Annotated in this window: 59 protein-coding genes (1 of these 59 only partly in view); 14 read left to right on the top strand and 45 right to left on the bottom strand. The window is 69.9% G+C overall.

Annotated features, from left to right (window positions below; genetic code table 11):
- From pheS to infC, 9 genes are all read right to left on the bottom strand, one after another.
- Positions 1–632, bottom strand: the 5' portion of a protein-coding gene (gene pheS, locus AB0P18_RS09070) for a phenylalanine--tRNA ligase subunit alpha (RefSeq protein WP_344052961.1). It extends 409 nt beyond the left edge of the window; only the first 632 of its 1,041 coding nucleotides appear in the window; it begins with the start codon at positions 630–632; the stop codon falls past the left edge of the window.
- A gap of 52 nt (positions 633–684) precedes the next feature.
- Positions 685–1,569 (bottom strand): amino acid ABC transporter permease, encoded by an 885-nt coding sequence (locus tag AB0P18_RS09065; protein ID WP_363359753.1) that lies wholly within the window; start codon positions 1,567–1,569, stop codon positions 685–687.
- Positions 1,566–2,213, bottom strand: coding sequence for an amino acid ABC transporter permease (locus AB0P18_RS09060; protein ID WP_344052958.1), 648 nt, complete (start codon positions 2,211–2,213; stop codon positions 1,566–1,568). The genes AB0P18_RS09065 and AB0P18_RS09060 overlap by 4 nt, the downstream gene beginning before the upstream one ends.
- 77 nt (positions 2,214–2,290) lie before the next feature.
- Positions 2,291–3,187: a glutamate ABC transporter substrate-binding protein gene (locus AB0P18_RS09055; RefSeq protein ID WP_363359752.1), complete on the bottom strand. Its 897-nt coding sequence runs from the start codon at positions 3,185–3,187 to the stop codon at positions 2,291–2,293.
- 93 nt (positions 3,188–3,280) lie between these two features.
- Entirely contained in the window at positions 3,281–4,072 is a 792-nt protein-coding gene (locus AB0P18_RS09050) for an amino acid ABC transporter ATP-binding protein (RefSeq protein WP_363359751.1), read from the bottom strand.
- An 87-nt stretch (positions 4,073–4,159) separates the two neighbouring features.
- Positions 4,160–4,960 (bottom strand): RNA methyltransferase, encoded by an 801-nt coding sequence (locus AB0P18_RS09045; RefSeq protein WP_344052952.1) that lies wholly within the window; start codon positions 4,958–4,960, stop codon positions 4,160–4,162.
- A gap of 88 nt (positions 4,961–5,048) precedes the next feature.
- Positions 5,049–5,432, bottom strand: coding sequence for a 50S ribosomal protein L20 (gene rplT, locus AB0P18_RS09040; protein ID WP_344052950.1), 384 nt, complete (start codon positions 5,430–5,432; stop codon positions 5,049–5,051).
- A 31-nt stretch (positions 5,433–5,463) separates the two neighbouring features.
- Positions 5,464–5,658: a 50S ribosomal protein L35 gene (gene rpmI, locus AB0P18_RS09035; protein ID WP_179431930.1), complete on the bottom strand. Its 195-nt coding sequence runs from the start codon at positions 5,656–5,658 to the stop codon at positions 5,464–5,466.
- Positions 5,659–5,727: 69 nt separating this feature from the next.
- The gene (gene infC, locus AB0P18_RS09030) at positions 5,728–6,366 is read right to left on the bottom strand and encodes a translation initiation factor IF-3 (protein ID WP_363359879.1); all 639 of its coding nucleotides are present in this window, start codon (positions 6,364–6,366) and stop codon (positions 5,728–5,730) included.
- A 254-nt stretch (positions 6,367–6,620) separates the two neighbouring features.
- On the opposite strand from infC, the gene AB0P18_RS09025 reads away from it, so the two are divergent.
- Entirely contained in the window at positions 6,621–7,040 is a 420-nt protein-coding gene (locus AB0P18_RS09025; protein ID WP_363359749.1) for a DUF1844 domain-containing protein, read from the top strand.
- Positions 7,041–7,052: 12 nt separating this feature from the next.
- On the opposite strand, the gene AB0P18_RS09020 is transcribed toward AB0P18_RS09025, so the two are convergent.
- The 7 genes from AB0P18_RS09020 to AB0P18_RS08990 form a co-directional block, all read right to left on the bottom strand.
- Positions 7,053–8,465 carry an aminotransferase class V-fold PLP-dependent enzyme gene (locus AB0P18_RS09020; protein WP_363359748.1) on the bottom strand — a complete coding sequence of 471 codons (1,413 nt, stop codon included), beginning with the start codon at positions 8,463–8,465 and terminating at the stop codon, positions 7,053–7,055.
- Positions 8,466–8,800: 335 nt separating this feature from the next.
- Complete coding sequence (locus AB0P18_RS09015; RefSeq protein WP_363359747.1) at positions 8,801–9,595, bottom strand: SseB family protein; 795 nt, start codon at positions 9,593–9,595, stop codon at positions 8,801–8,803.
- Entirely contained in the window at positions 9,579–10,325 is a 747-nt protein-coding gene (priA, locus tag AB0P18_RS09010) for a bifunctional 1-(5-phosphoribosyl)-5-((5-phosphoribosylamino)methylideneamino)imidazole-4-carboxamide isomerase/phosphoribosylanthranilate isomerase PriA (protein WP_344052939.1), read from the bottom strand. The genes AB0P18_RS09015 and priA overlap by 17 nt, the downstream gene beginning before the upstream one ends.
- Before the next feature lie 54 nt (positions 10,326–10,379).
- Complete coding sequence (gene hisH / locus AB0P18_RS09005; protein WP_363359746.1) at positions 10,380–11,057, bottom strand: imidazole glycerol phosphate synthase subunit HisH; 678 nt, start codon at positions 11,055–11,057, stop codon at positions 10,380–10,382.
- Positions 11,054–11,668 (bottom strand): imidazoleglycerol-phosphate dehydratase HisB, encoded by a 615-nt coding sequence (gene hisB / locus AB0P18_RS09000; RefSeq protein ID WP_363359745.1) that lies wholly within the window; start codon positions 11,666–11,668, stop codon positions 11,054–11,056. The genes hisH and hisB overlap by 4 nt, the downstream gene beginning before the upstream one ends.
- Positions 11,665–12,759 (bottom strand): histidinol-phosphate transaminase, encoded by a 1,095-nt coding sequence (locus tag AB0P18_RS08995; RefSeq protein ID WP_344052934.1) that lies wholly within the window; start codon positions 12,757–12,759, stop codon positions 11,665–11,667. The genes hisB and AB0P18_RS08995 overlap by 4 nt, the downstream gene beginning before the upstream one ends.
- 50 nt (positions 12,760–12,809) lie before the next feature.
- Complete coding sequence (locus AB0P18_RS08990) at positions 12,810–13,187, bottom strand: LysM peptidoglycan-binding domain-containing protein (RefSeq protein ID WP_344052933.1); 378 nt, start codon at positions 13,185–13,187, stop codon at positions 12,810–12,812.
- 260 nt (positions 13,188–13,447) lie between these two features.
- Here AB0P18_RS08990 and lexA point away from each other — a divergent pair, with 260 nt between their 5' ends.
- Both lexA and AB0P18_RS08980 read left to right on the top strand, forming a co-directional pair.
- Positions 13,448–14,128, top strand: a complete 681-nt coding sequence (lexA, locus tag AB0P18_RS08985) for a transcriptional repressor LexA (protein WP_344052931.1) — start codon at positions 13,448–13,450, stop codon at positions 14,126–14,128.
- An 87-nt stretch (positions 14,129–14,215) separates the two neighbouring features.
- The gene (locus tag AB0P18_RS08980; RefSeq protein ID WP_344052929.1) at positions 14,216–15,625 is read left to right on the top strand and encodes a hypothetical protein; all 1,410 of its coding nucleotides are present in this window, start codon (positions 14,216–14,218) and stop codon (positions 15,623–15,625) included.
- A 59-nt stretch (positions 15,626–15,684) separates the two neighbouring features.
- Here the strand turns inward: AB0P18_RS08980 and AB0P18_RS08975 are convergent, their stop codons facing one another.
- A complete protein-coding gene (locus AB0P18_RS08975) occupies positions 15,685–16,677 on the bottom strand; it encodes a methylenetetrahydrofolate reductase (protein ID WP_363359744.1) in 993 nt (330 codons plus the stop codon).
- A 241-nt stretch (positions 16,678–16,918) separates the two neighbouring features.
- Here AB0P18_RS08975 and AB0P18_RS08970 point away from each other — a divergent pair, with 241 nt between their 5' ends.
- Positions 16,919–18,826 (top strand): prolyl oligopeptidase family serine peptidase, encoded by a 1,908-nt coding sequence (locus tag AB0P18_RS08970; RefSeq protein WP_363359743.1) that lies wholly within the window; start codon positions 16,919–16,921, stop codon positions 18,824–18,826.
- Between the two features lie 4 nt (positions 18,827–18,830).
- Here AB0P18_RS08970 and hflX read toward each other — a convergent pair whose 3' ends face one another.
- Entirely contained in the window at positions 18,831–20,351 is a 1,521-nt protein-coding gene (hflX, locus tag AB0P18_RS08965) for a GTPase HflX (RefSeq protein WP_344052924.1), read from the bottom strand.
- Between the two features lie 72 nt (positions 20,352–20,423).
- Between hflX and AB0P18_RS08960 the strand changes: the two genes are divergently transcribed.
- Entirely contained in the window at positions 20,424–21,065 is a 642-nt protein-coding gene (locus AB0P18_RS08960) for a methyltransferase (RefSeq protein WP_363359742.1), read from the top strand.
- Between the two features lie 7 nt (positions 21,066–21,072).
- On the opposite strand, the gene dapF is transcribed toward AB0P18_RS08960, so the two are convergent.
- The 19 genes from dapF to AB0P18_RS08865 form a co-directional block, all read right to left on the bottom strand.
- Entirely contained in the window at positions 21,073–21,972 is a 900-nt protein-coding gene (dapF, locus tag AB0P18_RS08955; RefSeq protein ID WP_363359741.1) for a diaminopimelate epimerase, read from the bottom strand.
- A gap of 31 nt (positions 21,973–22,003) precedes the next feature.
- The gene (locus tag AB0P18_RS08950) at positions 22,004–22,423 is read right to left on the bottom strand and encodes a GNAT family acetyltransferase (RefSeq protein ID WP_363359740.1); all 420 of its coding nucleotides are present in this window, start codon (positions 22,421–22,423) and stop codon (positions 22,004–22,006) included.
- The gene (gene miaA, locus AB0P18_RS08945) at positions 22,420–23,370 is read right to left on the bottom strand and encodes a tRNA (adenosine(37)-N6)-dimethylallyltransferase MiaA (RefSeq protein WP_363359739.1); all 951 of its coding nucleotides are present in this window, start codon (positions 23,368–23,370) and stop codon (positions 22,420–22,422) included. The genes AB0P18_RS08950 and miaA overlap by 4 nt, the downstream gene beginning before the upstream one ends.
- Before the next feature lie 19 nt (positions 23,371–23,389).
- On the bottom strand, positions 23,390–24,934 hold the full coding sequence (gene miaB, locus AB0P18_RS08940) for a tRNA (N6-isopentenyl adenosine(37)-C2)-methylthiotransferase MiaB (RefSeq protein ID WP_344052914.1): 1,545 nt from the start codon (positions 24,932–24,934) through the stop codon (positions 23,390–23,392).
- A 54-nt stretch (positions 24,935–24,988) separates the two neighbouring features.
- A complete protein-coding gene (locus AB0P18_RS08935; protein WP_344052911.1) occupies positions 24,989–25,867 on the bottom strand; it encodes an ABC transporter permease in 879 nt (292 codons plus the stop codon).
- On the bottom strand, positions 25,864–26,784 hold the full coding sequence (locus tag AB0P18_RS08930; RefSeq protein WP_344052909.1) for an ABC transporter ATP-binding protein: 921 nt from the start codon (positions 26,782–26,784) through the stop codon (positions 25,864–25,866). Before AB0P18_RS08930 ends, AB0P18_RS08935 begins: the two co-directional genes overlap by 4 nt.
- A 50-nt stretch (positions 26,785–26,834) precedes the next feature.
- Positions 26,835–27,548, bottom strand: a complete 714-nt coding sequence (locus AB0P18_RS08925; RefSeq protein WP_363359738.1) for a regulatory protein RecX — start codon at positions 27,546–27,548, stop codon at positions 26,835–26,837.
- On the bottom strand, positions 27,548–28,606 hold the full coding sequence (gene recA, locus AB0P18_RS08920; protein WP_344052907.1) for a recombinase RecA: 1,059 nt from the start codon (positions 28,604–28,606) through the stop codon (positions 27,548–27,550). The genes AB0P18_RS08925 and recA overlap by 1 nt, the downstream gene beginning before the upstream one ends.
- 262 nt (positions 28,607–28,868) lie before the next feature.
- Positions 28,869–29,093, bottom strand: a complete 225-nt coding sequence (locus AB0P18_RS08915; protein ID WP_344052905.1) for a DUF3046 domain-containing protein — start codon at positions 29,091–29,093, stop codon at positions 28,869–28,871.
- A gap of 15 nt (positions 29,094–29,108) precedes the next feature.
- On the bottom strand, positions 29,109–29,417 hold the full coding sequence (locus tag AB0P18_RS08910; RefSeq protein ID WP_308869790.1) for a helix-turn-helix transcriptional regulator: 309 nt from the start codon (positions 29,415–29,417) through the stop codon (positions 29,109–29,111).
- A gap of 157 nt (positions 29,418–29,574) precedes the next feature.
- Positions 29,575–30,072 (bottom strand): CinA family protein, encoded by a 498-nt coding sequence (locus AB0P18_RS08905; RefSeq protein WP_363359737.1) that lies wholly within the window; start codon positions 30,070–30,072, stop codon positions 29,575–29,577.
- Entirely contained in the window at positions 30,069–30,641 is a 573-nt protein-coding gene (gene pgsA / locus AB0P18_RS08900) for a CDP-diacylglycerol--glycerol-3-phosphate 3-phosphatidyltransferase (protein ID WP_344055810.1), read from the bottom strand. Before pgsA ends, AB0P18_RS08905 begins: the two co-directional genes overlap by 4 nt.
- Position 30,642: 1 nt before the next feature.
- Entirely contained in the window at positions 30,643–33,300 is a 2,658-nt protein-coding gene (locus AB0P18_RS08895) for a DNA translocase FtsK 4TM domain-containing protein (protein ID WP_363359736.1), read from the bottom strand.
- Between the two features lie 56 nt (positions 33,301–33,356).
- A complete protein-coding gene (locus tag AB0P18_RS08890) occupies positions 33,357–33,848 on the bottom strand; it encodes a GNAT family N-acetyltransferase (protein WP_344052897.1) in 492 nt (163 codons plus the stop codon).
- 23 nt (positions 33,849–33,871) lie between these two features.
- Positions 33,872–35,548 (bottom strand): ribonuclease J, encoded by a 1,677-nt coding sequence (locus AB0P18_RS08885; RefSeq protein WP_344052895.1) that lies wholly within the window; start codon positions 35,546–35,548, stop codon positions 33,872–33,874.
- 71 nt (positions 35,549–35,619) lie between these two features.
- The gene (dapA, locus tag AB0P18_RS08880) at positions 35,620–36,597 is read right to left on the bottom strand and encodes a 4-hydroxy-tetrahydrodipicolinate synthase (RefSeq protein ID WP_363359734.1); all 978 of its coding nucleotides are present in this window, start codon (positions 36,595–36,597) and stop codon (positions 35,620–35,622) included.
- Between the two features lie 148 nt (positions 36,598–36,745).
- Positions 36,746–37,510 carry an SDR family oxidoreductase gene (locus AB0P18_RS08875; RefSeq protein ID WP_344052891.1) on the bottom strand — a complete coding sequence of 255 codons (765 nt, stop codon included), beginning with the start codon at positions 37,508–37,510 and terminating at the stop codon, positions 36,746–36,748.
- 10 nt (positions 37,511–37,520) lie between these two features.
- Complete coding sequence (locus AB0P18_RS08870) at positions 37,521–38,048, bottom strand: dihydrofolate reductase (protein ID WP_363359733.1); 528 nt, start codon at positions 38,046–38,048, stop codon at positions 37,521–37,523.
- Positions 38,045–38,854 carry a thymidylate synthase gene (locus tag AB0P18_RS08865; protein WP_363359732.1) on the bottom strand — a complete coding sequence of 270 codons (810 nt, stop codon included), beginning with the start codon at positions 38,852–38,854 and terminating at the stop codon, positions 38,045–38,047. The genes AB0P18_RS08870 and AB0P18_RS08865 overlap by 4 nt, the downstream gene beginning before the upstream one ends.
- 134 nt (positions 38,855–38,988) lie before the next feature.
- On the opposite strand from AB0P18_RS08865, the gene AB0P18_RS08860 reads away from it, so the two are divergent.
- The 4 genes from AB0P18_RS08860 to AB0P18_RS08845 all read left to right on the top strand — a co-directional run bounded on the left by AB0P18_RS08860 (position 38,989) and on the right by AB0P18_RS08845 (position 41,341).
- A complete protein-coding gene (locus AB0P18_RS08860; protein WP_344052885.1) occupies positions 38,989–39,426 on the top strand; it encodes a thioredoxin family protein in 438 nt (145 codons plus the stop codon).
- On the top strand, positions 39,419–39,931 hold the full coding sequence (locus AB0P18_RS08855; RefSeq protein ID WP_344052883.1) for a DUF4395 domain-containing protein: 513 nt from the start codon (positions 39,419–39,421) through the stop codon (positions 39,929–39,931). Before AB0P18_RS08860 ends, AB0P18_RS08855 begins: the two co-directional genes overlap by 8 nt.
- Before the next feature lie 77 nt (positions 39,932–40,008).
- Entirely contained in the window at positions 40,009–40,434 is a 426-nt protein-coding gene (locus tag AB0P18_RS08850; protein ID WP_344052881.1) for an OsmC family protein, read from the top strand.
- Positions 40,427–41,341, top strand: coding sequence for a TIGR01777 family oxidoreductase (locus AB0P18_RS08845; RefSeq protein WP_363359731.1), 915 nt, complete (start codon positions 40,427–40,429; stop codon positions 41,339–41,341). The genes AB0P18_RS08850 and AB0P18_RS08845 overlap by 8 nt, the downstream gene beginning before the upstream one ends.
- On the opposite strand, the gene AB0P18_RS08840 is transcribed toward AB0P18_RS08845, so the two are convergent.
- Entirely contained in the window at positions 41,338–41,787 is a 450-nt protein-coding gene (locus tag AB0P18_RS08840; protein WP_344052877.1) for a hypothetical protein, read from the bottom strand. The genes AB0P18_RS08845 and AB0P18_RS08840 overlap by 4 nt on opposite strands.
- A complete protein-coding gene (gene dapB / locus AB0P18_RS08835; RefSeq protein ID WP_344052875.1) occupies positions 41,784–42,596 on the bottom strand; it encodes a 4-hydroxy-tetrahydrodipicolinate reductase in 813 nt (270 codons plus the stop codon). The genes AB0P18_RS08840 and dapB overlap by 4 nt, the downstream gene beginning before the upstream one ends.
- Positions 42,597–42,659: 63 nt before the next feature.
- On the opposite strand from dapB, the gene AB0P18_RS08830 reads away from it, so the two are divergent.
- Positions 42,660–43,151, top strand: a complete 492-nt coding sequence (locus AB0P18_RS08830; RefSeq protein ID WP_363359730.1) for a GNAT family N-acetyltransferase — start codon at positions 42,660–42,662, stop codon at positions 43,149–43,151.
- On the opposite strand, the gene AB0P18_RS08825 is transcribed toward AB0P18_RS08830, so the two are convergent.
- The 3 genes from AB0P18_RS08825 to AB0P18_RS08815 form a co-directional block, all read right to left on the bottom strand.
- The gene (locus tag AB0P18_RS08825) at positions 43,148–43,750 is read right to left on the bottom strand and encodes a histidine phosphatase family protein (RefSeq protein ID WP_344052871.1); all 603 of its coding nucleotides are present in this window, start codon (positions 43,748–43,750) and stop codon (positions 43,148–43,150) included. The genes AB0P18_RS08830 and AB0P18_RS08825 overlap by 4 nt on opposite strands.
- Before the next feature lie 77 nt (positions 43,751–43,827).
- Positions 43,828–44,865, bottom strand: coding sequence for an aldo/keto reductase (locus AB0P18_RS08820; protein ID WP_344052869.1), 1,038 nt, complete (start codon positions 44,863–44,865; stop codon positions 43,828–43,830).
- Positions 44,866–45,112: 247 nt separating this feature from the next.
- Complete coding sequence (locus AB0P18_RS08815) at positions 45,113–47,404, bottom strand: polyribonucleotide nucleotidyltransferase (RefSeq protein WP_344052867.1); 2,292 nt, start codon at positions 47,402–47,404, stop codon at positions 45,113–45,115.
- Between the two features lie 312 nt (positions 47,405–47,716).
- Between AB0P18_RS08815 and AB0P18_RS08810 the strand changes: the two genes are divergently transcribed.
- Positions 47,717–47,899, top strand: coding sequence for a DUF5302 domain-containing protein (locus AB0P18_RS08810; protein ID WP_344052865.1), 183 nt, complete (start codon positions 47,717–47,719; stop codon positions 47,897–47,899).
- A gap of 71 nt (positions 47,900–47,970) precedes the next feature.
- Here AB0P18_RS08810 and AB0P18_RS08805 read toward each other — a convergent pair whose 3' ends face one another.
- Positions 47,971–49,428, bottom strand: a complete 1,458-nt coding sequence (locus AB0P18_RS08805) for a cation:dicarboxylase symporter family transporter (protein ID WP_344052863.1) — start codon at positions 49,426–49,428, stop codon at positions 47,971–47,973.
- Between the two features lie 140 nt (positions 49,429–49,568).
- On the opposite strand from AB0P18_RS08805, the gene AB0P18_RS08800 reads away from it, so the two are divergent.
- Positions 49,569–50,840: an ATP-binding protein gene (locus tag AB0P18_RS08800; protein WP_363359728.1), complete on the top strand. Its 1,272-nt coding sequence runs from the start codon at positions 49,569–49,571 to the stop codon at positions 50,838–50,840.
- Positions 50,837–51,520, top strand: coding sequence for a response regulator (locus tag AB0P18_RS08795; protein WP_363359727.1), 684 nt, complete (start codon positions 50,837–50,839; stop codon positions 51,518–51,520). The genes AB0P18_RS08800 and AB0P18_RS08795 overlap by 4 nt, the downstream gene beginning before the upstream one ends.
- A gap of 4 nt (positions 51,521–51,524) precedes the next feature.
- On the opposite strand, the gene AB0P18_RS08790 is transcribed toward AB0P18_RS08795, so the two are convergent.
- Positions 51,525–53,504 (bottom strand): GDSL-type esterase/lipase family protein, encoded by a 1,980-nt coding sequence (locus AB0P18_RS08790; protein ID WP_363359726.1) that lies wholly within the window; start codon positions 53,502–53,504, stop codon positions 51,525–51,527.
- 147 nt (positions 53,505–53,651) lie between these two features.
- Here AB0P18_RS08790 and AB0P18_RS08785 point away from each other — a divergent pair, with 147 nt between their 5' ends.
- Positions 53,652–55,073, top strand: a complete 1,422-nt coding sequence (locus AB0P18_RS08785) for a DNA/RNA non-specific endonuclease (protein WP_363359725.1) — start codon at positions 53,652–53,654, stop codon at positions 55,071–55,073.
- Positions 55,074–55,086: 13 nt separating this feature from the next.
- Here the strand turns inward: AB0P18_RS08785 and AB0P18_RS08780 are convergent.
- The coding region (locus AB0P18_RS08780) for an integrase core domain-containing protein (RefSeq protein WP_363359878.1) at positions 55,087–55,248 on the bottom strand (162 nt) is incomplete at its 5' end.

Raw genomic sequence — 55,248 nt, 5'->3', positions numbered from 1 at the left:
TCGAACTCGTCGGTGCGGTACACGCGCCCGGGCGAGATGACGTAGATCGGCAGGTCGCGGGTCAGCATCGACCGCATCTGGACGGGGCTCGTCTGCGTCCGCAGGACCAGGTGGCGGGCGACCGGGTCCACATAGAACGTGTCCTGCATCTGGCGGGCCGGGTGGTCCTCGTCGAGGTTGAGCGCGTCGAAGTTGTACCACTCGTGCTCGAGCTCGGGGCCTTCGGCGATCTCCCATCCCATTCCGATGAAGATGTCGCCGATCTGCTCCTGCAGAAGGGTGAGCGGATGCCGCGCACCGGTGCGCGCGCGCTGCGGGAGCGCGGTCATGTCGATCCGCTCGCTCTCGAGCTTCGCGGCGGTCTCGGCCTCGGCGATCACGCTCTCGCGCGCGGCGAGAGCCTGATTCACGCGGGCACGGGCCTGGCCGACGAGCTTGCCGAACTCCGCCTTGCGCTCCGGGGCCACCTGCCGTAGGCGCGCGTTCAACGCGGCCAGCGGCGAGCCCTCGCCGGCGTGCGCAGCACGGGCGGCCTTCAGCGCCGGCGTATCGGACGCTGCGCCGATCGCCTCCAGGGCCGCCTGGACAGCGGCATCCACCGCGTCGGGGGTGATTTCGGGTTCGTCAGACACGAAAGACGAGTCTACCGACGACGGATGCCGCTCCCCCGCCGCCGGATCCCGCTCACCCCTCGTCGCGCTGGGCGACGATCAGCTCGGTGTCGGTCGTCGGAGCCTCACCGGCGCCGACGACGACCGAGGACCGGGGAGAGGAGCGCAGTCGCTTCTCGGCGATGCTCGCCACCCAGGACAGCAGGAGGCACAGCGAGATGTAGATGGCGCCCGCGACGATCGCGGCCTGGATGAGCGGCGAGTCCAGCGTCGCCGAGGAACCGAGGTCCTTCGCGTATTTGAGCAGCTCCGGGTACGTGATGATGAAGCCGAGCGCGGTGTCCTTGAGCGTGACGACCAGCTGCGCGATGATCACCGGCAGCATCGCGCGGATCGCCTGGGGAAGCAGGATGAGACGCATCACGCCGTTCTTGCGCAGGCCGATCGCGTAGCCGGCCTCGCCCTGGCCGCGCGGGAGCGACTCGACGCCGGCGCGGATGACCTCGGCGAGCACCGACCCGTTGTAGACGATGAGGGCGATGACGACCGCGAGGTACGTGTCCATCTTGATGCCGATGACCGGCAGCCCGTAGTACAGCAGCAGCATGAGGATCAGGACGGGGATCGCGCGGAAGACCTCGATCACGGCGGTCACCGGGATGCGCACCCACGCGTGGTCCGACAGGCGGCCGAGCGCGAGGACGAAGCCGAGGACGAGCGCACCGATCGCCGCGGAGACGAACGCCGCCAGCGTGCGCAGCGTCGCAAGACCGAACTGCTCCCACACACGCGTGTAGGTGAAGGCCGACCACTTCGAGGCCGAGAACTGGCCGGTGACGGCGAAGCGCCAGACGATGAAGCCGAGGATAGCCAGGACCACCACGACGGTGACCGCGCCGAGGACGCGGTTGCGGGCGATCGCGCGCGGGCCGGGGACGTCGTACAGGACCGAAGTCATCGCGCGACCCTCCACTTCTTCTCGAGGGCTCTCTGCAGGGCCGCCAGCAGGAGCACCATCACGACGAAGACGACCATGACCCACAGCAGCACGACGAGCTGGTTCTCGCCGTTCTCACTCATCTCGGCACGGATGTTGCCGAGGTTCACGACCGAGAAGCCCGCGGCGACCGTGGTGTTCTTCAGCAGGGCGATGAAGACGCTCATCATGGGCGGGATGACCGAGCGGGCGGCCTGCGGCAGCACGACGCTGCCCATCACCTGGCCGAACGTGAGGCCGAGGGCGCGGGCGGCCTCGGCCTGACCGACCGGCACGGTGTTGATGCCGGAGCGGATCGTCTCGGCGACGTAGGTCGCGGTGTAGATGCCGAGCGCCCAGATCGCCAGCACGAGGAAGTTCACCCGGAAGTCGACCAGGAGCGGGATCCCGAAGGCGAAGAAGAAGAAGATCAGGGTCAGCGGGGTGTTGCGGATCGTGTTGACGTACACCGTGCCGACCGTCCGTGCGATCGGAATGGGCGAGACGCGCATCGCGCCGATCAGGAGACCCAGGACGATGGCGATGAGCCCACCGCCGAAGAACAGCACGACCGTGCCGATGAGGGCCTGGACCCACAGATCGGGGTAGTCGGTGATCACATTCACGACCGGGTGCTCCTTGATCGTCGCGGGGGAAGAGAGTGAGGTGGCGGCATCCGCTGCGGGATGCCGCCACCACAGGGTCAGTCGACGGCGGGCTGCTCGACCTCGATGCCGGAGGCACCCAGGTTCTTCTCGAAGATGGCCGTCCAGATGTCGCCGCCGTCGGTGAACAGGGTGTTCACGTAGTCGACGAACACGGTGTCACCCTTCTGGATGCCGACGCCGTAGCGCTCCTCGCTGAAGACGTCACCGACGACCTTGAGGTTGTCGGGATCCTGCGCGGCGTAGCCGATCAGGATGGCCTGGTCGGTCGTGATCGCGTCCACCTGGCCGGACTTCAGCTGCTCGACGCACTGGGAGTACGTGTCGAACTCGACGGTCGACGCCTCGGGGTGCTCGTCCTTGATTCGCTGGATCGAGGTCGATCCGGTCGCAGAGCAGACCGTGGCACCGTCGAGGGTGTCGACCCCGGTGATGTCCTCGTTGTCGGCGGCGACGAGCAGACCCTGGCCCGTGATGAAGTACGGGCCGGCGAAATCGATCTGCTCCTTGCGCTTGTCGGTGATCGAATACGTGCCGACGTAGTAGTCGATGTCACCGTTGACGAGCGCCTGCTCGCGGTTCGCCGAGGGGATCGCGGTGAATTCGATCTTGTCCTCGTCGTATCCGAGCGATGCCGCGATCCAGCGGGCGATGTCGACGTCGAAGCCGGTGCGCTCACCGGTCGCCTGGTCGAGGTAGCCGAGACCGGGCTGGTCCTCCTTCACGCCGACACGGACCTTGCCGTTCTCGGTGATCGTGTCGAACGTCGGGCTGCCCTCGAGCGAGACGTCGGTGGCCACTTCGAACCACGTGCCCTCCTCTTCGCCGGCCGCTTCGCTCGGGTCGGCTCCGGGGGTGCCGCTGTTGCAGCCCGTGAGGGCGAGCAGTGCGGCTGCGGCGATGCCGATTCCTGCGAGCATTCGTGAGTTACGCATGTGATTCTCCTTGTGTCGCGTATCCATTGGTGCGTTTCGTATCCGACGTTCGGGTCGTGCGGGTGCGGGTCGTGCGGGTGCTGGTCGGGGGCGTCAGTGCGTGATGAGCTTGGAGAGGAAGTCCTTCGCACGGTCGGTGCGCGGACGCTCGAAGAAGTCGTCGGGCTTCTGGTCCTCGAGGATCTGACCGTCGGCCATGAAGACCACGCGGTCGGCGGCCTTCCGCGCAAAGCCCATCTCGTGGGTGACGACGATCATCGTCATGCCCTCCTGGGCGAGACCGACCATGACATCGAGGACCTCGTTGATCATCTCGGGGTCCAAGGCCGAGGTGGGCTCGTCGAACAGCATGACCTTCGGGTTCATCGCGAGCGCGCGGGCGATCGCGACGCGCTGCTGCTGCCCGCCGCTGAGCTGCGCGGGGAGCTTGCTCGCCTGATGACCGACCCCGACGCGGTCCAGGAGCACCTTGGCCTCGCGCTCGGCGTCGGCCTTCTTCATCTTGCGGACCTTGATGGGCCCGAGCGTCACGTTCTCGAGGATCGTGAGGTGGGCGAACAGGTTGAACGACTGGAACACCATGCCGACGTCCGCGCGCAGGGCGGCGAGCCCCTTGCCCTCTTTCGGGAGTTCCTTCCCGTCGATCGTGATGGTTCCGGAGGTGATCGTCTCGAGGCGGTTGATCGTGCGGCAGAGCGTGGACTTGCCCGAGCCGGAGGGCCCGATCACGACGACGACTTCGCCGCGGTGCACGGTCAGATCGATGTCGCGCAGCGCCTGGAAGTCGCCGTAGTGCTTCTGCACGTCGGTGATCACCACGAGCGGTTCGCCGCGGCGCACGTCGATGATGGACGTCTTCGGTGCCGAGGGGTCGGGGGTCGTCATCCCGTCACCCTATGCGCGGGCTGTGGACCGATCGAGTGATTGACAGCGGCCTTTACCGGACTGTAATCAGATCGGAACCGCCGTGCGTCAGCTCCCCGAACGCTGCGCGAAAGCCGTTTCGTACAGGCACACGCTCGCGGCGGTGGCGAGATTGAGCGACTCCGCGCTGCCGTAGATCGGCAGGCGAAGAGCCAGATCGGCGAGCGCGAGAGCATCGTCCTCGAGGCCGCGCGCCTCATTGCCGAACAGCCATGCGGTGGGCTCCGCGAGGATCTGCCGCGACGCCAGGAAATCCTCGCCGCCCACGTCGGCGGCGATCACCCGAACCCCGGCCGCGTGTGCGCGGTCGATCGCGGAGGCGAGGTCGACACCCACCGCGATCGGCAGGTGGAACAGCGACCCGGTGGTCGCCCGCACGACTTTGGGGTTGTACGGATCCACCGTCCGGCCGGTCAGGATGACGGCATCCGCGCCCGCGGCGTCGGCGGCGCGGATGATCGTCCCGAGGTTGCCGGGGTCGCGCACCTCGTCGCAGATCGCGACCAGGCGCGGAGATGCGGCGAACACCTCGCGCACCGAGCTCGGGGTCTGGCGGGCGACGGCGACGATGCCCTGCGGCGTGACCGTGTCGGCCATCGCGTCGAGCACGTCCTCGGTCGTGAAGACCACCTCGAGGCCGGCCGCGAGCGCGGCATCCCGCACATCTGTGTGCCGCTCGAGCGCTGAAGGCGTCGCGAACAGCTCCAGGACGGTGTCCGGCCGATACGCGAGCGCCTCGCGGGCTGCTTGCGGACCTTCGAGCAGGAACAGACCGGTCTCCTGCCGTGCACTGCGCTTGGTCAGCTTCGCGACGGCGCGGACGCGGGGCGAGCGCGGGTTCTCGAGCACAGTTCAGTGTAGAGCGGCGGCGGCGCGCGCACGCGAAGGGGCGCCCTCCGAAACGGGAGGACGCCCCTTCGACAGGCGGATGCCGGCGTTACGCGCTCTTGGGCGCGTTCACGTTCTCGGGCAGCGCGGCCTTGGCCGTGGCGACCAGCGACGCGAACGTCGCGGGCTCGTTGACCGCGAGTTCGGCGAGCATGCGGCGGTCGACCTGGACGCCGGCCAGGCCGAGACCCTGGATCAGACGGTTGTACGTCAGGCCGTTCTGGCGGCTCGCGGCGTTGATGCGCTGGATCCACAGACGGCGGAAGTCGCCCTTGCGCTTGCGACGGTCGCGGTACGCGTAGACGAGCGAGTGGGTGACCTGCTCCTTCGCCTTGCGGTACAGGCGCGAACGCTGACCCCGGTAACCGGAGGCGCGCTCGAGGATGACGCGACGCTTCTTGTGGGCGTTGACGGCCCGCTTGACTCTAGCCATTTCTGAATTTTCCTATCGTGATTCGGCGCGCTCAGCGGCCGAGAAGCTTCTTGGCCTGCTTGGCGTCGGCCGGGGAAAGCACCTGGTCCTGGTTGAGGCGCCGGGTCCGCTTGCTGGCCTTGCCCTCGAGGTTGTGGCGCATACCGGCCTGCTGCTTCATCAGCTTTCCGCTGCCGGTGATCTTGAACCGCTTCTTGGCACCCGAGTGGGTCTTCTGCTTCGGCATCTCATGTTCCTTCGTGTGTCGCCCTCGCGGGCTTCGTGGGTGTTCCCGCGAGGCGGGGGTCTGTGGGGCTTACTCGGCCGCGGCCGGAGCCTGGTCCGCGGCGGGACCGCCGTGGGCGGCCGAGCGGGCCGCCTCCTTGTTCGCAGCGCGCTGGGCGTTCTGCTCGGTCTTCACTTCGGACTTGTTCTTGTGGGGAGCCACGACCATGACCATGTTGCGACCGTCGATCGTGGGGCTCGACTCGACGGTTCCGAACTCCGCGACGTCCTCTGCGAACTTGCGCAGGAGACGCACGCCCTGCTCGGGACGGGACTGCTCACGCCCGCGAAACAGGATCATCGCCTTGACCTTGTCGCCCGCCTTGAGGAAGCCCTCGGCGCGCTTGAGCTTGGTCGTGTAGTCGTGGGCCTCGATCTTCAGACGGAAACGCACCTCCTTGAGGATGGTGTTCGCCTGGTTGCGTCGGGCCTCTTTGGCCTTCTGCGCTGCTTCGTACTTGAACTTCCCGTAATCCATGATCTTGACCACGGGCGGCTTCGAGTTGGGTGCCACCTCGACGAGGTCGAGGTCGGCATCCTGCGCCAGACGCAGGGCCACCTCGATGCGTACGACGCCGACCTGCTCTCCGTTCGGGCCGACGAGGCGGACCTCGGGCACGCGGATGCGGTCATTGGTGCGGGGATCGCTGATGCGGAGCTCCTCTTTCATGCGGGTGTCGGCCACCGCGAAGCGGGATGCATCGCGGGCGGAAGAGCGACTCGATTCCACCCGCACAGCGCTGGAGCGCCGGCTTGCGCACCCGACCCCCACCGCGATTCCGGTGGAGCGACCCCGTCCGCGAGCGGACGGGGCGGAGTGCATGACCCGGTAGCCTGGAGCGGCAAGCGCGGGTGGGATCTGATCCTCTTTCGTTCCGGAGCACAACGCTCCGAAGCCCGCGCAAGTCTAGCAGAGAGTGACACGTGGACACGATTCGGGACGGCGACGACGATCTTCAGGCCGGGCGGCTCGCTCAGGATGCCGAGCGGCGGGCGCGGTGGGAGGCTCAGGAGCGCGCGGCATCGGCCGCGACCCGCGACATCGCGGACGTCCCTGCGGTCGAGGTCATCACGACCGCCGCGGTGCACCTCATGAGTGCCGCCGCGGTGAAGGTCGGTCTCGCCGACGACCCCGGTGCGCAGAAGGACCTGGACGAAGCGCGGAAGCTCATCAACGCGCTGGCCGGACTCATCACGGCGGGGGCTCCCGAGATCAGTGACATGCACGCGCGGTCGCTGCGCGACGGACTGCGTTCGCTGCAGTTGGCCTTCCGTGAGGCATCCGTCATCCCCGACCCCATCGGCAAAGGCCCCGGCGAGAAGTGGACCGGCCCGGTCACCTGACCGGGCGCGCGCTCACTGCTTTCCGATCCGCTCTGCGGCGCGGCGCAGCGCCGCGAGGGACTCGGCGACCGCTTCGTCGTCCGTGCCGGCGTTGCTGACAGAGAACCGCAGCACGGCGCGGCCGTGCCATTCCGACGAGGATGCGAACGCGACCCCGTCGGCGCGGAGCACCTCGCCGAGCGCTCTGGTCGCCTCGTCCGTGCTCGCGGCGACGCAGACCTGGGTGAAGACGACGTCGTTGAGCACCTGCAGCCCCGGAACAGCGGTGACCCCGTCGGCGAGGAGCTGAGCGGACCGCGTGAGCCGGTCGATCAGGGCCGCGACCCCCGACGTGCCGAGCGATCGCAGCGCCGCCCACACCGGGACGCCCCGCGCCCGGCGGGACATCTCCGGCACACGCTCGTGCGGATCCGCATCGGCGGTCGTGGTTGCGGTCAGGTAGCTCGCGTGGGTGCCCATCGCCTGGCGCAGACTCACCCGGTCGCGGACGATCGCGACGCCGCAGTCGTACGGGACGTTCAGCGTCTTGTGGGCGTCGGTCGCCCACGAATCGGCATCCTCCGCGCCGCGCATCAGGTGACGCGATCGTGGACTCGCGCCCGCCCAGAGTCCGAATGCGCCGTCGACGTGCACCCAGGCACCGGCGTCGTGCGCGACAGCCACGCACTCCGCGAACGGATCGAACGCGCCGGAGTGGACGTTTCCCGCCTGCAGCGCGAGGATCGTGGGGCCCGACCTGCCCGCCAGCGCCTCTGCCAGCAGATCGGGCCGGATGCGACCCTGATCGTCGGCGTCGATGAGCTCCGCGGCGCCGAGGCCGAGAAGCCGCGCGGCGAGGTCGACCGAGCCGTGCCTCTCCGCACCCGCGAGGAACCTGATCGGCGGACCCCCGGCGAGCCCGCGCTCATCGGCATCCCACCCCGCGTCGCGGAGCACGCGCGTGCGGGCGGCCGCGAGACCGGTGAGGTTCGCCATCGTGGCCCCCGTCGTGAAGCCGACGTCGCACGCCGGGTCGAGGCCGAGCAGCTCGCACAGCCAGCGACCGGCGAGGTCCTCTGCGGCGACGACGCCCGTCGTGACCTCGCGCATCCCCGCGTTCTGATCCCACGCCGAGACGAGCCAGTCCGCCGCGAGCGACGCCGGCAGGGTGCCGCCCATCACCCAGCCGAAGAATCTCGGCGACTGCGACGCCATGAGCCCGGGCTCGACCGCCCGGATGAGGGCGTCGATCACGTCGCCGGGCGGCTCGGCATCGGTCGGCAGCTCCAGCCCGAGACGGGACTGCGTCTCGGCGACGCCGGTCGTCGCCGGGATGCCGCGCTCCGGCATCCGCGTCAACCAGTCCACGGCAGCCGCGTGCGCCCGATCGAGGGCCTCTGCCGCCGCGGGGGCGGATCGAGTGTCGTCGAAGGATGTCTGTGTCATCGCTGACCTCCTCGTGAGCCTGATCCTCCTCCTGAGGAGGAGGAGCGACAAGCCGCCTCTCAGATACCCGCTCTCCGATCCGTGTCCCCGAGAGGGTGGTCCCTGCCCCCGAGATGGTGGTTCTCCCCCCGAGATGGTGGTTCTCCCCTCGAGATGGTGGGTTTACCCCCGAGACGGTGCGTTTCCCGCCGAGATGGTGGGTTTACCCCCGAGATAGTGGGGACCATCTCGACAGAAAAGGGACCATCTCGAGGGAAAGGGGACCATCTCGGCAGAAATGGGACCATGTCGGCGGCGGGAGACGGACGGGGGCGAGGGCGAGGGCGAGGGAGGGATCAGGAGCGGATGAGCTTCACCGTCAGCGAATCGACCAGCACCGCCACGCGGTCATCGGCCGCCCACCGCTTCGCGAGCCGGCCGAGGACGGCATCCAGCTCCGCCTGCTCCAAACCGTGGATCAGCTCCAGCCGGACGATGAGCTCCGGCCCGCGCAGGCGCCCCGAAGGGTCACCGGCCTCGACGGAGAGGTCGAGCACGGCGAGCTCGCCCCCGATGCTGGCCTGCAGCCCCGCGAAGACCTCGGGCGAGGTGTAGCTCGGCTCCCACGGCAGCCCCTGCGCGATCGCCCAGACGGCCGGCCGGCGCAGCACGAACTCCGTGTCGGACCCGGGGTCGATCACGATCAGATCCGTTTCGTCCGCGGATGCCGCGAGGGCGGTGCGCGGACCGTCGGCAGGCACCGGGCGGGCGGTGGCATCCCAGCGGGACATCGCAGCGACGGAGGTGAAGACGGGGAGGACCCGACGTCCGTCGGGAGCGGCGACCGTGACGATCGAGAGCTCCTGGGTCTTGTCGACCGCAAGACCGTGCGGTCCGACGCCGTGATCGCCCTTCTCGGCGAGGAGCGGAATCAGGAGCCGGGCCGGCCGATACGCGTCCACGACGGCGACGGCATCGCCCAGACTCCCGGCCGCGACCTCCGCGCGGAACGCGATCAGCGCCGCCAGAAGTGCGGGATCGGCCGAACCGTCGTCGCCGGAGTGAGGATTGGGCTCGAAGCTGCGCCCCTCCCACGGGACCCCGGCCGAATCACCCGCGTGGGGATGATGCCCGTCAGTGCCCTGCGACATCCAGCGCCTCGGCGAGCGTGAACGCGCCCGCATACAGGGCCTTGCCCACGATCGCGCCCTCGACGCCGAGGGGAACGAGGTCGCGGAGCGCCGCGATGTCGTCCAGGCTCGACACACCGCCGGAGGCGATCACGGGCTTCGGCGTGCGTGCGGTGAGCTCACGGAGCAGCTCGATGTTGGGCCCCTGCAGAGTGCCGTCCTTCGTCACGTCGGTCACGACGTAGCGGCTGCACCCGGCGGCCTCGAGCCGGTCCAGCACGGTCCACAGGTCGCCGCCCTCCTGGGTCCAGCCGCGCGCGGCGAGCGTCGTGCCGCGGACATCCAGGCCCACCGCGATCAGATCGCCGTACCGGCCGATGACATCCGCCGCCCACTCGGGGTTCTCCAGCGCCGCGGTGCCGAGGTTGATGCGCGATGCGCCGCTCTCCAAGGCGGCCTCCAGGCTGCGATCGTCGCGGATCCCGCCGGAGACCTCGACCTGCACGCCGCGCACCTGCTTGATGACCTTGCGGATCACCGCGGTGTTGCTGCCGCGTCCGAACGCCGCGTCGAGGTCGACGAGGTGGATCCACTCGGCGCCCTGCTTCGCCCATTCGAGGGCGGCATCCACCGGGTCGCCGTAGTTCGTCTCCGTGCCGGCCTCCCCCTGCGTGAGGCGGACGGCCTTGCCGTCGGCGACGTCGACAGCGGGCAGCAGGATCAACTCAGGCGTTGACGCGAAATCGTTCATGGCTCCTCGTGCGGAATGACGCGGGAGCGCAGTGCTCGCGCAGGTGGCACGATCTCAGAGGGTAGCCCCGCCGAGCCCGTCGATCCAATTCGCGAGAAGACGGATGCCGGCATCCCCCGACTTCTCCGGGTGGAACTGCGTAGCAGCGAGCGGTCCGTTCTCGACGGCCGCGAGGAACGGGCGCCCATACGTGCACCACGTGAGCGCCGGTGCGGGGAACGGGCGCTGCACCTCGAGTGTCCAGTGCTGCGCGGCGAATGAGTGCACGAAGTAGAACCGCTCGCTCTCGATGCCGCGGAACAGCCGCGAGCCCTCACCGGCCTCGACGGTGTTCCAGCCCATGTGCGGAAGGACGGGAGCGTCGAGCTCCGTAACCGCGCCGGGCCACTCCCCCAGGCCCTCGGTGTCGACGCCGCGTTCGACGCCGTGCTCGAACAGCACCTGCATGCCGACGCAGATGCCGAGCACGGGTCGACCGCCCGCGAGGCGCCGGTCGATGATCTCGTCGCCTCGGCGGGCACGAAGCGCCTCCATGACCGCGCGGAACGCACCGACACCGGGCACGACGAGGCCGGCGGCGTCGTCGATGAGCCCGCGATCGGCGGTCAGGCGCGCATCGGCACCGGCGGCGATGAGCGCCTTGACGGCGGAATGGACATTGCCTGAGCCATAGTCCAGCACCGCGACGAGCGGCCGTTCGGCGCGCTCGTCCGGCGTGGCGGATTCCGTCACAGAGCACCCTTCGTGCTCGGGACACCCTCGATCAGCGGGTCGAGTGCCTTCGCCTGACGGAACGCCCGGGCGAAGGCCTTGTACTCGGCCTCCGCGATGTGATGGGGGTCGCGGCCGGCGAGCACGCGGACGTGCACCGTGAGTCCGGCGTTGAATGCGATCGCCTCGAAGGTGTGCCGCACGAGCGAACCGGTGAAGCGCCCGCCGATCAGGTGCAACTCGTAGCCCGCGGGCTCACCGTCGTGGACGAGGTACGGGCGTCCGCTGATGTCCACGACCGCCTGCGCGAGTGCTTCATCCAGCGGCACGAGGGCGTCGCCGTAGCGAGAGATGCCGGACTTGTCACCCAGCGCTTCGCGGATCGCCTGCCCGAGGACGATCGCGACGTCCTCCACGGTGTGGTGCGCGTCGATGTCGGTGTCGCCGGACGCCCGCACGGTCAGATCGGTCAGCGAGTGCTTCGCGAACGCCGTGAGGAGGTGGTCGAAGAACGGCACCGTCGTGTCGATGTGGCTGCGGCCCGTCCCGTCCAGGTCGATTTCGAGTTCGACGGTGGATTCGCTCGTCGAGCGACGGATCGAAGCCGTGCGGGGGCTTCCGGGGCGGCTCATGAGGACGAGTCTAGTGAGGCGAGCGCGTCCAGGAACGCGGTCGTCTCCTGCTCGGTGCCGGCCGTCACACGAAGGTGGTGAGGGATGCCGACGTCCCGGATCAGTACGCCGTGGTCGTACAGACCCTGCCAGGTGGCGGCGGGGTCGTCGACGCCGCCGAACAGCACGAAGTTGGTCCAGGACTCGTAGGGGTCGTAACCGATCGCGTCGAGGGTGGCTGACATCCGGTCGCGCTGTGCAACGATCTCATCGACCATCGCGAGCATCGTGTGCGAGTGACGCAGAGCTGCGGATGCCGCCGCCTGCGTGAGCGCGCTCAAGTGGTACGGCAGGCGCACGAGGCGGAGGGCGTCGATGAGAGCGGGATCGGCGGCGAGATATCCCACTCGGGCTCCGGCGAACGCGAAGGCTTTGCTCATGGTCCGCGAGACGACCATCCGCTCGCGGCCCGGCAGCAGCGCGAGTGCGGATCCCGCGTCGTGCGGTGCGAACTCCTGGTAGGCCTCGTCGACCACCACGATGCCGTCCGTAGCGTCGTAGATCGCAGCGATCGCCTCGAGGCTCATCGGTGTGCCGGTCGGGTTGTTCGGCGAGCAGAGGAAGACGACATCCGGTGCCGCCTCCTCGACCTGCCTCGTCGCGTCGTCGACCTCGACGGAGAAGTCCGGGCCGCGCGTGCCGGCGATCCATTCCGCACCGGTCGCGCGGGTCAGAAGCGGATACATCGAATACGTCGGCGCGAAGCCGAACGCGGTGCGGCCCGGCCCGCCGAACGCCTGCAGCACGTGCTGCAGGACTTCGTTCGAGCCGTTCGCCGCCCAGATCTGCTCGCGCGTGACCCCGTAGCCGAGATACTCCGCGAAGCCCTCGCGCAGCGCCGTGAACTCCCGATCGGGATAGCGGTTCACGTCCCGGAGAGCGAGCGCGACGGCATCCAGGATGTCGTCGGCCACATCCTGCGGCACGGGGTGGGTGTTCTCGTTCACGTTGAGGGCGACGGGCAGCGCGGCCTGGGGGGCGCCGTATGGCGTCATCCCTCGGAGGTGGTCGCGCAGGGGAAGGTCATCGAGGCGGATGCTCACCTCTCCCATGGTAGAGCCGCCGCGACGCCCGGTCCGCGTGAAGAGGCGACCGCCGGCACTCAGGGTGCGGTGTCGTACTCGCTCGGGATCGCGAGCTGCTGCCCGGCTGACACCGTCACGCCGTCGAGCGCGTTCAGGCGCACGATCGCGTCGACCACATCGCGCGGGTCCGCACCCGGCGCGACCTGCTCGGCGATGGACCACAGCGACTGCCCTGCCGTCACCGTGACGGTCGTGAACGACTCCGCCGGCGCGCCGGCGTCGCGCGAGGCCAGAGCGCTGCCGCCGCTGACGACCGCAAGACTCAGGGCGATCACGGCCGGCAGCGCTGCGATCGACGCCAGCACCCGTCGCCCGCGGGCCGTCAGACGCAGCCGCGTGGCACGGTGCCCCGCGATGTCGCCGTAGGACCGGGTCGGAATGCTGATGGCGGTCATGTCGTCCTCCTGGATGAAGAGAAGAGATTCGCACCCCCGCCTCGGCCGGGAGGCCGGGATGCGAAGCTCTCTTCCGAAGCTATCTTCGATGTTCTACGATGTCAACCGGTATTCGACGTCTCTGATGTTCGAACGCGACACGCGGACGTGATGCCCGGACACCGGAGCCGAACCGGATACGGTTTCGATGGGAACACCCCACCACGGACCTCCGACATTCGAAGACGATGCCCGGATCGGGAGAGACAGGAGCGGGACAGATGAGCGACGCGAGCGGACGCGACAAGCCCCAGACGCGACGGCGCAAGAGCCTCAGCGACAAGCAGCTCGCGATCCTGGAAGTCATCCAGCGGTCGATCGCGCGGCACGGCTACCCGCCGAGCATGCGCGAGATCGGTGACGCCGTCGGGTTGAAGTCGCTCTCCAGCGTGACGCACCAGCTCAACCAGCTCGAACTCAGCGGATACCTCCGCCGCGACGCCGGCAAGACGCGTGCGATGGAGGTGCTGATCGATCTCCCCGGCATGTCCACCGAGAACCCGGCGGACACGGCTCCGAGCGTGGGCGACGCCGCGATGGTGCCGCTGGTCGGACGCATCGCCGCGGGTACGCCCATCACGGCCGAGCAGCAGGTCGAGGAGATCTTCCCTCTCCCCCGTCAGCTCGTCGGCAAGGGCGACCTGTTCATGCTGAAGGTGCAGGGCGAGTCGATGATCGACGCGGCGATCTGCGACGGCGACTGGGTCGTCGTGCGTCAGCAGCAGACGGCGCAGAACGGCGACATCGTGGCGGCGATGCTCGACGAAGAAGCGACGGTCAAGACGTTCCGTCAGCGCGACGGGCACACGTGGCTCCTGCCCCGCAACTCGGCGTTCGAGCCGATTCTCGGCGACGACGCGGTCGTGCTCGGCAAGGTCGTGGCGGTCCTGCGCGCCGTCTGAGCCGCCGGCGCGATTATCACCCGTTCCGGGTGGGATGCCGCGCGGCCGTTTGCGCCAGGATGAGGTCATCCGCACCGAGGAGGCCCCATGTCCGCCATGACCGACGACGATCTGCGCGCCGAACTGGACGCGCTGCGCGCCGAGAACGCGGCGCTCCGCGCGCGGGACACGGACGCCGTCGCGCCGGAGCCCCGCACCGCACGCTGGCGCGCCTTCGTCTCCGCGCTGTGCATCGTGATCGCGACGATCCTCGTCCCCACCTCCATCGTCGCCGCCTGGGCGCGGGTGCAGCTCGTGGAGGAGGACGCGTTCGTCAGCACACTCGCGCCGCTCGTCGACGATCCCGCCGTGCAGGGACTCATCATCGACGAGACGATGACCGCGATCACCGATCAGGTCGACTTCGACCAGCTCACCGCGAACGTTTTCGACGGCATCGCCGACCTCGGCCTCCCGCCGCGCGCCGTGCAGGCCCTCGGGCTCCTCCAGGCTCCCGCGGCGGACGGCCTTGAGAGCCTGGTCGATCAGACCGTGACGAGGGTGGTGCAGTCCGACGCGTTCTCGGACGTCTGGGCCACCGCCACGCGCGCGGCGCACCGCGCCCTCACGACGGCGGCGACATCGGACGGCGGCGGACTGGTCGTGAGGACCCCGGACGGCGTCGGCATCCAACTCGGGGCCATCGTCGATCGCGTGAAGGCGAACCTCGTCGACCGCGGCGTCGGCATCGCGCAGCTGATCCCGTCGGTGGACAAGGTCGTCATCGTCGGCGAAGGGGACAATCTGGCCGCGATCCGGACCGGCTACGCCCTCACCGCGGCCCTGGGATGGTGGCTGCCCGTCCTCACCCTCGGCCTCTTCGGTCTCGGCATCCTCTTCGCCCGGCGACGGAGCGTCGCGATCCTCGGGTCGGGCATCGGCTTCGCGATCGGCGCGGCAACGCTCGTCGCCGGCCTGTCGGTCGGGACGGTGGTGGTGAGCACCGTCGCGGGCGATCTGGATCTGTCGCCGGCGGCGCTGGACGCGATCTACCAGCGCATGGTCGGGGCGATGCAGCAGACGGCCCTCGTGGGCGTGCTGCTGGGCGTGCTGATCGCACTGGTGGGCTGGCTCATGGGCCGTTCGAAGCCCGCGCGCAGCGTCCGCTCGACCGCGGAGGCGCTCAACGGGTCCGCCCGCCGGCAGTTGGCGGCGCGGGGCCTGGACACCGGGGCCTTCGGAGCGTGGCTCGGCCGCTACCGGGTTCTCGTGCGCACGATCATCGCCGTCCTCGCCGTGCTGTGGCTGTTCGCGCTGCGTCCGCTCACGGTCGGCGACATCCTCCTCGTCGTGGTCGTCGCACTCGTGGTCGGCTGGACGCTCGAACTTCTGCAGCGGCGGGACGACGCGGTCGTTCCCGCTGCCGCGGACGACTTGTCCCCCGCATCTGACACCGTCGGCCCTGCGGACGTGACCGACACGACGGTCGTGACCGACGGCCCGACCACGGCACGGTGATCGAACCGGTCGTCGTCAGCTCACACGCGATCGTGCCGGCTTGAGACCGAGCCGCGATGTCATCCGTGCGGCGTCATCGTGCGGCGGCCCACAGGGCTCGTGGCCAGCAGGTCGGCTTCGCGCAGCACGGCCAGCACGGTCTCGTGGTTGTTGAACGCGTACAGGTGGACGCCGGGCGCGCCGTGGTCTGACACCTCGCGGGCGAGCTCGGCGGCGTGGGAGATGCCGATCCGTGCCTGATGCTGCGGGGTGCTCTCCCGTGCGAGCGCTTCCGCGAGCGCGCGCGGCCGCGCTTCGCCGGTCAGCTCGAGAACGCGGTTCAGACGCGCCGGAGAGGTGATCGGCATGATGCCGGGGAGGATCGGCATCGTGACCCCAGCGTCGCGCGCCTCATCGACGAAGCGGAGGTAGTCCTCGGCGTCGAAGAAGAGCTGCGTGATCGCGAGCGTCGCACCGGCCGCCTCTTTCGCGACCAGCGCGTCGATGTGCTCACGCGGATGCCGGGAGCGCGGGTGGCCGTTCGGGAACGCGGCGACCGCGACCTGCGCGGGCCGGCGGCGGTTGACGCCGACCGCACCCGGCAGCCCCGGGATGCCGTACTCGGTGTACGGCGAACGCTCCGCCTGGACGCGCCCGATGAGCTGCGTCAGCTGGGCGGCGCTCTCGAGATCGCCGACGAACTCGTCGCCCTCGGCCGCGCCGGCGGGCGGATCGCCGCGCAGGGCGAGGAAGCTCAGGATGCCGGCATCCAGGAATTCGCGGATGAGCGCGGTCGCCCCTTCGTAGGTGTTGCCGACGCACGTCAGGTGGGCGAGCGGCTCGACGTCCGTCTCTCGGCGGATGTGCTTCAGGACCTCGAGCGAGCGCCCGCCGGTGGACCCGCCCGCGCCGTACGTGACGGAGATGAATCGCGGGCCGACCGCGGCGAGCTGCCGGATCGTTTCGTGCAGGGCCGCCTCGCGGGCATCGGTCCGGGGCGGGTAGAGCTCGAAGGAGAAGGGCACCACGGGCGCGCTGCCGGTGGGCGCGGGTGCAGTGAGGTCGAAAGTCATGAGCGTTTCAGATCGAGTCGGTGGGCCGGACGGCCGCGATACGCGCACGGGCGCGTCTGCGTCGCGGGCGGGTGCCGGGCTCGGCTGTCGCTCCAGCCCGGTCGGTGCCGGGCGATGATGCTCGACGGTATCGGATCGGGACACGCGCCGCGAGGCCGTGTTGCGCTCTGTGTCGGCACCGGACTCGCCCGCCGCGCATCGGGACCTGCAGCCGGCTCGGATACCGGCCTACGGTGGAGGCATGACCCAGACCCTCCCCTACGGATCCTGGCCCTCTCCGCTGACCGCCGCCGAGGTGTCGGCCGCGACGCCCCGCATCGACGGTGCACGCTTCGTCGGCGCGGACGTGTGGTGGGGCGAAGGCATCGCGGACCAGGGCGGGCGCACGGGTGTCCGCCGCCGCGACGCGTCCGGTGCGGTCGTGGACGTCCTGCCCGCACCGTGGAGCGCGAGGTCCCGCGTGCACGAGTACGGTGGCGGCGCGTGGACGGCGACGCCGGACGGTGTCCTGCTGTTCGTGGAGCGATCCGATCAGCGCGTCTACGCGCTGTCGGCGGGCCAGGAGCCGCGACCGCTCACTCCCGCGGGCACCGGCGACCGCTACGGCGGATTGTCGTGGCAGGACGGCACGCTCCTCGCCGTCCGCGAGACCCACGACGGCCGCCCGGTGCCGACTCGCGCGATCGTCGCGATCCCGACGGACGGTTCCGGACCGACCGAGATCGTCGCCGACAGCGACTTCGTCGCGCACCCGGCGCTGTCCCCCAGCGGGCGCCACATCGCGTGGATCGCGTGGAACCATCCGAATATGCCGTGGGACGCGTCCGAAGTCCGCGTGGGCCGCCTGGAGGACGGCGTCGTCGCCGAGTGGGCGACGATCGCGGGAGGTTCGAGCTCGCCCGTGCAGCCCGTGTGGGTCGGCGATGACGACCTGCTGTACGCCGACGACACCTCGGGCCGCTGGAACCTGTGGCGCGAGCACCTGTCGGCGGACCTGCCTCGGCGGCCCGTGGCGCCCGCAGACGCGGACACCGGCGGACCGATCTGGGTACTGGGCACGCGCTGGTTCACCACCGTCGAGGGTGGCCGCGTCGTGGCGGTGCGCACGCACGGCGACGATTCCCTCGTGCTCATCGACGCCGACGGGACGGTGCGCGAGCTCGCGGCATCCCTCACCTCAGAGGTGTGCATCGAGGACGTCCGCGGATCGCGCGTGCTCGTCTCCGGCTCCTCGGCCACCGCGCCGAGCGAGCTGCGGATCATCGACGTCGACGATCCGTCGGGCGGCCTCCTCGTCCACGGCGGCGCACCGGAGTGGGCCGACGAATGGATGCCGCGCCCCCGCCCCGTGACGTTCGACGGGCCGACCGGCCCCGTCCACGCGTTCGACTACCCGCCGAGGAACCCCGGCGTCCAGGCATCCGAGGACGAACGCCCGCCGTACGTCGTGCTCGTGCACGGCGGACCGACCGCGCACCGTGGGGGTGCGGCATCCGGGCGGATCGCGTACTTCACCAGCCGGGGAATCGGCGTGCTGGACGTGAACTACGGGGGCTCCAGCGGCTACGGCCGGGCATATCGGGAACGGCTGCGAGGGCAGTGGGGCGTCGTGGACGTCCAGGACGTCGCCGCCGCTGCCGACGGCCTCGCAGCGACCGGAGCCGCCGACGCGCGCCGGATGGCGGTGGCCGGCGGGTCCGCCGGCGGCTGGACGGTGCTCGCCGCCCTCGTGAGCACCGACACGTTCGCGGCCGGGATCTCGCGCTACGGCGTCGGCGATGCCCGGACGCTCGCGACCGACACGCACGACTTCGAGGCGCGCTACCTGGACGGACTCATCGGCCCGCTTCCCGAGGCGGAACAGCTGTACATCCAGCGCTCACCGCTGAGCAGACCCGAGCGGTTCCGTGTCCCCCTGTTGCTCCTGCAGGGGGACGAGGACCCGGTGGTTCCGCCCGCGCAAGCCGAGGCGATCCGCGACGCTCTGCGCGCGCACGAGGTTCCACACGCGTACATCCTGTTCGAGGGCGAGGGTCACGGGTTCCGGCGGGCGGAGAACGTCATCCGGGCTCTCGAGAGCGAGCTGGCGTTCCTCGGCGCCGTCTTCGGGTTCGACACGCCCGGGGTCGCGCGGCTCGAGCTGGACTGACGGGTCAGAGCGCGAACGCCGCGAGCTCCGCCGCCAGACGCTCGGACACGTGCGCGTGCAGGGCCGTACCGCCCTCCTCGTGCGTCTCGGAGACGATGATGCCGCTCTCGTGCGCCGCCGACACCAGGTCGCCGCGGTCGTAGGGCACGAGCGCACGGATCTCCACCGCCGGCAGCGGCAGCGCCGCCTCGATCGCCGCGCGCAGCTCATCGATGCCCTCACCGGTGCGCGACGAGGCGAACAGAGCACGCGGCTCGAGTCCACGCAGCACGAGGCGGGTGTCCTCGTCGACGAGGTCGGCCTTGTTGAAGACGACGATCTCGGTGATGTCGCGCGCACCGACGTCGCCGATCACATCGCGGACCGTCTGCAGCTGCGCGGCGGGATCGGGGTGCGCGGCATCCACGACGTGGACGATCACGTCCGCCTCGCCGACTTCCTCGAGGGTCGACCGGAAGGCCTCGACGAGCTGGTGCGGCAGATTGCGGACGAAGCCGACCGTGTCGGTGAGCGTGTAGACGCGTCCGTCGGATGCCGCGGCACGGCGCACCGTCGCATCGAGCGTCGCGAACAAGGCGTTCTCGACGAGGACTCCCGCGCTGGTGAGACGGTTCAGCAGGCTGGACTTGCCGGCGTTGGTGTACCCGGCGATCGCGACCGAGGGGATCGTGTGGCGTTTGCGCTCGGCGCGTTTGGCATCGCGTGCGGGAGCGAAATCACGGATCTGTCGGCGCAGCAGGGCCATCTTGGTGCGGATCCGCCGGCGGTCGAGCTCGATCTTCGTCTCACCGGGACCGCGTGAACCCATTCCCGCGCCGCCCGCGCCCACCTGGCCACCGGCCTGGCGGCTCATCGAGTCACCCCAGCCGCGCAGGCGCGGCAGCAGGTATTCGAGCTGGGCGAGCTCGACCTGGGCCTTGCCCTCGCGGCTCTTCGCGTGCTGGCTGAAGATGTCGAGGATCACCGTCGTGCGGTCGATCACCTTGACCTTCACAACGTCCTCGAGCGCGCGACGCTGGCTCGGCGCGAGTTCGGTGTCGGCGATCACGGTGTCCGCACCCACCGCGGCGACGATGTCCCGCAGTTCCGCCGCCTTGCCTCGCCCGACGTACGTGGCCGGGTCCGGGTGCGGTCGGCGCTGCATGACACCGTCGAGCACGACGGCGCCGGCGGTCTCGGCGAGAGCCGCGAGTTCGCGCAGGGAGTTCTCCGCGTCCTCCTGCTCGCCCTGCGGATGGACGCCCACGAGCACGACGTTCTCGAGGCGGAGCTGCCGGTATTCGACCTCGGTGACGTCCTCGAGCTCGGTGGACAGCCCCGGCACCCGACGCAGGGCCGCGCGCTCCTCGCGGTCCCACTGCTCTCCGTCCGTGTCGGACGAGGTCGCGGTCGCGGTGTCCTGCAGCGCCTGAGCGGCACCGAACACGCGGACGCCCGCGTGGGACTGCGCTCGGTCGAGGACGCGCTGCACCGGGTCGACCGCCTCGTCGACCTGCACAGCGTCCGATTTCGTGGTATCCGTCATGGGTTCCTTCCGTGATGCCCGTAAACTCTAGCTCTTGCTCCCCCGGGTGCTCTCTCCGCTACGCTCGCAAGCATGTCGGGGGACCACTACTTCAGCGCGTCGCCGGCGAGTGCAGAGAACCTCCGCCGCATCCGTGCGACCCTCGCGGGTGCCGAGGTGGAGCTCACCACCGCGGGCGGGGTGTTCAGCCCCGATCACGTGGACTCCGGCACCGCCGTCCTTCTGGCCAACACCCCTCCGCCCCCGCCCGGCGGTCACCTGCTCGACCTGGGCAGCGGATGGGGTCCGATCGCGCTGTCGCTGGCGATGCAAGCGCCGCACGCCACGGTGTGGGCGGTCGATGTCAACGACCGGGCGCTCGACCTCGTCAGACGGAACGCCCACGACCTCGGTCTCGTCAGTGTCAACGCTGTGCGCCCCGACGATGTTCCCGAGGACGTCACGTTCCGGACGATCCGCTCCAATCCCCCGATCCGGGTGGGCAAGAACGAACTGCACGGCCTTCTCGAGCGGTGGATCCCGCGCCTGGACGAGCGCTCCGACGCGTGGCTCGTCGTGCAGCGCAACCTCGGATCCGATTCGCTGCAGCGCTGGCTGGCAGCGTCCTTCACGCCGGGCTTCAGCGTGCACAGAACGGCGACGGCGCGCGGATTCCGCGTGATCAAGGTACGCCGACACGGCTCTCCGCCGACGAGCGAGATCGACGTGATCTGATCGGCGGTCAGGCCAGCGCGACCTGGCCGGAGTAGACGAGGGTCGCAGGCCCGGACAGCAGCACGTGCAGCTCGCCCGCCACCGGGACCATCCGCACGCCCAGCACACCGCCCGGCACTTCGACCGACCAGCGGTCGGGGGCGGCGACGCCGGCCCAGTCGCGGACGGCCAGCGCAGACGCGGCCACGCCCGTGCCGCAGCTCAGCGTCTCCCCCACACCGCGCTCGAAGACCCGCATCCGGATCGAGCCCACGCCTTCGCGCACCAGGGGATCGCTCGGCACCACGAATTCGATGTTCGCGCCTTGCGCCGGCTCGGGGTGCAGCTGGGGACGGACGGTCAAATCCAGTGCGTCGAGCTCGCCGTCGTGCGGCAGCGCGACGACGACATGCGGGTTGCCCACATCGATCCCGAGGCCGGGCCGCGGCACGTCGAGTCCTTTCGCGCGCACGAGCACCTCCGCGTCCTCGACGCGCCATGCGCCCAGGTCCACCTCGAACCCCAGCTCGCTCCGGGTGACGGACTTGATGCCCGCGCGCGTCCCGATCCGCACCGGGGCGTGATCGATCGGGGCGAGCCCGGCTTCGGCGAGGTAGCGGGCGAACACGCGGATGCCGTTCCCGCACATCTCGGCCGCAGACCCGTCCGCGTTGCGGTAGTCCATGAACCATTCGGCGCCCGCCGCGACCGCTGCTTCCGCGTGGTCGCGCGTGCCCCCAGAGGACGTCTCGGCCAGCGCAGCCGAGCGGACGACCCGCAGGATACCGTCCGCGCCGATGCCGAACCGGCGATCGCAGAGCACGGCGACCTGGTCATCGCTCAGGTCGAGGGTGCTGTCCGCGTCGGGGATCACGACGAAATCGTTCCCGGTGCCGTGACCCTTGGTGAACGAGACGGTCTGCGGCATACGGCCAGTGTAGGGCGAGCGCGGTGCCGGCTCAGTCCGCGATGAGCCGCTTGCCGGTCGTCGTGGTCGAGAACCGCTCGTAGCCGAGGCTGTCGTAGAAGCCGAGCGCCTCGTCGTTGCCCGGGCGCACCATGAGCTGCACCTTGGGGCAGCCCATCTCCAGCAGAGCCTCCTCCGCCGCCTCCACGAGCGCGCGCCCGATGCCTTGCCCGCGGCGCTGCGGGTCGGACGCGAGGTAGTACAGCCACCCGCGATGACCGTCGTATCCGGCCATGACCGAGCCGATGATGTCGTGGCCGTCGACGGCCACCAAGAACAGCTCCGGCTGAACGGTCATCTTCCGCTGGATGTCCAGGTGGGGATTGTTCCACGAGCGGGTGAGCCCGGTCGCCTGCCACAGTGCGATGACGGATTCGGTGTCTCGGAGGGTGAACGCTCGGATCGTTGTCATGACCCCAGTATGCGGGCCGCTTCCGTCCGCGCCAGGGGGGCGGCAGGTGTGGGGAGCCAGGTGACGTCCTCGTACCGGCGGAACCAGGAGACCTGCCGCCGGGCGTACCGCCGTGTCAAGGCCTGCGTCTGCGCGATCGCCTCGGTCTGCGTCAACGCGCCGCTCAGCTGTCCGAGTGCCTGGGCGTAGCCGATCGCCCGACGGGCGGTGACCCCCTCTTCCAGACCGTCCGCGCGCAGCGCACGCACCTCATCGAGGAGTCCCGCCCGCCACATGCCCTCGACGCGCTCGTCGAGTCGGACGACGAGCTCGTCGCGGGGGACGGCGAGCCCGATGATCTCGGGAGACCGCCAGCGCTCGGGCGCGTCGGGCAGCGCCGCGCCGTGCGTGCGCTCCCCCTGCGCGAGGATCTCGAGGGCGCGAACGACTCGTCGGCCGTTGCGGGGGTCGACCCGCGCCGCGGTGTCGGGGTCGAGCAGACGCAGACGTTCGAACAGCACTCCCGGTCCGACGCGGTCGAGCTCCGCCTCGAGCTCGGAGCGCAGCGATTCATCGCGAGGCGGGAAACGGAAGTCGAACAGCACGCTCGAGACGTACAGTCCCGATCCGCCCACGAGGATCGCGTGCGAGCCGCGGTCCAGAATCCCCTCGACGGCGGCGCGCGCCGCTTCCTGGTACCACGCGACCGCCGCATCCTGCGTCACGGCGAGCACATCGAGCAGGTGATGCGGGATGCCGCGCCGTTCGTGCGGTGCGAGTTTGGCCGTGCCGATGTCCATGCCTCGGTACAGCTGCATCGCGTCCGCGTTCACGATCTCGGCAGAGTGGCCACGCTCCGCGAGCGCGGCGGCGAGCTCGAGCGCGAAGTCGGACTTGCCGGTACCGGTGGCGCCGACCACCGCGATGAGTCGCGCGGTCTGATCGGCCGGCGCCGGCGGGTCGATCACAGACCGCTCGCCTCGATGATCAGACGCCGACGCGCAGCGACGGCAGACCGAGCGGTACGGCGCCCGAGCGGGCACTCTGCGCGGGTGCCGGCACGGCGCAGGACTCGGCCTGCGTGCGGTCCCACGCGTCGCCCGCACGCGTGCGCCGGATCTGCAGCGGGGACCCGTCCGAATCCGCCAGCAGGTGGAAGGGCGCGGCATGGGTGACGGTCACCGAGACGACATCGCCTGGGCGCGGCACCGCACTTCCTGCGGGCACCTCGAAATGGACGAGGCGGTTGTCTTCGGCGCGGCCGGTCAGTCGATGCGTCTCGGCATCCTTCTTGCCCTCGCCCATCGACACCAGCAGCTGGACCTGCCGTCCGACCTGGGCCTGGTTCTCCTCCAGGCTGATGCGCTCCTGCAGGGCGATCAGCCGCTCGTATCGCTCCTGAACGACCGCCTTCGGCACCTGATCGGGCATGGTCGCAGCCGGGGTGCCCTCACGGATCGAGTACTGGAACGTGAAGGCGCTGGAGAAGCGCGCGCGCTCGACGACCCTCATCGTGTCCTCGAAGTCCTCGTCGGTCTCGCCCGGGAAGCCGACGATGATGTCGGTCGTGATCGCGGCGTGCGGGATGCGATCGCGGACCCGGTCGAGGATCCCGAGGAACCGCTCGCTGCGGTAGGAACGACGCATGGCCTTGAGCACCCGGTCGCTGCCGGACTGCAGCGGCATGTGCAGCTGCGGCATGACCGCGGGCGTCTCCGCCATCGCGTCGATCACGTCGTCGGTGAAGGCGGCGGGATGGGGGCTCGTGAACCGGATCCGCTCGAGTCCCGGAATCTCTCCCGTCGCGCGCAGGAGCTTGCCGAACGCGTGGCGATCGCCGAACTCGACGCCGTACGAATTGACGTTCTGGCCGAGCAGGGTCACCTCGATCGCGCCGTCCTCTACGAGGAGGCGCACTTCGTTGAGGATGTCGCCCGGACGCCGATCCTTCTCCTTGCCCCGCAGGCTCGGGACGATGCAGAACGTGCAGGTGTTGTTGCAGCCGACCGAGATCGACACCCAGCCGCTGTACACGCTGTCGCGCTTGGTCGGCAGCGTGGAGGGGAACGTTTCGAGCGCCTCGAGGATCTCGAGCTCTGCCTCTCCGTTGTGGCGGGAGCGCTCGAGCAGACTCGGCAGCGAGCCCATGTTGTGCGTGCCGAACACGACATCGACCCACGGGGCCTTCTCGAGCACGGCCTGCTTGTCCATCTGCGCCATGCACCCGCCGACCGCGATCTGCATGCCGTCCTTGCGCCGCTTCACGGACGCGAGATGTCCGAGCGTGCCGTAGAGCTTCCCGGCGGCGTTGTCGCGGACCGCGCAGGTATTGATGATCACCACGTCGGCTTCGTCGCCCGGCTCTGCCGCGACGTATCCGGCGCTCTCGAGCGAGCCGGACAGCCGCTCGGAGTCGTGCACGTTCATCTGGCAGCCGAACGTGCGCACTTCGTAGGTGCGCGCGGACCCGTCGCGGGTGAGCGCGGCGGGTGAAGGCGCGATCGTCGTCGGCGCCGAAGACGGAATGGTCATGATGCCTGCCATTCTACGTGCGGGTCCGCGGGGAGTCCGGTCGGGACCGGACCGTCAGCGGATGCGCCCGCGGATGCGCACGGCGGACAGGACGGTGCAGATCAGGGTGATCGCGACGAGGATGCCGATCACGAACCACGCCGGCACCGCCCAGTCTCCGACGCTGAGATCCATGCCGTAGAAGGCACGGAGCGTATCCTCGGCACCGGGCGCGTCCGCGGTGATCGTCTGAAGCGTGTCTCCGGCGAAATCGCGCCGGAGGAGCATCCCGGCCTGCGCGAACGGCAGGGCGGCGACGACCGCGGCGACTTCGTCGGGGAAGGCGCCGATCGGGATGTAGGCCGCGGCGATGAAGCCGAGGACGGTCCCCACGATCGTGGCGAGGCCGGAGAACGCACCGCTGGTGCGGACGAAGGAGACGATGAGCGCGGACAGGGATGTGAACGCGATGCAGCAGAGCACCACGACGCCGCTGATCCGCGCGATCTCGGGAACGCCGAGCCACACGCCGCGGAGGACACCGAGATACACGACACTGACCGCCAGCACGATGAGGGACAGGATCACAGCCACGATCACGGCCGCCAGCAGGTACCCGAGCACGAGCTGTCCACGCCGGATGGGGGCGACCAGGAAGTCGCGGAATCGGCCCGACTGATCGTCTTCGACGAGCACGGACAGCGCGCCGAGGCCGGTCGTGACAGTCGTGATGAGCACGATCCCCGCGAACATCCAGCTGTCCACGAACGCCTGCACCTCGGCGCTCGTCGCTCCGGGGAGGGAATCCGTCAGATCGGTCGTCTGGAGATTGCCGAGGAAGAGCGTGTACAGCCCGAAGAGGATCACCGCGCCCAGCAACGAGAAGAACACGTTCAGGCGGTCACGGAAGAAGATGCGGAGATTCCGCCGGATCACGGCGAGGACGACGTTCACGCGGCCCCCACCTCTGCGGCGGTGCGACCGGTGAGAGCGAGGAACACATCGTCCATGCGTCCGTGGCGGAACTCGAAGTCCTGCACGTGGTCGCCGTGGGCGGAGAGGATGCGTCGTGCGATGTTCGCGTCGGGCACGCCGATCACGACGGCCCCCGCGTCCAGCGCGGGATCGGCACCGGCCGCGTGAGCGAGCGCGAGGAGTCCGTCCTGATCATCGGTCGTGACCGTCAGGACGCTCCGGCTGTGGCGGGCGCGGAGGGCGGACGGAGTGTCGTCGGCGACGATGCGGCCGTCGTCGATCACGCAGACCCGTGCCGCCTCCTCGGTCTCTTCCAGGTAGTGGGTCGTGAGGAACACCGTGAGGTCGCCGTGGGTGCTCAAGGCGTGCAGGGTGCTCCACACCAGCGCGCGGCTCGAGGGATCCAGACCCGCCGTCGGTTCGTCAAGGAAGAGCACGGCGGGCTCGTGCAGGAGCGCGCGGGCGATGTCCACCCGTCGTCGCTGCCCACCGGAGAGCCTGCCGTACCGCCCGTCCAGGATCTCCTCGAGACCGATGAGCTCGGACAGCTGCGCGATCCGCGCCTCGAGAGGACCACGGGGAACGCGACTCAGTCGTCCGCGGAGCCGCAGATTCTCGCGCACGCTCAGCAACGGATCCAGGAGCGACTCCTGGAAGACCACCCCGATCGAGTCACGGACCTTCTCGCCGTCCCGGCGCACGTCGTGGCCGCAGACCCGCACGTCGCCCGCGTCGAAGGGCAGCAGGGTCGTCAGGCAGCCGATCGTCGTGGACTTTCCCGCACCGTTCGTCCCGACGAAGGCGAACACACCGCCGTCGTCGACCGAGAACGAGATGTCGTCGACGGCGACCTTGTCGCGATAGCGCTTGGTCAGGCCACGGACCTCGATCGCCATCCTGTCTCCCCTCGGTCGCCCCGGACTGAGACTAACGCGCGGCGATGCCCCTAGCGGAACCGTACGCCGCCGGTTCCACCCCTGCTCTCGGTGAGCGCCGTGCGCGCCGCGATCGACGCGACGGAGCCGCCGTATCCCCGACGGGACAGCTGACCGATGAGTCGGCGCAGCGCGGTGTCCATGTCGTAGCTGCGCAGACCGTGCGCCTTGGAGCGCGCGTATTCGAGTGCGCGCTCGGCGTCGTCGTCGGGCAGATCCGCGAGCGCCGCGTCCGCGATGTCGCGAGGAATCCCGCGGGCCGCGAGAGCCTGTGCGATGGCTCGACGCCCCTGACCCTTGCGGGTCGTGCCGGCATGGAGCAGCTGCTCCGCCAGGACCGCGTCATCGATCCAGCCCCGCCCGACGAAGCGCTCGATGGTGGCTTCGATGATCGACGTATCGACATCGCGCTGCGCGAGGAAGGCGCGCGCCTCACGCTCCGAGAGAGCGCTGCGCCGCAGTCGCTTGGTCAGGGCGTCCTCCGCCTCGATCGTCGCGGACTCGCCGCTCTCCGCTTCGCTTCCACCGGAGAGGCGGAGTGGCTCGGGTGCTCCTGTGCCGGTGTCACGCGCGAACGGCGCCGCGGACGACTCCAGCGGCACCGCCCACCGCACCGGTTCGTCAGTCGGGTACGCCGGCTCGTTCGACACCGCGGGACGATCGGCACCCGGGAGGTAGGTGATGGGGGCGAGGCGCTCGCCCCCATCACCGCCGGAAGAGGTCATCACGCGGGGCGACGCTTGGCCAGCTCATCGGCCTTGGCGACGGGCGCCTCCACCGCCTTGGGCTGACCGATTCCGAGCTTCACTTTGATCCGCGATTCGATGTCCGCGGCGATGTCCGGGTTCTTCAGAAGGAAGTTGCGGGCATTCTCCTTGCCCTGCCCGAGCTGCTCGCCCTCGTACGTGTACCAGGCGCCGGACTTCTTGACGATCTCGTGCTCGACGCCGAAGTCGATCAGGCTGCCCTCGCGCGAAATGCCGGTGCCGTACAGGATGTCGAACTCGGCCTGCTTGAACGGCGGCGCCATCTTGTTCTTCACGACCTTGACGCGGGTCCGGTTTCCCACCGCATCGGTGCCGTCCTTGAGCGTCTCGATGCGTCGGATGTCCAGTCGCACGGACGCGTAGAACTTCAGCGCCTTTCCACCGGCGGTCGTCTCAGGGCTTCCGAAGAACACGCCGATCTTCTCGCGGAGCTGGTTGATGAAGATCATCGTCGTGTTCGTCGTGTTCAGACCACCGGTGAGCTTGCGCAGCGCCTGCGACATGAGGCGGGCCTGCAGACCGACGTGGGAGTCGCCCATCTCGCCTTCGATCTCGGCCTTGGGGACGAGCGCGGCGACCGAGTCGATCACGATCAGGTCGATCGAGCCGGAGCGGATCAGCATGTCGGCGATCTCGAGCGCCTGCTCACCCGTATCGGGCTGCGAGACCAGGAGCTCATCGATGTCGACGCCGAGCTTCTGCGCGTATTCCGGGTCGAGCGCGTGCTCGGCGTCGATGAACGCGGCGATGCCGCCCTGCTTCTGCACGTTCGCGATCGCGTGCAGGGTCAGCGTCGTCTTACCCGACGACTCGGGGCCGTAGATCTCGACGATGCGACCGCGCGGCAGCCCGCCGACACCCAGCGCGACATCGAGCGCGATGGAGCCCGTGGGGATCACCTCGACCGGAGCGCGCTCGTCACTGCCCAGACGCATGACCGAGCCCTTTCCGAACTGGCGGTCGATCTGTGCAAGAGCGGACTCGAGGGCCTTCTCGCGGTTTTCGGGTGAGGGCATGGCGTGCTCCTTATGCTCGCGTTCCGTCGCCTGTAGGCTGTCGCGCTCCTCGCCGAGGCTCGGCGGGGATGCTGCGACAAGGCAAGTGGTGTCGTTCGACGCTGCTCACACTACGAAGGGCCTCCGACATCGGTCGGCGCTGACATTCGAATTGTGGACAGCGGCCGTACGGCATCCGCTGTGCAGAAGCCTACGGAGACATAGAACGGATCTTCGACGACACGCCGTCGAAGATCCGTGCGCACTCGGACGCGAATCCGTGTCAGGAAGAGCGCAGCTCGCGCCGTCCGACACCATGGCGGCGCTCGAGTGGAACATCGGCCTCCACGCACAGCGCCAGCCAGACCTCGCGGGGCGGGATGCCGGCCTCCAGCGCTTCCGCCGCCGTCCGCTCGCCGAACCGGGGAAGCACGAGATCCGATATCAGCGCCGCCCCGCTTCCGCCGAACTCATCGGCGACGGCGCGGTCGAATTCACTGCGACGCATCAAGAGCGCGCGTGATCAGCGCAGCGAGAGCTCGGCGTCGACCGACGCGACGAGGTCGTCGGGCACGACGTCGGGGAAGGTCTGGATTCCCTCGAGCACGGAGATGCGGTCTCCGACCTCGCGCATGATCGTGGAGATCGGCACGTCGAGCGCTTCGGCAACCGAGGCGAGGATCTCGCTCGATGCCTCCTTCTGGCCCCGCTCCACCTCGCTGAGGTAGCCGAGTGCCACGCTCGCGCGGCTCGCGACCTGGCGGAGGGTCCGACCCTTCTGCTGGCGGAAGTCACGAAGGACTTCGCCGATTTCTTGGCGTACCAGGATCATGATGGGCCCCCTCCTCACTGCTGATTCCGCGCTATCCGGGTGGATAACAGTACAACACCCGATGTGGCCAATCTAATCCTGCGCGCTGGGCAAAGGGTGGGAATCGCCGAATGTAACCGACACGAAACACCGGATGTTCCCGACCGCGCGGATCCGGTCAGGACAGCAGCTCCAGAGCGACGCGCACCGCTGCCGCTGTCGCCTCGGCGCGGATCCGCTCGCGCGACCCGGACAGCGCAAGCTCCACCACGCGCGACGCGGACGGAGTCTCCACGGCCACGAACACGGTACCGACGGCGTGCCCGTCCTGCTCGGCCGGTCCCGCGACCCCCGTCGTGGCGATGCCCACATCCGTCGGCTGATCGCCGATCCGGGTCGCGAACCGGACTCCCGCCGCCATCTGCGCGGCGACCAGGGGGTCCACCGCGCCCTGCCGCGTCAGCAGAGCGGCATCCACGCCCAGGAGCGTGCTCTTCAACGGTGTGGCGTAAGCCACGATCCCGCCCCGGACCACCGCCGACGCCCCGGGGATGTCCACGAGCGAGGACACCACCATCCCGCCGGTCAGCGACTCGGCGACGGCGACGGTCCACCCGCGATCGACGAGCCGCGCGATCAGGTGACCCGCGGTGGGCTGATCCGCGGCATCCGTCATCGGGCGGCGCGTCCGCGACGCGCGCCGCGGATCTCGGTGAGCACGTAATCGATCCCGCTCGCGATCGTGAGCGCGACGGCGATCGCCATCGCGATGCCGTTGACCCAGAAGATCCACTCCCCCACGAGGGTCCACAGCGGGAGCAGTGCGAGCGACAGTGCGACGGCCTGTGCGACCGTCTTCAGCTTGCCCATCCAGGCGGCTGCGACGACGTGATCGCTCGCGACGACGAGGCGGTGGACCGTGATGCCGATCTCACGGACGAGGACCACGATCGTGATCCACCAGGGCAGCTCGCCGAGGATCGACAGACCGATGAACGCGAAGCCCGTGAGCACCTTGTCGGCGATCGGATCCAGGAGCTTGCCGAGATCGGTGACGATCTCATAGCGCCGGGCGATCCAGCCGTCGATGCCGTCGGTCGCGATCGCGACGATGAAGATCACCGCCGCCCACCAGCGCAGCGGGCCGTCTGCACCGCCGTCTGCCAGCAGCATCCAGAGGAAGACCGGCGCCATGAGGATGCGCACGATCGTGATCGTGTTGGGCAATTGACGGGGAACGGCCATGTCAGTCACGCCCCGTCAATCCCCAGGCGTCCTCGTCACCGTCGGACTCGACCACCGGGTACCCCTCGAACTGCGCCTCGACCGGATCCGACGGGCCCGACGCCGGCGGGTCGTCGCCGCGCAGACGTGCGAGCACGTCCGGCAGCTGCTCGACCGTCACGAGCACGTCACGGGCTTTGGACCCCTCGGAGGGTCCCACGATCTCGCGCGACTCGAGCAGGTCCATGAGCCGCCCGGCCTTGGCGAAGCCGACGCGCAGCTTGCGCTGCAGCATCGAGGTCGAGCCGAACTGGGTCGAGACGATGAGCTCGGTCGCCGCAAGCAGCAGTTCGAGGTCGTCGCCGATGTCGGCGTCGATCTCCTTCTTCTCCGCTGCGATCGCGACCTCGCGGTACTCGGGTCGCGCCTGCGCCGTGACGTGCTTGACGACTTTCTCGATCTCGTCCTCGCTGACCCACGCCCCCTGGACGCGCAGCGCCTTGGAGGCGCCCATCGGCAGGAACAGCGCGTCGCCCTGACCGATCAGCCGATCCGCGCCGGGCTGGTCGAGGATCACTCGGGAATCGGTCACGCTCGTCACGGCGAACGCGAGCCTGGAGGGGACGTTGGCCTTGATTAGTCCGGTGACGACGTCGACCGACGGTCGCTGCGTCGCCAGCACGAGGTGGATGCCGGACGCGCGCGCGAGCTGCGTGATGCGCACGATCGAATCCTCGACATCGCGCGGGGCGACCATCATGAGGTCTGCGAGCTCATCGACGACGACGAGGAGATACGGATAGGGCTTGAGCACGCGCTCGCTGCCGGGAGGCACCTGCACCTCGCCCGCGACGACGGCTTTGTTGAAGTCGTCGATGTGGCGGAAGCCGAACGACGCGAGGTCGTCGTAGCGCATGTCCATCTCCTTCACGACCCACTGCAGCGCTTCGGCCGCCTTCTTCGGGTTCGTGATGATGGGCGTGATGAGGTGCGGGACGCCGGCGTAGGAGGTCAGCTCGACGCGCTTGGGGTCGATGAGCACCATGCGCACGTCGGAGGGCTTCGCCTGCATGAGCAGGCTCGTGATCATGGAGTTCACGAAGCTCGACTTGCCCGAGCCGGTGGAGCCGGCAACGAGGAGGTGCGGCATCTTGGCCAGGTTCGCCACGACATAGCCGCCGCCGACGTCCTTGCCGACGCCGATCGTCATCGGATGCGTGGCCTGCTGCGCGGCTGCGGAACGGAGGACATCGCCGAGCGTGACGATCTCGCGGTCGGTGTTGGGGATCTCGACGCCGATCGCGCTCTTGCCGGGGATCGGCGCGAGGATGCGCACCTCGTTCGAAGCCACCGCGTACGCGATGTTGTTCTGCAGCGCCGTGATGCGCTCGACCTTCACGCCGTGGCCGACCTCGATCTCGTACTGCGTGACCGTCGGTCCTCGCGAGAATCCGGTCACCCGCGCGTCGACCTGGAACTGCTGCAAGACGCTCGTGATCGCCGCGACGACCGCGTCGTTGGCCGCGGAGCGCGCCTTCGGGGGCGTCCCGGCGGCGAGCGCGTTGACCGACGGCAGCCGATAGGGCGAGGACGGCGCCTGACGGGGGCCGGCCCCGCCGAGCCCGGAGAGCCCCGGCAGGGTGCCGTCGTCTTCCGTCGTGCCGTCACCGAGGATGCCGGTCTCGGACTTCTGCGCCGCCCTCGCACCGCCCTCGAGCACGACGGGGTCGATGACCTCGGTGAGCGCCTCCGCCGGCGGAGGCGGCGGGATCGTGATGGCGGCCTGATCGAATCCGCCCTGGACGGCACCGGGAGTGAGCAGCTCGGTCAGATCCTGCGACCCGAGTCCGCCGTCGACGTCCTTCTCGCGACCGGTCTTGTTGCGGCGCCACCACGGCAGAGAGGCTTCGGCGTCGGCATCCGCTTCGTCGTCCGACGGGTGATCGGACCGCTCCGCGCGTTCGGGACGCTCGGCGTCGAACATCCAGGCGTACAGGTCGCCGAGCCGCCGCCCGATGCGGTTGGGGGGCGTCTTGGTGAGGATCAGGATGCTGAGCGCGGTGATCACGGCGAGAACGATGAACGCGCCGACGTCGGTCAGCAGGAGCGCGAGCGGCTCCCCCAGCATCCACCCGAACACGCCGCCCGCCTCGCTGAGCGCCGGCAGGCCCTCGCGCGGCTGCGGCCGGCCGCCGCCGATATGGCAGAAACCCGCGATCGAGAGCACGAACAGCGTGAAGCCGATGCCGATGCGGCCATTGTCGTGCACGGATGCCGGGTGCCGGAAGAGCCATCCCGCGAGGAGGAGCAGGAGGACGGGAAGCACGAACGCGACGCGACCGACCAGAGCGCCGGCGGTGAACGCACTGATGTTCGCGGCGACGTCGTTGCCGATGAAAAACCACTCGTTGACCGCGCCGGCGATCGCGAGCAGGACGATGAGGAAGGGCAGGCCGTCGCGGCGCTGGTCCTTCTCGAGCGTCTCCGGGCCGAACGCGCGGAACAGTCCGCCCGTGGCGTGCGCGAGGCCCATCCACGCCCGCACGATCACCGGGGGCTTCTCCGCCTCGCCGACGTAGTGCTTGGGGGCGGGCGCGGGCTTGCGGGCGCCCGAGGACCCGCGCGAAGACGCGCTCGCGGGCGCACGACCGTTCTTGGTCGGGCTTGTGCTCCTGGCCATCCCCCCACGGTACGGCGACGCACCGACAATTCAGGGCAGCGACGCGGCCCCCGGGGTCAGCGCAGACGCTTGACCATCGTGTCGCGTCCGATCCCGCTCTGCGTGACGGCGAACCCCTCGCTGCGGTACAGCGAGACGGCGAAATTGCCGCGTTCCACGCTGAGACTCAACCGCGCGCAGCCGTCCGCGCGCGCCTGCTGGGCGAGCGCCTGCAGGAGGGTGCGGCCCACACCGTGCGCCCGCCAGATGGGGCGGACACCGATGATGAGCTCGGGCACACCGGTGCCGACGTATCCGAAGCCCGGATCGCTGCGCGGCAGCAGCCGGTACCACGCCGCCCCGATCGGCTCCCCGGAGGCGTCCACGGCGACGAAGCCGGCGTCGCTCGGACGCTTCCAGCCCGAGACGTACCGGCTGTGCTCCGGCGCGCTCAGCACCTCGTGGCGCGGGCGTGCGGCTCCGGGCCGCCAGTTCGCCGCCTCGACGACCATGTCGGCGAGGAACGCACCGTCGGCCTGTACGGCCGGTCGCACGCGGAAGCTCGCCATCGCCCGATGCTACCGACCGTGTGTTACGCCTCGATGACGAGGGGCACGATCATCGGCCGGCGGCGCAGCTGCTGGTTGACCCAGCGCCCGATCACCCGGCGTACGACCTGAGACAGCGCGTGCGTGTCGCGCACCCCCGACTGGGCGGCCTCCGCGAGCGCCGCGGCGATCTTCGGCTTCACGCTGTCGAAGACCGTGTCGTCCTCGGCGAACCCTCGGGCGTGGATCTCAGGGCCCGTGATGATGCGTCCGGTGGCGGCATCCACCACGACGATCACCGAGATGAAGCCCTCCTCCCCCAGGATCCGCCGGTCCTTCAGGTCGGCCTCGGTGATCTCGCCCACGGTCGAGCCGTCGACGTACACGAAACCGAGGTCGAGCTGCCCGACGACGTCGGCGCGACCGTCCTTCAGGTCGATCACCGTGCCGTTCTCGCCGAGGATCGTGCGGTCCGCGGGGACGCCCGTGTCCTGCGCGAGGCGGGAGTTGGCCATCAGGTGACGGTATTCGCCGTGGATCGGCAGGACGTTGCGCGGCTTGAGGATGTTGTAGCAGTACAGGAGTTCGCCGGCGGCGGCGTGGCCGGAGACGTGGACCTTCGCGTTGCCCTTGTGGACGACGTTCGCCCCGAGCTTGGTCAGGCCGTCGATCACGCGGTACACGGCGTTCTCGTTGCCGGGGATGAGGCTCGAGGCGAGGATCACGGTGTCCCCCGGGCCCGGGTCGATCTCGTGGTCGTTGTTGGCCATCCGGCTGAGGACCGCCATCGGTTCGCCCTGACTGCCGGTGGACATGTAGACGATCTTGTCGTCCGGCAGGTCACGCGCCTTCTTGTAGTCGATCAGCACGCCGTCGGGCACGTTGAGGTAGCCGAGCTCCTCCGCGATGCCCATGTTGCGCACCATGCTGCGACCGAGGAGGGCGACGCGACGGCCGTGGGCGGCGGCGGCGTCGAGCACCTGCTGGACGCGGTGGACGTGGCTGGAGAAGCTCGCGACGATGACCCGCCGCGGGGCCTTGCCGATCACCTGGTCCAGGACCGGGCCGATGCTGCGCTCGAGCGGGGTGAAGCCGGGAACATCCGCGTTCGTGGAGTCGACCAGGAACAGGTCGACACCCTCTTCGCCCAGACGCGCGAACGCCCTGAGGTCGGTGAGCCGGTCGTCGAGCGGGAGCTGATCCATCTTGAAGTCACCGGTGGCCAGCACGAGGCCGGCGGGTGTGCGGATCGCGACGGCGAGCGCATCGGGGATCGAGTGGTTCACCGCGATGAACTCGAGGTCGAACGGGCCGATCGACTCGTGCTGACCCTCGGTGACGGTGAGGGTGTACGGCCGGATCCGGTGCTCCTTGAGCTTCGCCTCGATCAAGGCGAGCGTGAGTCCTGAGCCGATCAGCGGGATGTCCTGCTTGAGCTTGAGGAGGTACGGCACCGCACCGATGTGGTCTTCGTGACCGTGCGTGAGCACGACCCCGACCACATCGTCGAGGCGATTCTTGATCGGCTCGAAATCGGGCAGGATCAGGTCGACGCCGGGCTGGTGCTCCTCCGGGAACAGCACCCCGCAGTCCACGATCAGGAGCTTGCCGGCGTACTCGAACACCGTCATGTTGCGGCCGACCTCGCCGAGACCGCCGAGCGGGGTCACGCGCAGGGTCCCCGCCTCCAGGGCGGGCGGGTCGTACACGGTACTGGGCATCAGGGGCCTTCCTCGGGATGCCGCGGCATCCGCTTTCGCGCGCGCGAGCGCTCAGCGCTTCGCGCGTCGCATCATCTGGTCGTTCCGGAGACCTTCGGCAGCGCGCCGCCGGCGGCGGCGTTGCGGTCCGGGCGGAAGTTGGAGAAATCCGCGCCCGGGACATCGCGCACGAGCGCGAGCTCGTCTTCGATCTTCGCGGCTTCCCACTCCTCCGGGCCCACGAGGGGCAGACGCACGCGCGGGCTGCCGATGCGGCCGAGGCCGTGCAGGATGTACTTCGCCGAGACGGTGCCGGGGACGTGGGTCATGACGGCACGCACGAGCGGTTCGAGCTGCTTGTGAGCGGCCGTCGCCGCCGCCAGATCGCCGCGGTTGACGGCATCCACGATCGCCCGATAGGGCTGGGCGGCGATGTTCGCCGTCACGCCGATGAGGCCCGTCGCGCCGATCGACAGGTGCGGGAGGACGTTCGCGTCGTCGCCCGAGAAGTACATGAGGTCGGTCTGGTTGAGGACCCGGCTGACTTCGCTGAAATCGCCTTTCGCGTCCTTGATCGCGAGCACGTTCGGGTGCTTCGCGATGCGGAGGATCGTCTCGTACCGGATCGGGACCCCCGTGCGACCGGGGATGTCGTACAGGATCACGGGCAAATCGGTCGCATCCGCGACGAGCCGGAAGTGCGTCAGGACGCCGGCCTGGGTGGGCTTGTTGTAGTACGGCGTGACGATCATGATGCCGTCGGCGCCGACCTTCTCACTCGCCTTGTACAGCTCGATCGCGTGAGCGGTCTCGTTCGAGCCGCCGCCGGTGATGATCTTCGCCCTGCCCGCGGCCACGTCCTTGCCCACTTCGACGAGGCGGATCTTCTCGGCATCCGTCAGCGTGCTCGTCTCACCCGTGGTGCCCGTCACGACGATGCCGTCGGCGCCCGCGGTGATGACGTCGTCCATGTGCTTCTCGACGGCGGGCCAGTCGACCTCGCCGTCGGCCGTCATCGGGGTGACGAGCGCGACGAGCACCTGACCGAACGGATTGGCGGTGTGCGTCATGGTCTCAGGGTATCGGCTCGCGCGTACCCGCACCGGCGCGCGCTGTCGCCTCCCGGCGCGTTCGCGCCCTCACGGCACGTGGTGCCGCACGGGCCGCGAGTCGGCGCACATGCCGCGAGCGCCCCCACGACCGGCGCGGTGCCCCGGCTCAGCGCCCGCGCTCGCCCACCGAGGCCAGGAGGCCAGCCGGCAGCACACGGGTCAGCGCGACGATCGCCTTGTACCGCAGCGACGGCACCGACACCGCCTTGCCGCGGGCGATGTCGCGCAGTGACTGCGCGACCACGTCGTCGGCGTCGAGCCACATCCAGTCCGCCAGCCCCTCCTGCCCCGGCGGCAGCCCCATCCGCTCGTGGAAGTTCGTGTGCGTGAAGCCCGGGCACACCGCGGTCGTGGTCACTCCGCGGGCCGCGTACCGCGTGTTCGCCCAGCGGCTGAAGCTGATGAGCCAGCCTTTGCACGCCCCGTACGTCGAACGCGGGATGAAACCCGCGACCGACGCGATGTTCACGATCCGCCCGCCGCCGCGCGCGAGCATCGGGCCGAGGGCGGCGTGCGTGAGCCGCATGGGCACCTCGACGTGCAGCCGCAAGTGGTGCACCTCGTCCTCGATGTCGTTGCGCGCGAAGCTCAGCGGCAGGCCGAACCCGGCGTTGTTCACGAGCATGTCGATCGGACGGGCGGCATCGCCCAGTCGTCGCTCGACCTTCTGGCGCTGGCGGTGATCCAGCAGATCTGCGGGAAGCACCTCGACCTCCACCCGGTGTCGCGAGACGAGCCGGTCGGCGAGCGCCGTGAGCGCGGATCGATCGCGGGCGACGAGGACGAGGTCCGTGCCGCGCGCGGCGAGCTGACGGGCGTACTCGGCGCCCAGGCCGGAGCTCGCGCCCGTGATCAGTGCGGTTCGTGCCATGCGCCCGAGCCTAGGTCGGTGCGCGCCGCTCGTAGCGGATGAACCGGTAGCCGATCCCGCTCGTGGACGTCTCGGCGGCGGCCGATTCGACGACGGCGAACCGCTCGGGGTCGATCCACGGCGCGATGACGTCGCCGGGCTGCGGTGCGAAGCCGTCCGGATGCCGCAGCTCGGTCTTCTCGATCCGGTCGGCGCTTCCGATCGCGAGGTCGAAGATCGCTCCCCCGCCGATCACCCAGATCCACTCCGGCGACGAGTCCGCGGCCAGCTCGAGCGCGTCGTCGAGGGATGCCGCGCGCTCGGCACCGGGCGCCGACCAGGCATCCTGACGGGTGACCACGATGTTGCGGCGCCCCGGGAGCGGTCGCCACCGCGGGTCGAGCGAGTCCCATGTGCCGCGGCCCATCACGACCGGCGACCCGGAGGTCAACGCCTTGAAGTGGGCGAGGTCCTCGGGAACGTGCCACGGCATCCCGCCGTCCCGACCGATGACCGAGCCCTCTGCCTCCGCCCAGATGAGCCCGATGCGGGTCGTCATACCGCGACGGCTCCGCGGATCGCCGGGTGATGCCGATAGTCCTCGACGACGAAGTCCTCGTACCGGTAATCGAAGATCGACTCCGGCGTCCGGGTGATCGAAAGCGTCGGGGCCGGGTAGGGCTCGCGGCTCAGCTGCAGGCGGACCTGCTCGATGTGGTTGTCGTAGATGTGGCAGTCGCCGCCTGTCCAGACGAAGTCGCCGACCTCGAGGCCCGTCTGCTGCGCGATCATGTGCGTGAGAAGCGCATAGGAGGCGATGTTGAACGGGACGCCGAGGAACATGTCCGCGCTGCGCTGGTACAGCTGGCACGAGAGCCTGCCGTCCGCGACGTAGAACTGGAAGAGCGCATGGCAGGGGGCGAGTGCCATGTCGGGGATGTCGGCCGGATTCCAGGCCGAGACGATGAGCCGACGCGAATCGGGATTACGCCGGATCTCCTCGATCACCCCGGCGATCTGGTCGATCGGCTCTCCGGAGGGGGTGGGCCACGAGCGCCACTGCACGCCGTAGACGGGACCGAGTTCGCCCGCGGCGTCCGCCCACTCGTCCCAGATCGAGACACCGTTCTCCTGCAGCCACTCCACATTGGACTCGCCACGCAGGAACCACAGCAGTTCGTACACGATCGACTTGAGGTGCACCCGCTTCGTCGTGATCAGCGGGAAGCCCTGGGACAGGTCGAACCGGATCTGGCGTCCGAAGACGCTCCGGGTCCCGGTGCCGGTCCGATCCGTCTTCACGGTGCCGTGCTCCAGCACGTCGCGCAGCAGGTCTTCGTAGGGGGTGGGGATCGTCTCGGACATCGTCTCGATGCTAGCCCCGCCCCCGACCCGCCGCTCGGCGACGCTCGTCGTGTCCCCGCGCTTTGTTACGACGGGTCCGTCACAGTGGCGGCATCCGGCACCTATTCAGGCGCAAGCAGTTACCCTGGGATGCTGTGACTCTCGTCGACGCACTCATCGGTCTCGCCCTCCTGCTGGCGGCCACAGTCGCGTTCGGCGTCTTCCTCCGCTGGCGCCAGAGCCGGCCGCGCCGGCACATCCCGCACGAGGTCGTCGAGCCCGCCCGCCTCGGTGCGGACCGGCTGGGCGAAGCGGCCACTCTCCTGCAGTTCAGCACCGAGATGTGCTCGCGGTGCCCGGGCGTGCATCGCACCCTCGCGGCCGTCGCGGACGGGCGCGACGGCGTCGTGCACCTCGACATCGACCTCACCCACCGGCCGGACATCGCGAAGCACTTCCACGTCCTGCAGACGCCGACGACGCTGGTCCTGGACGGTGCCGGCGTCGTGCGCACCCGTTTCGGCGGCGTGCCCAACCGCGACGTGCTCGAGCTCGAGCTCAACCGCCTGACCGGAGAGGACGCCCATGTCTGATCGAACGGATGCCGCCCGCCGGGCGCGTGGAATCGACCCGCGGGGTCCGCGCTTCGCCGCCGGCATCACCGCACTCCTGCTGCTCGTGGACGTGTTCCTCGGCCTCACGACGCCGATCGGCGCCACGGTGGCCGCCCGCGCCGCCGAACCGGCGTTCGTGCTGCTCGTGATCATCTGGGCGCTGTTCCTGTGGGGGGTCCTGTCTCCGCGGACCGCACCCTGGGGCGCGCTCTACCGCGCGGTCATCCAGCCGCGGCTGTCGCCGCCGACCGAGCTCGAGGACCCGCGGCCGCCGCGGTTCGCGCAGGGTGTCGGCCTGTTCGTCGTCTCGATCGGCCTCGTCCTCCACCTCGCCGGCGTCGCGTGGGCGCTGCCCATCGCCGCCGCGGCGGCGTTCGTGGCGGCGTTCCTCAACGCCGCATTCGGGCTGTGTCTCGGATGCCAGCTGTACCTGGTCCTGCAGCGCGCCGGACTCATCGGACGCGCGCGCGATCTTCCCGCCTGATCCGGTCGCGCACCCCCTGCGCCGCGGTTAGGCTCGACCGCGAGGCGCCGCGTGCGCATGTCGATCAGGAGGACCGGATGAGCGTCACGAGCGAAGCAACCACCGTCTGGAAGGGCGGTCTGGCCGACGGATCGGGCGAGGTCGCCTTCCGATCCTCCGGAATCGGGCCGTTCGAAGTGAACTGGAAGGCCCGCAGCGAAGGCTCGACGTCGGTGACGACCCCCGAGGAGCTCATCGCGGCCGCTCACGCGTCGTGCTTCAGCATGGCGTTCTCGCACGCCCTGGCCGAGAACGGCACCCCGCCGGAGTCCATCGACACGACGGCATCGGTCACTTTCGCCCCGGGAACCGGCATCACCGGCAGCCACCTGAATGTCAACGCCGTCGTCCCCGGCCTGTCGCGCGACGACTTCGACCGCATCGCCGCGGACGCGAAGGCCAACTGCCCGGTCTCGAAGGCGCTCGCCGGCATCGAGATCACGCTCGAGGCCACGCTTGCCTGACCACCCCCGCCGCGTCGTCGTCGCCGGCGCCTCCGGCCTGATCGGCTCGGCGCTCGTGGACAGCCTCCGCGCGGACGGGATCACCGTCACCACCCTCGTGCGACGTCCGGCCACGTCCCCGGATGAGATCACGTGGCTGACCGACGGCGACGCGCTGGACCCGGACGTGCTGGCGGGAGCGGATGCCGTCGTCGGGCTGAACGGTGCGTCGATCGGGCGCTTCCCGTGGACGCGCTCGTACAAGGACACCCTGCTGTGGTCGCGGATCACCCCCACGCGTGCGATCGCCCGGGCGGTCCGCGAGCTGGGCGCGGACGCTCCGGCGTTCGTCTCGGCGTCCGCCGTCGGGTACTACGGATCCGCGCCGGGGGCGATCCTGGACGAGAACTCCCCCCGCGGCAGCACGTTCCTCGCGGAGCTGTGCGGCGAGTGGGAGAGCGCGGCCCGCGGTGCGGGCGACAGGGCGCGGGTGGCGCTGCTGCGGACCGCCCCCCTCGTGCACGCGCGAGGCGTGTTGAAGCCGCTCATCCTGCTGACGCGCTTCGGCCTCAGCGGCCCGATCGCCGGCGGGCGGCAGAAGTGGCCGTGGATCTCCCTCGAGGACGAAGTGCGCGGCATCCGTCACGTGATCGACGCCGGACTCACCGGTCCCGTGAACCTCACCGGACCGACGACCGCGACGGCGAACGACCTCGGTTTCGCCCTCGCGCGACGGATGAACCGTCCGTTCGTCGTCCCCGCACCGGGCTTCGCCCTGAAGCTCGTGCTCGGCGCGGACGCGACGGAGGGGCTTCTGACCACTGACGCCGCCGTGCTGCCGAACGTCCTCACCGAATCCGGCTTCCGCTTCGCTCACGCGACCGTCGAGGAGGCGGTGGATGCCGCGGTGCTGCCCGCGGGAAGCTAGCCTTTCCGCTCCCCCGCTTCGAGCCTGATCGCGCGGCGCACGGCCTCCCGCGCCCGCCGGCGGTCCCGAGCGGCGTCGTACGCGAGCGCGAGCCGGTACCACGCCCGCCAGTCCTCGGGACTCTGCTCGACGTCGGCGCGGTAGCGCGGGAAGGCGGCATCGGCGTCCTCGCGCACGATGCGGCCGCTGGGGGTGACCGTGACCTGCTCGTCCGGCATCCCCCCCTCGGACTCGAGGCGGCGGGCCAGCTGCTCGGCGCGGAACCCGAACCACAGTTCCCGCCCCAGCGCCCAGACGGCGATCGCCGGGAGCACCACGAGCGCCACGCCCATCGCGATCCCCACCGCGTCACCGCTCTGCAGCAGCAGCCACGCGCGCTGAGCGACGAGGGCGATGTAGAGCGCGAGCAGCACCGCCATGACGGCGACGCCGATGCGTGCGCTCATACGCCGGTCGCGCGGGCCACCTGACCCGGGACGCCGCCTTCACCGAAAGGGCGCTCTCGGCTGGGGCGCGGCACGCGGATGCCGATGTCGAGGAAGCTGTCCAGCCCGACGGTCACACCTCGGGCGTCGCGAGCGGCGGCGAGGGCGATACGGATGCCGGGAGCGTAGGCGAGCGCCGGGTCGACGGTGTCGTGGGTCAGCGTCAGGGACTCCCCTGCGCCCGAGAGGACGACGTCCTGCCGGGCGATCACCCCGGGGCGACGGAGCGAGTGGATCGGAACGCTCGCGACCTGCTGCCCCCGCGCGCGCTGGTCCACGTGCGGGGATTCCACCGGCCCGACCTCCGCGCGCGAGGCGGCGATGAGCTCGGCCGTGCGCACAGCGGTGCCGCTCGGGGAATCGACCTTGGTCTCGCGATGCGCCTCGACGATCTCGATCGACGGGAAGAACGGTGCGGCCGCCGCGGCGAGGGCGGAGCCGAGGACGGAGCCGAGCGAGAAGTTCGGGATGAACACCGCTCCGGTCCCGGCCGCCTCGACCAGAGGGCGGACCAGGGCGATGCGTTCCGCCGACCAGCCGGAAGTGCCGACGAGGACATTGACACCCCGCTCGACCGCGGCGCGGACCACGTCGATCGAGACCGCGGGAGTGGACGCGTCGACGACGAGATCGGCGCCGGCGAGCTCGGCGAGGTCCGATCGGGAGGACAGCACCGCGACGACCTCGAAGTCCTCGTCCGCCTCGATCACGTCGCGGATGATGCCACCGAGCTTGCCGGTGCCGCCGACCAGGGCCACGCGCGTCGTCATCCATCCATCGTAGGGGCGACGAAGCGGCCGGCCCGCGCGCGGGGCCGCGACTACGCTCGGGGGATGCCCACGTTCACCGCGACCCCCGTCGACGACCCCGCCGCCCGCGACCTGCTGGCGGAGTACTTCGCGATGCGGGTGTCGACGTTCCCCGGACACACCTACACGACCGTCTTCCCGGATCGTCCGGTGTTCGAGCCGCCCGCCGGGGTGTTCGTCGTCGTCACGGACGACGCGACCGAGGACACCGAGGCCCACCCCGTCGGCTGCGGCGGCATCCGACGCGTGGACGAGGGCCCGCTCGGCGTGCGGTACGAGGTGAAGCACCTCTACCTGCGCCCGGAGACGCGTGGTCGCGGGTGGGGGCGACTCCTCATCGAGGACCTCGAGCAGCGGGCGATCTCCCTCGGCGCGCGCGAGCTGGTCCTGGACACCCACCACACGCTCGAGGCCGCCGGGCGCCTGTACGAGGCGGCGGGCTTCACCGCGATCGATCCCTACAACGACAACCCGAACGCCACGCGGTGGTACGGCAAGTCCCTCGCCGGCGGCTAGACCGGGTACACCTCGGGTAGACCGGTGCGCAGCTCGACCGGAAGGTGCGCGAGGTCGTTGTGCGAGAGCAGCGTCCACGGGCGCCCCTGCTTCTGGGCGATGACGCTCAGCCCGCAGTGCGCCTGGTTCAACGTCATCCAGCGCCAGTCCGGAGCCTGCAGCACCTCACGCACGAACCAGCCGATCACGAAGTTGTGGGTGATCAGCAGCTCGTGGACCTCGCCGCTGCGGCGGGCGAGGTACTCGCTGGACGCATCGGCCATCTGTGCGCGCCCGGCTTCGATCTCGGCTTCGGTGACGGCGCCGAAGAACGGCTCGAACACGCTCGGCGTCTCCTCGGTCATCCCGGTGGGCACGCAGTCGAACAGCAGCGCGGACGGCTTCGGCGACAGCGACGGCATCCGCTCGGCGACCGCCCGCGCGGTCTGGCTGGCCCGCTCGAGCGGCGAGTGCCACACGGCGTCGAAGGGGACGCCGGACAGGCGATCCGCGAGCAGGGCGGCCTGGCGACGACCGCGCGGCGACAGGGGTCCGTCGACGAGTCCGTGCTCGGCGTCCTGGTGTTCGCCGTGCCGCACGAGATAGATGTAGTGCGTCACACTGCTCACTTCGTCGGGGGATTCGCGTGCCCGTGGGCACTCTTCCAGCCTATGCCACGCCTCGGACGCGGACCCGGTCACACGGAGGCGCGGGCGATCTCGGCAAGGTGGCTGCGGCTCAGCCGCACGCCGACGCCCTGCACGAGTTCCTCCACCTGCGCGGCGGCATACGCGTTGACGATCGGCGCCGTCACGAGACGCTGCGCGAGCAGCCACGCCACCGCGACCGCCGCATCGGGCACTCCGAGATCGGTGCCGACGGAGTCGAGCGCGCGCAGGGTCCGGCTGCCGCGACGGTTGATGTTCGCGGCGATCTGCGCGCCGCGAACGGACAGTCCGCCGCGCAGGCGGGTGCGGTGACGACCCGCGAGGAAGCCGTGCTCGAGCGCATGCGACGGCGTGACCGCCATCCCCTGCGCACCCGCGACCAGACGCAGGTCCGCGTCGAACTCGTGGCGGCGCAGGACGTTGAACGGCACGTCGAGGACCGTGATGCGCGGGTAACCGGCTGAGACGTAGATGCGCGCCTCGACGAGCTGGGCGGCCGTGAACCCGGCGGCGCCCAGAGCGCGGGCTTTGCCGGAGTCGACCAGCCACTCGGCGGTCGCGAGCGTCTCCTCGAGCTCGGTCGCCGTGCCGGTCGCGGCATCGAGATACAGCACGTCGATGCGATCGGTCCGCAGCCGGGTGAGGGACGCCTCCACGGCACGGACGAGGTTCACGGGTCCGAGACCCGGATTGTCGGGGTGACCGCCGACCTTGACCGCGAGGGTGATGTCCTCGCGGAGTCCCCGTGAGTGCAGCCACTGCCCGATGATGTGCTCGCTGCGCCCTGCCGAGAAGCTGTCCGCCGTGTGGAGCATGTTGCCACCGCGCTCGAGGAAGGCGTCGATGATCTCGTGACTGGTCTCCAGGTCGACGTTCCACCCGAACTCCGCACCGCCGAGGATCAGCGGGAAGACGTCGGCGTCGGTCTCGCCGAGCTTCACACGGACGGACTGCCCGACGGGCGGGCCCTGGACCGGGATCGGCGCAGACGGATGCACGCCGCCCGGCGCGGGCAGCAGGGGCGGGCTCTCCGAGGAGACCGCGGAGCCGATTCCGGTTCCTGTCATGGTCCCACCCCCTCACGAACACCCGGACGGAGCCTTCGTGACTGCGAAGTTCTGCACGCCCCCCGACGCTTAATTCCGAGGGTAGGCCGTTCATCCGCGGCACCCGGACATTCCGGCATCCGGTCGGTAAATATTGGATAACGCTTGCGTCACGAGCCGCTATGATGCAGCCCGCTGTCCACCATTCGGGGGACAGGAACGGCGATGCCCGCCCCTGCGGACAGGGACGGGCATCGCACGGACAGGATCAGCCTTCGGCGGGAGCCTCCGGGCCGGCGCTCGCCGCGGCGCGCCCCTCCTGGTCGGCGGCCTCTTCGAGGACCGGCTCGAGCGAGAGCTTGCCGCGGTCGTCGATCTTCGTGATCTTCACGAGGATCTTCTGACCCACGCCCAGCACGTCCTCGACGTTCTCGACACGCTTGCCACCGGCGAGCTTGCGGACCTCGCTGATGTGCAGCAGTCCGTCCTTGCCGGGCAGCAGCGAGACGAACGCGCCGAACGCGGCGATCTTGACGACGGTTCCGAGGAACTGCTCGCCGACCTCCGGGTTCGTCGGGTTCGCGATCGCGTTGACCTGGGCACGGGCGGCCTCGGCCGAGGGGCCGTCGGTCGCGCCGATGTAGACGGTGCCGTCCTCCTCGATGGAGATCTGCGCGCCGGTCTCGTCCTGGATCGCGTTGATCGTCTTGCCCTTGGGGCCGATGAGCTCACCGATCTTGTCGACGGGGATCTGCACGCTGATCACGCGCGGAGCCGTCGGCGCCATCTCGTCCGGGGCGTCGATCGCGGCGTTCAGCACACCGAGGATCGTCAGGCGAGCCTCGTGCGCCTGCTGCAGCGCGGCGGTCAGCACCGACGACGGGATGCCGTCGAGCTTCGTGTCGAGCTGGATCGCGGTGACGAACTCGCTCGTCCCGGCGACCTTGAAGTCCATGTCGCCGAGCGCGTCCTCGGCGCCGAGGATGTCGGTCAGCGCCGCGTAGCGGGTCTGACCGTCGACCTGGTCGGAGACGAGCCCCATCGCGATACCGGCGACGGGCGCGCGCAGCGGCACACCCGCGTTCAGCAGCGACAGGGTCGAGGCGCACACCGAGCCCATGGACGTCGAGCCGTTGGAACCGAGGGCCTCGGAGACCTGACGGATCGCGTACGGGAACTCCTCGCGGCTGGGCAGCACCGGCACGAGCGCGCGCTCGGCCAGGAAGCCGTGCCCGATCTCGCGACGCTTCGGGCTGCCCACGCGGCCGGTCTCACCGGTCGAATACGGCGGGAAGTTGTAGTGGTGCATGTAGCGCTTGTGCGTGACGGGCGACAGCGAGTCGATCTGCTGCTCCATCTTGAGCATGTTCAGCGTCGTGACACCCAGGATCTGGGTCTCACCGCGCTGGAAGATCGCCGAACCGTGCACGCGCGGGATGACCTGGACCTCGGCATCCAGCGGACGGATGTCGGCGAGGCCGCGTCCATCGATGCGCACGCCCTCGGTGAGGATGCGACCGCGAACAATCAGCTTCGTCACCGACTTGTAGGCGGCCGAGAACTCCAGCGTCGCGACGGCGGGAAGCTCCCCCGCCTCGACGGCGGCGAGCAGCTGCGCCTTGACGTCGTCCTTGATCGCGTCATCCGCGTTCTGACGCTCCTGCTTGTCGGCGATCTGGTACACCGGCACCAGACGGTCGTAGGCGCGGCCGGCGACGAAGTCGTAGACCTCCTGGCTGTACGCCGGGAACACCGGGTACGGCTGGATCTCCTTCGCCGCGGTGTTCGCCACGACGTTCTGCGCCGCGACGAGCTCCTTGATGAAGGGCTTGGCGGCCTCGAGGCCCTCGGCGACGACCTGCTCGTTCGGCTTGACGGCGCCGCCCTTGATCAGGTTCCACGAACCCTCGGTGGCCTCGGCCTCGACCATCATGATCGCGACGTCGTCGTTCCCGTCCGCGTCCGTGATGACGCGACCGGCGACGATGAGGTCGAACACGGCCTCCTCGAGCTGGGTGACGGTCGGGAACGCGATCCACTGGTCCGCGTGCTCGCCGTGACCGGGGATGAGCGCGAGGCGGACACCGGCGATCGGGCCCGAGAACGGCAGACCCGAGATCTGGGTCGACAGCGAGGCCGCGTTGATCGCGAGGGCGTCGTAGAACTCCCCGGGAGCGATCGAGAGCACGGTGACGACGATCTGCACCTCGTTGCGGAGGCCGTCGACGAACGACGGACGCAGCGGGCGGTCGATCAGGCGGCAGACCAGGATCGCCTCGGTGGAGGGGCGACCCTCGCGACGGAAGAACGAACCGGGGATCTTGCCGGCCGCGTACGAACGCTCTTCGACGTCCACCGTGAGGGGGAAGAAGTCGAAGCCCTCGCGGGGGTGCTTGCCGGCGCTCGTGGCCGACAGGAGCATCGTCTCCTCGTCGAGGTACGCGGCGACAGCGCCCTGCGCCTGCTGGGCGAGGCGTCCGGTTTCGAACCGGACGGTGCGGGTGCCGAAGCGGCCGTTGTCGAGAACGGCTTCAGCGGCGGTGATTTCAGGACCTTCCAAAAGGTCACTCCTTCTTTGTTTTAGCTCGCGCGCGCGATTCGCGCGCGAGCGTGTGCGAAGGAGCAGGAACAGGCAGATCTCGGCGCGCGGCATCTACCGCGGATCGCGCCAGCACTGGTCACCAGTAGAAACCCACCCGGCTTGCACACGACGGGGAGACCACCACAGGGGACCAGCTAGCTGCCGGCCTGCTCCGTGAGCTCATGTTGAATTGAGCGGATGCCGCAAGGGCAACCTCACCGATCCTACCAGGGCGTCCCCCACCGGCTTCCATCGGTGGCGCCCGCCACACCGCCCGCTTAGGGTGAAGGCATGAGCACCGAGGACAAGCCCGCCGGCGCGGCATCCGATGAGATGAAGCGCAAGTTCAAGGAAGCACTCGAGAAGAAGAACGCCCAGCACCGCGAGGGCGAGTCCCACCTCGACGGCGACTCGGCCGTCCACGGCACCCACGGCGCCGTGACCAAGCGCGAGTTCCGTCGCAAGAGCGGCTGATCTTCTCCGGCTTCCCCGATCGCACGGACGAAGGGCCCTCCCGTTCGGGAGGGCCCTTCGTCCGTGTCAGCTCAGCGACTCAGCGCCGACTCGCGCTCGCGGGCCCGCTGCTCCTTGGCCTCCGCTTCAGCGACCGCCGCCTCTTCGAGTCCCTGGACTCCGACCGCGTCCGGCGCCTGCGACATGCCGTCGTGGTCGTCACCCGAGAGCGTCGTCTCGTCGAACGGCCGCTCGCCGCGCAGAACGCTCCGCACCCGGTGCTTGTCGATCTCCTTCGTCCAGGTTCCGATCAGAACCGTGGCGACCGCGTTGCCGGTGAAGTTCGTCAGCGCACGCCCCTCGGACATGAAGCGGTCGATGCCGACGATCACACCGACGCCGTCCACGAGGTCGGGGCGGTAGGCCTGCAGGCCGCCGGCGAGCGTGGCCAGGCCCGCACCGGTGACTCCCGCGGCGCCCTTCGAGGCGATCACCATGAACAGCAGCAGACCGATCTGCTCGGGGATCGACATCGGCATCCCCATCCCCGTCGCGATGAACATCGTCGCCATCGTGAGGTAGATCGCGGTGCCGTCGAGGTTGAACGAGTAGCCCGTGGGGACGGTGATGCCCACGACGGGCTTGGCGACACCGAGGTGCTCCATCTTCGCGATCAGTCGCGGAAGGGCCGACTCGGAGGAGGAGGTGCCGACGATCAGGAGGTACTCGCGGGCCAGGTACTTCATGAGGCTGAAGATGTTCACGCGCGCCACCGAGTACAGCAGTGTCCCGAGGATGCCGAAGACGAACACCGCGCACGTGATGTAGAACGCGATCATGAGCACACCGAGGCTGACGATGGCGGCGAAGCCGGTCTTGCCCACGACCGCGGCGATCGCACCGAACGCGCCGAGGGGAGCGAGCCACAGGATCATCCCGAGGATCCGGAAGACGAGCGCCTGCAGGTTCTTCACGGCCGTCATGATCGGCTCGCCCTTGGGTCCCATCTTCTGCAGCGCGAAGCCGACGAGGAGGGCGATGAACAGCACCTGGAGCACACTCTCGCCCGTGAAGGCGGAGAAGAAGGTCGTGGGGATGATCCCGAGCAGGAACTCCTGCGTCGTCTTGGGCTCGAGCGTGGACGTGTCATACGTCGAGCTCGACATGTCCAGACCCTCACCCGGGTGGATGAGGTTGCCGACGAACAGGCCGATCGCGAGCGCGAACGTCGTCATGATCATGAAGTACAGCAGCGCGAGCCCGCCGATCTTGCCGACGGTCGCGGCCTTCGCGATCGAGCCGATCCCGACGACGATCGTGCAGAAGATGATCGGGGCGATCATCATCTTGATGAGCGCGACGAAGCCCTTGCCGATCGGCTCGAGTGCGATGCCGACCTCCGGCCAGATGAGACCGATCGTGGCGCCGAGGACCACGGCGATGATCACCGAGATGTACAGCCAGGTATGCCGGTCCCACGACGTCTTCCCTCGGCGCCAGTTGTAGCCGGGCAGCTTGAACGATTGCGTTCTGGGGATCTGAAGAGCCATCTTCGCCTCCGAGGGAGTAGAAACTTCGTTGTCTATCGGCTGCCGGTCCGGCATCCGTCCTGCGAGTACTCTGAGCGACGGATGCCGCCACCCGGCAGTTGTGGTCGTATTGGTCGCGGCACGATCACCCGAGGAGGGGCATGGCCGGCAAAGCGGGAGCGAGCGCGGCGTCGCGGGTGTTCCTGGCCTTCCTGGGCGCGGTCGTGGTGATCACAGGTCTTCTGGTCGCGCTGCTGGCCCTCCAGGCACAGACGACGCAGCGCGCGCAGGCCGAAGCGGTGACCCTCGCCGTCGCCCGCACGATCGCCGAGATGCCCGAGGTCGCCGCGGCGGTGACCGGCGGCACGGATGCGGCGGCGACGGCGGAGCTGCAGCCGGTCGCCGAGGAGATCATGGCGCAGACGCCGATCGATTTCGTCACGATCATGACCACCGACGGGATCCGCCTCACCCATCGCGATCCCGACGAGATCGGCAAGCCCTATCTCGGCACGATCGAGCCGGCGCTGCAGGGACGGGAGCTCACCGAGGAGGCAACCGGGACGCTCGGCCCCTCCGTGCGCTCGGTCGTGCCGGTGATGCAGGACGGCGGGGTCGTCGCGCTCGTCTCGGCCGGCATCACGCTGGGCAGCCTCGGCAGCGGAGTGCTGCGCCAGGTTCCGTTCGTGGTCGCCGTGGCCGCCGCGCTCGCCGCCATCGGGCTGGCGGCGGCGTGGTTCGCGGGGCGCCTCACGCGCCGCATCGCCGGCGACCTGCCGGCCAGCGCCGTGCGCGACGCGGTGTCCTCGTACGAATCGGTGCGCACCCTCGGCGAGGCGCTGCGGGCGCAGACGCACGAGCACGGGAATCGCATGCACACCGCCGTGGCGCTGCTCGAACTCGGGCGCACGGAGGAGGCGATCGGCATCCTCACCGAGACCTCACGGCAGTCGCAGGAGCTCGTGGACCAAGTAGCCGCCCGCCGGGACGGCGACCCGACCGTGGGCGCTCTGCTGCTGGGCAAGGCGCCGCAGGCGCGGGAGCGGGGCGTGGAGTGGTCGGCCGACATCGACCCGGCGGCTCCGCGCAGCACGCTCAGCCCGGTCGACGCCGTCTCGGTCGTCGGCAACCTGATCGACAACGCCCTGGACGCCGCGGCGACGGGACCCGAGCCGCGCTGGGTCCGGGTGGCCTTCTCCCCCGCGCCGGGCGGCGCACTGTCGATCGCGGTGTCGGACTCGGGTGGAGGCGTGCCGCCCGAACTCGGCGAGCGCATCTTCGAGCACGGGTTCAGCACGAAGCCCGCGGGACCCCAGGGCAGGGGTGTGGGGCTCGCGCTCGTGCGCTCGATCGTCGAGGAGGCGGGCGGCGCGGTCGACGTCTCCGCCGACCCGACGACCTTCACCGTGATCCTTCCGGGGAGGAACGCATGATCACCGTGCTCCTGGTGGACGACGACGCGCTGACCCTCGAACTGCACCGGACCTACCTGAGCCGTCTGGAGGGCTTCACGGTGGTCGCGGAGTGCACGGGAGCCCGCGCCGCGGTCACCGCGATCCTGGAGCGTCCGCCCGCGGAGGGGATCGATCTGGTCCTGCTGGACATGACGATGCCCGATGGCACGGGTCTGGACGTGCTCCGGCATGTCCGAGCCCGCGCTGCCGATGTGGACGTCATCGCCGTCACCGGCGTCCGCGACGCCGACGTGGTCCGCCAGATGGTCGGGCTCGGCGTGGCGCAGTACCTCGTCAAGCCGTTTCCGTTCGCCGTGTTCCGCGAACGCCTCGAGCAATACCGGGCGTACCGCGAGCGCTCACGCGAGGCATCCGGGCCCGCAACCCAGTCCGAGATCGATGCGATGCTCGGTGCGCTGCGCCCCGCGCCCGTCTCCTCCGTGCCGAAGGGGCTGTCGACCGAGTCTCTCGAGCGCGTCAGCGCTCACGTGCGCAGCCACGGTCCGGTCTCGGCGTCCGAGGCGGCGGCGGCGCTCGGCATGTCCCGCGTGTCGGCGCGGCGCTATCTCGAGCACCTCGCCGACAGCGGCCGTGTGACGCGCGCGCCGCGCTACGGCGCGCCGGGCCGGCCCGAGACCGAATATCGCTGGCAGGCCTGAGGGCTCAGTCTGCGCGCACCGACTGCGGGCGCAGATGTCCGGGCCCGTCGATCCGAACGTAGGTCTGGTGCTTGGACGAGCGTCCGTCGCCTGCACGGCGACCGCAGACGCGGCGCCACACCCATGGCAGCGCGTCGTGCAGCAGCCACGCGGCACCGGTCGCGTCCGGGTCGTCATCGGCATGCAGGGAGGTCTCCAGAACCTCGAGTTCACGCGCATCCGGAACGCCCAGCAGACCCGCGGCGCAGTAGGCCATGTGCCGATGCCCTGCCGAACGCAGATGGACGCGGTCCGACGCCCACATCGCCGGCTCGGTCAGGAGCGGGTGCGCGTCCAGGTCCAGGAGCAGCGCACCGGTCTGCTCCGCCACGAGGCGCAGGTGCGACGCGTACGCGGCGAAGCGAGCGGCGAACAGCTTCGCCGCACGTCGGCGGGGCAGCACCGGGGTGACCAGCAGCACATCAGCCCCGGCCGAGCGCAGTGCTCGCACAGCGCTGCCGACGGCTTCGGCGAGCGCCTTCGCGTCCGGTCGCCTGCCGACGAGGTCGTTCGCCCCGATGAAGATCGACACCAGATCCGGGCGAAGCGCCAGCGCCCTGGGCACTTGGTCCGTCACGAGGTCCGACACGCGCGTGCTCCGCACGGCCAGATTCGCGTAGCGGAACGGATGCCGCCCGGCGCTGCCGGCGTGCGCCAGCAGCTGCGCGAGCCGATCCGCCCACCCGCGACACTGACCGGCGGGCATGCGCGATGTGTCGCCCAGTCCCTCGGTGAGCGAATCGCCCAGCGCGACGTAGCGGCTCCACCGCGGAAGCTCCTGTCTCGGGTGGGGCGGAGCGGGCATCCGCCTCTCGCCTCGAACGAACAGCGCGTCGTCGAGCGGACGCAGCGCCCGCGCATCGTCGTAGTGCGCGATCAGCTGATCACCCAGCGATGACCAGGTGCGTTCCCGCACGCTCTCCCGGGCGGCAGCCGCGAACGCCGCGCGTTTGGCGGCGTCGCCGGTCAGATCCGCGACCCGTTCCCGGAGATCGCCGAGATCGCCCGGCCGATAGAGCCAGCCGTCGACACTGCTGCGCACGAGGTCGACCGGGCCCCCCGCGCCGGTGGCGACCACCGGGACACCGCTCGCGCGTGCCTCCTGGAGCGTCTGTCCGAACGTCTCGCTCTGGCCGGGATGGACGAACACGTCGAAACTCGCGAGCGCTTCGGCCAGCGCGATGCCCTCGAGGTGGCCCGTGAACACGGCATCCGGGAGAACCTGCTCCAGGTGCGGGCGCGACGGCCCGTCCCCGACGATCACGAGTCGCACCCCTGCCAGGCCTGCGAGCGCTCGGAGATCCTCGACCTGCTTCTCGGGGGCCAGTCGCCCCACATAGCCGACGATCGTCCGGCCCGGCGCGACACGCTCGCGCCATGCCGCGCTGCGCCGTCCGGGATGGAAGAGCTCGGCATCCACGCCGCGTCCCCAGCGGCGGATGCGGTCCACGCCCAGCCCTTCCAGTCGAGCGACGGCGGCGGTGCCCGGTGCAAGGGTGAGCGTCGCCCGACGGTGCAGCCGCGCGGTGTGCGCGGAGGCGAACGCGGCTCCGCCGGCGACACCGTACCGCTGCGCATAGGCGATCACGTCGGTCTGGTAGACCGCGACGGACGGCAGTCGCAGCGCGTCGGCGGCCCGGACGCCGTGCCAACCGAGGACGAACGGCGACGCCAGGTGCACGACGTCCGGCGCGAAGTCGCGGAGGATGTCGATCAGGCGAGCGGCGCCGGCCACGACGACCCGCACCTGCGGGTAGGACGGGAGCGGGACCGAGCGCAGCAGCGTCGCCCCGACTGAGCGCGAATCCGTCGGTCCGCCCGCATCCGGCGCGATCACGAGAGTCTCATGGCCCCGGCGCCGGAGATGGGCGAGGACGTGCAGAACGGATCCGGTCACACCGTTCATGTGGGGGAGGAACGACTCGGCGATCAGCGCGACTCTCACTCCTCCAGCGTGACGGCCGGGAGGCGCCCGCACCTGCGCGATCGCGGCTGATCCCGCAGAGTTCACGTGATCGTCCCGCGCGCGTCGTCGTCGCGTCACCACTGGTCGGCGTGCGTTCAGGGCACCGCCACATGCTGGCCCCACCCCATGGACGATGCACTGACCGCCCTCGCCGGGAGCGCTGCCGCGCTTCCGGGGCTCTTCGTCGTCGTGCTCGCCGATGCGTTCCTGGTGATCATCCCCGGAGAGGTCGCCGTGACGGCGATCGCGGCCCTTTCGGCCTCCACCGGGCAACCGTGGCTGATCGCGGTGATCGGCGTCGCCGCCGCGGCCGCGCTGAGCGGCGACCTCGCCTGCTACGCGATCGGCCGCCGCGCCGGGCTCGAGCGCTGGCGATGGATGCGGCATCCGCGAGCGGTCCGCGCCTTCTCCTGGGCAGGGAGGCGACTCGCGCAGCGATCGGGAGCAGTGCTGTTCACGGCTCGGTTCATCCCGTTCGCCCGCCTGGCGGTGAATCTGACGGCCGGCGCCGTGCGGATGCCGATGAGCCGCTATCTGCCGCTCGCGGCGGGCGCCGCCGCCTTGTGGGCGCTCTACCAGGCGGTCATCGGCACGGCGATCGCGCGTGTGCTGCCCGGTCCCCCAGCGGTGGCGGTCATCGTCGCTGTCGCCTCCGCACTCGTGCTGGGCGCCGGAGTCGACCTGCTCGTCTCGCGCACCGAGCGACTGGGGCGGTGGCAGGCTGGACGAATGGATGCCGCCACGCTCGCCTCCGTCGGATACGACTCCGCGTTCCTCGGCGTGCCGGTGGGCCTCCCGCGGGCAGCGGCCGGTCGTCCTTTGACGCGGCTGGACTACCCGCGTTTCACCGTGCTCCTGGACCCGGACCGCAGGCTCGCCGCGGCGACCGCCGTCAACATCGACGGCGCGACGCTGCAGGATCTCCCTCGCACGGGCGAGTGGGAACTGGACCCGCGCGTGCCGGCGGCAGAGCAGACGGGGCCGGCGGTGTACGCCGACAACGACTTCGACCGCGGTCATCTGGTGCGCCGCCGGGATCCCGGGTGGGGAACCGTCGCCGAGGCCCGTGCGGCGACCGAGGCGACGTTCGTCTACACGAACGCCGCCCCTCAGGCATCCGCGTTCAACCAGTCGAAGGATCTGTGGGTCGGGCTGGAGGACCACGTGCTGGAGTTCGCCGATGCGGCCGATCAGCGGGTGTCGGTCCTGACCGGGCCGGTGCTCGAGGAGGACGATCCGCCGTATCGCGGCATCCGGATCCCGCGTCGGTTCTGGAAGATCGCCGCGTGGACCGAGACCGATCGCGGGGGCAGCCCCACGCTCGCGGCGGCCGGATTCGTCCTGGATCAGACCGCGTTGATCGATCTCACCGCGGACGCCCTCACCCGGCTGGGGGCGTTCCGAACGTTCCAGGTGCCGGTCCTCGACATCGCGACCCTCACCGCGCTCGACGTCGGACCGCTGGCCGCCGCGGACGTGATGCGCATCGGCCCTGCCAGACAGAGCGCGTGGATCGAGCTGAGCCGGCCCTCCGACATCCGCCTCTAGGTGTACTCGGCAGTCACGTTGGTAACACTCGGCTGAGGGGTGTGCCGTTGATGGCGGTGTGGTGGCGATGAGCGTTGTAATGCTCGATGAAGGGTGCGAGGGCGTCGGCGCGGGCGGTGTTTGAGGTGAAGATCTGCCGGTAGGCCCATTCGGTTTGCAGGGTACGGTTCAGGCG

This window comes from Microbacterium sp. NPDC064584 (assembly GCF_040687315.1).
GTDB classification, from domain to species: Bacteria; Actinomycetota; Actinomycetes; order Actinomycetales; family Microbacteriaceae; genus Microbacterium; species Microbacterium lacus.
The sequence above is the reverse complement of the archived record's forward strand: the minus strand, read 5'-3'. Positions and strand labels throughout refer to the sequence as shown.

Excerpts from the sequence above, each read along its gene's own strand:
- AB0P18_RS09065 (WP_363359753.1), bottom strand. The coding sequence starts at position 1,569 with ATGACTTCGGTCCTGTACGACGTCCCCGGCCCGCGCGCGATCGCCCGC.
- AB0P18_RS09055 (WP_363359752.1), bottom strand. The coding sequence starts at position 3,187 with ATGCGTAACTCACGAATGCTCGCAGGAATCGGCATCGCCGCAGCCGCA.
- AB0P18_RS09050 (WP_363359751.1), bottom strand. The coding sequence starts at position 4,072 with ATGACGACCCCCGACCCCTCGGCACCGAAGACGTCCATCATCGACGTG.
- rplT (WP_344052950.1), bottom strand. The coding sequence starts at position 5,432 with ATGGCTAGAGTCAAGCGGGCCGTCAACGCCCACAAGAAGCGTCGCGTC.
- rpmI (WP_179431930.1), bottom strand. The coding sequence starts at position 5,658 with ATGCCGAAGCAGAAGACCCACTCGGGTGCCAAGAAGCGGTTCAAGATC.
- infC (WP_363359879.1), bottom strand. The coding sequence starts at position 6,366 with ATGAAAGAGGAGCTCCGCATCAGCGATCCCCGCACCAATGACCGCATC.
- AB0P18_RS09020 (WP_363359748.1), bottom strand. The coding sequence starts at position 8,465 with ATGACACAGACATCCTTCGACGACACTCGATCCGCCCCCGCGGCGGCA.
- AB0P18_RS09015 (WP_363359747.1), bottom strand. The coding sequence starts at position 9,595 with ATGTCGCAGGGCACTGACGGGCATCATCCCCACGCGGGTGATTCGGCC.
- priA (WP_344052939.1), bottom strand. The coding sequence starts at position 10,325 with ATGAACGATTTCGCGTCAACGCCTGAGTTGATCCTGCTGCCCGCTGTC.
- hisB (WP_363359745.1), bottom strand. The coding sequence starts at position 11,668 with ATGAGCCGCCCCGGAAGCCCCCGCACGGCTTCGATCCGTCGCTCGACG.
- AB0P18_RS08995 (WP_344052934.1), bottom strand. The coding sequence starts at position 12,759 with ATGGGAGAGGTGAGCATCCGCCTCGATGACCTTCCCCTGCGCGACCAC.
- AB0P18_RS08990 (WP_344052933.1), bottom strand. The coding sequence starts at position 13,187 with ATGACCGCCATCAGCATTCCGACCCGGTCCTACGGCGACATCGCGGGG.
- lexA (WP_344052931.1), top strand. The coding sequence starts at position 13,448 with ATGAGCGACGCGAGCGGACGCGACAAGCCCCAGACGCGACGGCGCAAG.
- AB0P18_RS08980 (WP_344052929.1), top strand. The coding sequence starts at position 14,216 with ATGTCCGCCATGACCGACGACGATCTGCGCGCCGAACTGGACGCGCTG.
- AB0P18_RS08975 (WP_363359744.1), bottom strand. The coding sequence starts at position 16,677 with ATGACTTTCGACCTCACTGCACCCGCGCCCACCGGCAGCGCGCCCGTG.
- AB0P18_RS08970 (WP_363359743.1), top strand. The coding sequence starts at position 16,919 with ATGACCCAGACCCTCCCCTACGGATCCTGGCCCTCTCCGCTGACCGCC.
- hflX (WP_344052924.1), bottom strand. The coding sequence starts at position 20,351 with ATGACGGATACCACGAAATCGGACGCTGTGCAGGTCGACGAGGCGGTC.
- AB0P18_RS08960 (WP_363359742.1), top strand. The coding sequence starts at position 20,424 with ATGTCGGGGGACCACTACTTCAGCGCGTCGCCGGCGAGTGCAGAGAAC.
- dapF (WP_363359741.1), bottom strand. The coding sequence starts at position 21,972 with ATGCCGCAGACCGTCTCGTTCACCAAGGGTCACGGCACCGGGAACGAT.
- AB0P18_RS08950 (WP_363359740.1), bottom strand. The coding sequence starts at position 22,423 with ATGACAACGATCCGAGCGTTCACCCTCCGAGACACCGAATCCGTCATC.
- miaB (WP_344052914.1), bottom strand. The coding sequence starts at position 24,934 with ATGACCATTCCGTCTTCGGCGCCGACGACGATCGCGCCTTCACCCGCC.
- AB0P18_RS08930 (WP_344052909.1), bottom strand. The coding sequence starts at position 26,784 with ATGGCGATCGAGGTCCGTGGCCTGACCAAGCGCTATCGCGACAAGGTC.
- AB0P18_RS08925 (WP_363359738.1), bottom strand. The coding sequence starts at position 27,548 with ATGACCTCTTCCGGCGGTGATGGGGGCGAGCGCCTCGCCCCCATCACC.
- recA (WP_344052907.1), bottom strand. The coding sequence starts at position 28,606 with ATGCCCTCACCCGAAAACCGCGAGAAGGCCCTCGAGTCCGCTCTTGCA.
- AB0P18_RS08915 (WP_344052905.1), bottom strand. The coding sequence starts at position 29,093 with ATGCGTCGCAGTGAATTCGACCGCGCCGTCGCCGATGAGTTCGGCGGA.
- AB0P18_RS08910 (WP_308869790.1), bottom strand. The coding sequence starts at position 29,417 with ATGATCCTGGTACGCCAAGAAATCGGCGAAGTCCTTCGTGACTTCCGC.
- AB0P18_RS08905 (WP_363359737.1), bottom strand. The coding sequence starts at position 30,072 with ATGACGGATGCCGCGGATCAGCCCACCGCGGGTCACCTGATCGCGCGG.
- pgsA (WP_344055810.1), bottom strand. The coding sequence starts at position 30,641 with ATGGCCGTTCCCCGTCAATTGCCCAACACGATCACGATCGTGCGCATC.
- AB0P18_RS08895 (WP_363359736.1), bottom strand. The coding sequence starts at position 33,300 with ATGGCCAGGAGCACAAGCCCGACCAAGAACGGTCGTGCGCCCGCGAGC.
- AB0P18_RS08890 (WP_344052897.1), bottom strand. The coding sequence starts at position 33,848 with ATGGCGAGCTTCCGCGTGCGACCGGCCGTACAGGCCGACGGTGCGTTC.
- AB0P18_RS08885 (WP_344052895.1), bottom strand. The coding sequence starts at position 35,548 with ATGCCCAGTACCGTGTACGACCCGCCCGCCCTGGAGGCGGGGACCCTG.
- dapA (WP_363359734.1), bottom strand. The coding sequence starts at position 36,597 with ATGACGCACACCGCCAATCCGTTCGGTCAGGTGCTCGTCGCGCTCGTC.
- AB0P18_RS08875 (WP_344052891.1), bottom strand. The coding sequence starts at position 37,510 with ATGGCACGAACCGCACTGATCACGGGCGCGAGCTCCGGCCTGGGCGCC.
- AB0P18_RS08870 (WP_363359733.1), bottom strand. The coding sequence starts at position 38,048 with ATGACGACCCGCATCGGGCTCATCTGGGCGGAGGCAGAGGGCTCGGTC.
- AB0P18_RS08865 (WP_363359732.1), bottom strand. The coding sequence starts at position 38,854 with ATGTCCGAGACGATCCCCACCCCCTACGAAGACCTGCTGCGCGACGTG.
- AB0P18_RS08855 (WP_344052883.1), top strand. The coding sequence starts at position 39,419 with ATGTCTGATCGAACGGATGCCGCCCGCCGGGCGCGTGGAATCGACCCG.
- AB0P18_RS08850 (WP_344052881.1), top strand. The coding sequence starts at position 40,009 with ATGAGCGTCACGAGCGAAGCAACCACCGTCTGGAAGGGCGGTCTGGCC.
- AB0P18_RS08840 (WP_344052877.1), bottom strand. The coding sequence starts at position 41,787 with ATGAGCGCACGCATCGGCGTCGCCGTCATGGCGGTGCTGCTCGCGCTC.
- dapB (WP_344052875.1), bottom strand. The coding sequence starts at position 42,596 with ATGACGACGCGCGTGGCCCTGGTCGGCGGCACCGGCAAGCTCGGTGGC.
- AB0P18_RS08830 (WP_363359730.1), top strand. The coding sequence starts at position 42,660 with ATGCCCACGTTCACCGCGACCCCCGTCGACGACCCCGCCGCCCGCGAC.
- AB0P18_RS08820 (WP_344052869.1), bottom strand. The coding sequence starts at position 44,865 with ATGACAGGAACCGGAATCGGCTCCGCGGTCTCCTCGGAGAGCCCGCCC.
- AB0P18_RS08810 (WP_344052865.1), top strand. The coding sequence starts at position 47,717 with ATGAGCACCGAGGACAAGCCCGCCGGCGCGGCATCCGATGAGATGAAG.
- AB0P18_RS08805 (WP_344052863.1), bottom strand. The coding sequence starts at position 49,428 with ATGGCTCTTCAGATCCCCAGAACGCAATCGTTCAAGCTGCCCGGCTAC.
- AB0P18_RS08800 (WP_363359728.1), top strand. The coding sequence starts at position 49,569 with ATGGCCGGCAAAGCGGGAGCGAGCGCGGCGTCGCGGGTGTTCCTGGCC.
- AB0P18_RS08795 (WP_363359727.1), top strand. The coding sequence starts at position 50,837 with ATGATCACCGTGCTCCTGGTGGACGACGACGCGCTGACCCTCGAACTG.
- AB0P18_RS08785 (WP_363359725.1), top strand. The coding sequence starts at position 53,652 with ATGGACGATGCACTGACCGCCCTCGCCGGGAGCGCTGCCGCGCTTCCG.